At 71.1% G+C, this 57671-nt stretch carries 35 protein-coding genes and 9 pseudogenes (1 of these 44 running past the window's edge); 17 read left to right on the top strand and 27 right to left on the bottom strand.

Translation table 11 applies throughout. The features are described from left to right. The 3 genes and pseudogenes from gcvP to LRS14_RS18065 form a co-directional block, all read left to right on the top strand. A protein-coding gene (gene gcvP, locus LRS14_RS18075) for an aminomethyl-transferring glycine dehydrogenase (RefSeq protein ID WP_257800538.1) crosses the window boundary here: on the top strand, positions 1-1083 show its 3' portion. It extends 1797 nt beyond the left edge of the window; only the last 1083 of its 2880 coding nucleotides appear in the window; its start codon lies off the left edge, out of view; the stop codon is at positions 1081-1083. 120 nt (positions 1084-1203) lie between these two features. Next, a pseudogene (locus LRS14_RS18070) lies at positions 1204-2594 on the top strand (L-serine ammonia-lyase). Further along, the gene (locus tag LRS14_RS18065; protein ID WP_257800536.1) at positions 2588-6370 is read left to right on the top strand and encodes a PAS domain-containing protein; all 3783 of its coding nucleotides are present in this window, start codon (positions 2588-2590) and stop codon (positions 6368-6370) included. The pseudogene LRS14_RS18070 and the gene LRS14_RS18065 overlap by 7 nt, the downstream one beginning before the upstream one ends. 16 nt (positions 6371-6386) lie before the next feature. Here LRS14_RS18065 and LRS14_RS18060 read toward each other — a convergent pair. Further along, positions 6387-8217: pseudogene (locus LRS14_RS18060) on the bottom strand (SulP family inorganic anion transporter). 158 nt (positions 8218-8375) lie between these two features. Here LRS14_RS18060 and LRS14_RS18055 point away from each other — a divergent pair. Beyond that, positions 8376-8795: a cupin domain-containing protein gene (locus LRS14_RS18055; protein WP_257800535.1), complete on the top strand. Its 420-nt coding sequence runs from the start codon at positions 8376-8378 to the stop codon at positions 8793-8795. Positions 8796-8814: 19 nt separating this feature from the next. Here the strand turns inward: LRS14_RS18055 and LRS14_RS18050 are convergent, their stop codons facing one another. Next, positions 8815-9471 (bottom strand): glutathione S-transferase family protein, encoded by a 657-nt coding sequence (locus tag LRS14_RS18050; RefSeq protein ID WP_046114773.1) that lies wholly within the window; start codon positions 9469-9471, stop codon positions 8815-8817. Between the two features lie 83 nt (positions 9472-9554). Here LRS14_RS18050 and LRS14_RS18045 point away from each other — a divergent pair, with 83 nt between their 5' ends. Then, positions 9555-10772 carry a polyhydroxyalkanoate depolymerase gene (locus tag LRS14_RS18045; RefSeq protein ID WP_046114774.1) on the top strand — a complete coding sequence of 406 codons (1218 nt, stop codon included), beginning with the start codon at positions 9555-9557 and terminating at the stop codon, positions 10770-10772. Positions 10773-10793: 21 nt separating this feature from the next. On the opposite strand, the gene LRS14_RS18040 is transcribed toward LRS14_RS18045, so the two are convergent. Together LRS14_RS18040 and LRS14_RS18035 are read right to left on the bottom strand one after the other, a co-directional pair. Continuing rightward, a complete protein-coding gene (locus LRS14_RS18040; RefSeq protein ID WP_257800534.1) occupies positions 10794-12152 on the bottom strand; it encodes a GNAT family N-acetyltransferase in 1359 nt (452 codons plus the stop codon). Between the two features lie 117 nt (positions 12153-12269). Beyond that, positions 12270-13313 (bottom strand): isocitrate/isopropylmalate dehydrogenase family protein, encoded by a 1044-nt coding sequence (locus tag LRS14_RS18035; protein WP_257800533.1) that lies wholly within the window; start codon positions 13311-13313, stop codon positions 12270-12272. Between the two features lie 180 nt (positions 13314-13493). Here LRS14_RS18035 and LRS14_RS18030 point away from each other — a divergent pair, with 180 nt between their 5' ends. Next, positions 13494-14054 (top strand): PEP-CTERM sorting domain-containing protein, encoded by a 561-nt coding sequence (locus LRS14_RS18030; protein WP_257800532.1) that lies wholly within the window; start codon positions 13494-13496, stop codon positions 14052-14054. Between the two features lie 43 nt (positions 14055-14097). Here LRS14_RS18030 and LRS14_RS18025 read toward each other — a convergent pair whose 3' ends face one another. The 11 genes and pseudogenes from LRS14_RS18025 to LRS14_RS17975 all read right to left on the bottom strand — a co-directional run. Next, positions 14098-15168, bottom strand: a complete 1071-nt coding sequence (locus tag LRS14_RS18025) for a diguanylate cyclase domain-containing protein (RefSeq protein WP_046114777.1) — start codon at positions 15166-15168, stop codon at positions 14098-14100. 100 nt (positions 15169-15268) lie between these two features. Then, entirely contained in the window at positions 15269-16279 is a 1011-nt protein-coding gene (locus tag LRS14_RS18020; RefSeq protein WP_257800531.1) for an aldo/keto reductase, read from the bottom strand. Positions 16280-16512: 233 nt separating this feature from the next. Then, complete coding sequence (locus LRS14_RS18015; RefSeq protein WP_257800530.1) at positions 16513-17316, bottom strand: hydratase; 804 nt, start codon at positions 17314-17316, stop codon at positions 16513-16515. Continuing rightward, a pseudogene (locus LRS14_RS18010) lies at positions 17313-20451 on the bottom strand (efflux RND transporter permease subunit). Before LRS14_RS18010 ends, LRS14_RS18015 begins: the two are co-directional and overlap by 4 nt. Positions 20452-20488: 37 nt before the next feature. Beyond that, entirely contained in the window at positions 20489-21703 is a 1215-nt protein-coding gene (locus LRS14_RS18005; RefSeq protein ID WP_257800529.1) for an efflux RND transporter periplasmic adaptor subunit, read from the bottom strand. Next, positions 21700-23169, bottom strand: a complete 1470-nt coding sequence (locus LRS14_RS18000) for an efflux transporter outer membrane subunit (protein ID WP_083440782.1) — start codon at positions 23167-23169, stop codon at positions 21700-21702. Before LRS14_RS18000 ends, LRS14_RS18005 begins: the two co-directional genes overlap by 4 nt. Positions 23170-23244: 75 nt before the next feature. Continuing rightward, positions 23245-23385, bottom strand: a complete 141-nt coding sequence (locus tag LRS14_RS17995; protein ID WP_257800527.1) for a hypothetical protein — start codon at positions 23383-23385, stop codon at positions 23245-23247. Next, positions 23382-24446: an ankyrin repeat domain-containing protein gene (locus LRS14_RS17990; RefSeq protein WP_257800526.1), complete on the bottom strand. Its 1065-nt coding sequence runs from the start codon at positions 24444-24446 to the stop codon at positions 23382-23384. Before LRS14_RS17990 ends, LRS14_RS17995 begins: the two co-directional genes overlap by 4 nt. 18 nt (positions 24447-24464) lie before the next feature. Next, positions 24465-28487 carry an RHS repeat-associated core domain-containing protein gene (locus LRS14_RS17985; RefSeq protein WP_257800525.1) on the bottom strand — a complete coding sequence of 1341 codons (4023 nt, stop codon included), beginning with the start codon at positions 28485-28487 and terminating at the stop codon, positions 24465-24467. Next, entirely contained in the window at positions 28484-30022 is a 1539-nt protein-coding gene (locus LRS14_RS17980) for a hypothetical protein (RefSeq protein ID WP_257800524.1), read from the bottom strand. The genes LRS14_RS17985 and LRS14_RS17980 overlap by 4 nt, the downstream gene beginning before the upstream one ends. A 178-nt stretch (positions 30023-30200) precedes the next feature. Further along, positions 30201-32084: pseudogene (locus LRS14_RS17975) on the bottom strand (type VI secretion system Vgr family protein); the annotation flags it as partial. A 227-nt stretch (positions 32085-32311) separates the two neighbouring features. Here LRS14_RS17975 and LRS14_RS17970 point away from each other — a divergent pair. From LRS14_RS17970 to LRS14_RS17955, 4 genes are all read left to right on the top strand, one after another. Next, positions 32312-35065, top strand: a complete 2754-nt coding sequence (locus LRS14_RS17970) for a M1 family metallopeptidase (RefSeq protein ID WP_257800522.1) — start codon at positions 32312-32314, stop codon at positions 35063-35065. 121 nt (positions 35066-35186) lie between these two features. Continuing rightward, complete coding sequence (locus tag LRS14_RS17965) at positions 35187-35882, top strand: PEP-CTERM sorting domain-containing protein (protein WP_257800521.1); 696 nt, start codon at positions 35187-35189, stop codon at positions 35880-35882. Positions 35883-35906: 24 nt separating this feature from the next. Then, positions 35907-36470 (top strand): PEP-CTERM sorting domain-containing protein, encoded by a 564-nt coding sequence (locus tag LRS14_RS17960; protein ID WP_257800520.1) that lies wholly within the window; start codon positions 35907-35909, stop codon positions 36468-36470. Positions 36471-36508: 38 nt separating this feature from the next. Beyond that, positions 36509-38713, top strand: coding sequence for a phosphocholine-specific phospholipase C (locus LRS14_RS17955; RefSeq protein WP_257800519.1), 2205 nt, complete (start codon positions 36509-36511; stop codon positions 38711-38713). Positions 38714-39305: 592 nt separating this feature from the next. Here the strand turns inward: LRS14_RS17955 and LRS14_RS17950 are convergent. Both LRS14_RS17950 and LRS14_RS17945 read right to left on the bottom strand, forming a co-directional pair. Then, complete coding sequence (locus LRS14_RS17950) at positions 39306-40295, bottom strand: tripartite tricarboxylate transporter substrate binding protein (RefSeq protein ID WP_257800518.1); 990 nt, start codon at positions 40293-40295, stop codon at positions 39306-39308. Further along, the gene (locus tag LRS14_RS17945) at positions 40292-41173 is read right to left on the bottom strand and encodes an N-formylglutamate amidohydrolase (protein ID WP_257800517.1); all 882 of its coding nucleotides are present in this window, start codon (positions 41171-41173) and stop codon (positions 40292-40294) included. Before LRS14_RS17945 ends, LRS14_RS17950 begins: the two co-directional genes overlap by 4 nt. A gap of 99 nt (positions 41174-41272) precedes the next feature. Between LRS14_RS17945 and LRS14_RS17940 the strand changes: the two genes are divergently transcribed. Continuing rightward, positions 41273-42169 carry a LysR substrate-binding domain-containing protein gene (locus LRS14_RS17940; RefSeq protein WP_257800516.1) on the top strand — a complete coding sequence of 299 codons (897 nt, stop codon included), beginning with the start codon at positions 41273-41275 and terminating at the stop codon, positions 42167-42169. 322 nt (positions 42170-42491) lie between these two features. Here the strand turns inward: LRS14_RS17940 and LRS14_RS17935 are convergent, their stop codons facing one another. Both LRS14_RS17935 and LRS14_RS17930 read right to left on the bottom strand, forming a co-directional pair. Then, on the bottom strand, positions 42492-42947 hold the full coding sequence (locus tag LRS14_RS17935; protein ID WP_046114790.1) for a fasciclin domain-containing protein: 456 nt from the start codon (positions 42945-42947) through the stop codon (positions 42492-42494). Between the two features lie 62 nt (positions 42948-43009). Beyond that, entirely contained in the window at positions 43010-43531 is a 522-nt protein-coding gene (locus LRS14_RS17930; RefSeq protein ID WP_046114791.1) for a fasciclin domain-containing protein, read from the bottom strand. A 147-nt stretch (positions 43532-43678) separates the two neighbouring features. On the opposite strand from LRS14_RS17930, the gene LRS14_RS17925 reads away from it, so the two are divergent. Next, positions 43679-44335 (top strand): TetR/AcrR family transcriptional regulator, encoded by a 657-nt coding sequence (locus LRS14_RS17925; protein ID WP_046114792.1) that lies wholly within the window; start codon positions 43679-43681, stop codon positions 44333-44335. Positions 44336-44350: 15 nt separating this feature from the next. Here LRS14_RS17925 and LRS14_RS17920 read toward each other — a convergent pair whose 3' ends face one another. Beyond that, positions 44351-44647: a polyhydroxyalkanoic acid system family protein gene (locus tag LRS14_RS17920; protein ID WP_046114793.1), complete on the bottom strand. Its 297-nt coding sequence runs from the start codon at positions 44645-44647 to the stop codon at positions 44351-44353. A 254-nt stretch (positions 44648-44901) separates the two neighbouring features. On the opposite strand from LRS14_RS17920, the gene LRS14_RS17915 reads away from it, so the two are divergent. Continuing rightward, a complete protein-coding gene (locus tag LRS14_RS17915) occupies positions 44902-47076 on the top strand; it encodes a hypothetical protein (protein WP_257800515.1) in 2175 nt (724 codons plus the stop codon). Between the two features lie 10 nt (positions 47077-47086). On the opposite strand, the gene LRS14_RS17910 is transcribed toward LRS14_RS17915, so the two are convergent. The 5 genes and pseudogenes from LRS14_RS17910 to LRS14_RS17890 all read right to left on the bottom strand — a co-directional run bounded on the left by LRS14_RS17910 (position 47087) and on the right by LRS14_RS17890 (position 54583). Next, complete coding sequence (locus LRS14_RS17910; RefSeq protein WP_046114795.1) at positions 47087-50230, bottom strand: efflux RND transporter permease subunit; 3144 nt, start codon at positions 50228-50230, stop codon at positions 47087-47089. Between the two features lie 10 nt (positions 50231-50240). Next, on the bottom strand, positions 50241-51413 hold the full coding sequence (locus LRS14_RS17905) for an efflux RND transporter periplasmic adaptor subunit (RefSeq protein WP_046114796.1): 1173 nt from the start codon (positions 51411-51413) through the stop codon (positions 50241-50243). Between the two features lie 164 nt (positions 51414-51577). Continuing rightward, a complete protein-coding gene (locus tag LRS14_RS17900; protein ID WP_310740853.1) occupies positions 51578-52807 on the bottom strand; it encodes an HD-GYP domain-containing protein in 1230 nt (409 codons plus the stop codon). 116 nt (positions 52808-52923) lie between these two features. Continuing rightward, positions 52924-54032: pseudogene (aroC, locus tag LRS14_RS17895) on the bottom strand (chorismate synthase). Positions 54033-54119: 87 nt separating this feature from the next. After that, positions 54120-54583, bottom strand: a pseudogene (locus LRS14_RS17890) (CBS domain-containing protein). 279 nt (positions 54584-54862) lie between these two features. Here LRS14_RS17890 and LRS14_RS30735 point away from each other — a divergent pair. The 4 genes and pseudogenes from LRS14_RS30735 to LRS14_RS17880 all read left to right on the top strand — a co-directional run. Continuing rightward, positions 54863-55243 (top strand): annotated as a pseudogene (locus LRS14_RS30735) (PLP-dependent transferase); the annotation flags it as partial. A gap of 49 nt (positions 55244-55292) precedes the next feature. Beyond that, positions 55293-55433: a PLP-dependent transferase gene (locus tag LRS14_RS30730; RefSeq protein ID WP_404977620.1), complete on the top strand. Its 141-nt coding sequence runs from the start codon at positions 55293-55295 to the stop codon at positions 55431-55433. Positions 55434-55459: 26 nt separating this feature from the next. Beyond that, positions 55460-56007: pseudogene (locus LRS14_RS30725) on the top strand (PLP-dependent transferase). Continuing rightward, a pseudogene (locus LRS14_RS17880) lies at positions 56004-56808 on the top strand (alpha/beta fold hydrolase); the annotation flags it as partial. The pseudogenes LRS14_RS30725 and LRS14_RS17880, both read left to right, overlap by 4 nt. Before the next feature lie 241 nt (positions 56809-57049). Here the strand turns inward: LRS14_RS17880 and LRS14_RS17875 are convergent. Together LRS14_RS17875 and LRS14_RS17870 are read right to left on the bottom strand one after the other, a co-directional pair. Next, on the bottom strand, positions 57050-57199 hold the full coding sequence (locus tag LRS14_RS17875; RefSeq protein WP_257800514.1) for a hypothetical protein: 150 nt from the start codon (positions 57197-57199) through the stop codon (positions 57050-57052). Positions 57200-57304: 105 nt separating this feature from the next. After that, positions 57305-57520, bottom strand: coding sequence for a hypothetical protein (locus LRS14_RS17870; RefSeq protein WP_257800513.1), 216 nt, complete (start codon positions 57518-57520; stop codon positions 57305-57307). Positions 57521-57671 lie beyond the last annotated feature (151 nt).

Genomic DNA, 57671 nt, shown 5'->3' with positions numbered 1-57671 from the left:
CTGATCCCCGAATCGGCCCACGGCACCAACCCCGCCAGCGCCCAGATGGTGGGCATGCAGGTGGTGGGCGTGCAATGCGACGAGATGGGCAACGTCGACCTGGCCGACCTGCAGGCCAAGTGCGAGAAGCACGCCGACCGCCTGGCCGCGGTGATGATCACCTACCCCTCCACCTACGGCGTGTTCGAGCCGCGGGTGAAGGAGCTGTGCGCGCTGGTGCACCGGCATGGTGGCCGGGTGTACGTGGACGGCGCCAACATGAATGCGCTGGTGGGCGTGGCCGCGCCGGGCGAGTTTGGCGGCGACGTGAGCCACCTCAACCTGCACAAGACCTTCTGCATCCCGCACGGCGGCGGCGGCCCGGGCGTGGGCCCGGTGTGCGTGGCGGCCGACCTGGTGCCCTTCCTGCCGGGTGCCGGCAGCGTGGGCGCGGTCTCGGCCGCGCCGCTGGGCAATGCGGCGGTGCTGCCGATCACCTGGATGTACATCCGCATGATGGGCAGCGAGGGCCTGACGGCGGCCACCGAGACCGCCATCCTCAGCGCCAACTACGTGGCCGCCCGGCTGGCCGACCACTACGACATCCACTTCAGCGGCGAGCTGGAAGGCATCAAGGGCGGCGGCGTGGCGCACGAGTGCATCCTCGACCTGCGCCCGTTGAAGGACAGCAGCGGCGTCAGCGCCGAGGACGTCGCCAAGCGGCTGATCGACTACGGCTTCCATGCGCCCACGCTCAGCTTCCCGGTGGCCGGCACGCTGATGGTGGAGCCCACCGAGAGCGAGCCGCTGAAGGAGCTCGACCGCTTCTGCGACGCGATGATCGCCATCCGCGAGGAGATCGCCAAGATCGAGCGCGGCGAATGGCCGCGCGACGACCAGCCGCTGAAGAATGCGCCGCACACCGCCGAGGCCTTGCTGGCTGCCGACTGGCCGCATGCCTACAGCCGCGAGCAGGCCGCCTACCCGGTGGCCGCGCTGCGGCGGGGCAAGTACTGGTCGCCGGTGGGCCGGGTGGACAACGTCTACGGCGACCGCAACCTGTTCTGCAGCTGCGTGCCGATGAGCGAGTACGCCGAGGGCTGAAGCGCCCCGCGGCCGGCCCCGCGCCGGCCGCCAAATGGCGACAGCGTGGCACGGCGGCGACGCCCGCTGGCACGGTGCGCGCTTATCCTGCCGCCATCGCCTCCACTGGGCTTGCACCGCATGGCCGTTTCCGCCTTCGACCTCTTCAAGATCGGCATCGGGCCGAGCAGCTCGCACACCGTCGGCCCGATGCGGGCAGCCCGGCTCTTCACCCTGTGGCTGGCGCATGAGGGCCTGCTGCTGCGCACCGCCCGCGTGCAGTCGCAGCTCTACGGCTCGCTCGGCGCCACCGGCAAGGGCCACGGCAGCGACAAGGCGGTGCTGCTGGGCCTGGCCGGCCATGAGCCGGACACGGTGGACGTGGACGCCGTGCCCGCGCTGCTGGCCGCCATCACGCAGCAGCAGGCGCTGCTGCTGCACGGCGAGCACCGCGTGGCCTTCGATGCCGCGTCCGACCTCGTCTTCCATCGCCGCGAGAGCCTGCCCTTCCATGCCAATGGCATGCGCTTCACCGCCTTCGACGCCGCGGGCGCCGAGATCGCCAACCGGGTGTACTACTCGGTGGTGGCGGCTTCATCGTCAGCGACGAGGTGGCCGCCGACGGCAGCAAGCACAAGGTCATCGCGCCCGACACCACGGTGCTGCCGCTGCCGTTTTCCAGCGGCGCCGAGCTGCTGCAGGTGTGCGCACGTGAGGGCCTGAGCATCGCCGGCGTGATGCGCGCGAACGAGCGCCACTGGCGCACCGATGCCGAGATCGACGCCGGCCTGCTGAACATCTGGGCGGTGATGCAGGCCTGCGTGCAGCGCGGCTGCCGCACCGACGGCGTGCTGCCCGGCGGCTTCAAGGTCAGGCGCCGGGCCGCCGGCTTGCATGCGGCGCTGACCAGCCAGCCCGAGGCCGCGCTGCGCGACCCGCTGCAGGTGCTTGACTGGGTCAACCTTTATGCGCTGGCCGTCAACGAGGAGAACGCCGCCGGCGGCCGCGTGGTCACCGCGCCCACCAACGGCGCGGCCGGCATCGTGCCGGCGGTGCTGCACTACTACGCGCGCTTCGTGCACGGCGCCACCGATGCCGGCGTGGTCGACTTCCTGCTCACCGCTGCGGCCATCGGCATCCTCTACAAGGAAAACGCCAGCATCAGCGGCGCCGAGGTGGGCTGCCAGGGCGAGGTGGGCGTGGCCTGCTCGATGGCCGCCGGTGCGCTGTGCGCGGTGATGGGTGGCACGCCCGAGCAGGCCGAGAACGCCGCCGAGATCGGCATGGAACACCACCTGGGCCTGACCTGCGATCCGGTGGGCGGCCTGGTGCAGATCCCCTGCATCGAGCGCAACGCCATCGCCTCGGTGAAGGCCATCAATGCCGCCCGCATGGCGCTGCGCGGCGACGGCACCCACCATGTATCGCTGGACAAGGTCATCAAGACAATGCGCGAGACGGGCGCCGACATGCAGACGAAGTACAAGGAAACCGCCCGCGGCGGCCTGGCCGTCAACATCGTCGAATGCTGATGCAACACGGCCGCGGCTGGATCATCGCCACTGCCCTGTCCACGCTGCTGGTGTGCAGCGCAGTGGCCACCGTCTATTCGCTGCAGGTGCGGCGCGCGGCCGAATCGGCCCTCACCACCCTGGCGCTGAAGGAAGCCGCCTCCGACGTTCACGAGGCCTTCCACCACCTCACGCTGGGCGGCGCGCCGGGCTCGCCCTGGCAACGCGAGCGTGGCACCGCGCTGCTGGACGCGGCGGCGCTGGGCATCCACCGCGTGGCCCGCGGCACCGGCGAGGCGCAGCTGATGCAGGGCCTGGTACAGGCCATCGACGCCCTGCGCGGCCTGCCGCCGCCCGAGCGCGAGCCGGGCGCCATCGCGCTGGACATCCAGGCCCAGCGGGCGCTGCACCAGGTGCATGAGCAGATGGCCCGGCTGGACAAGGCGGTGCAGGCCCGCGACCGCGAGGCCAACCGCCGGCTGGGCTGGATCTTCGATGCCACGCTGCTGCTGTCGGGCGCCTTCCTGCTGGGCCTGTGGCGGGCCATGCTGCGCAGCGACCGCGCCCGCAGCCAGGCCGAGGCCGCACTGGCCGACAGCGCCGAGCGGCTGCGCAGCACGCTGGCCGCGCTGGCCGAGGCGGTCATCACCGTCGATGCGCAGGCGCGCATCGTGCACTGCAATGCGGCCGCGCACCGCCTGCTGGCCGGCCGCGTGCCGCCGGGCGAGGCCTTCGACCCCATCGGCCTGCCGCTGGGCAGCCGCTGGCCGGCGCTGCATCCAGACGGCCGGCCGATGCCCCGGCCCGAGACTCCCAGCGGCCGCGCGCTGGCCACCGGCCAGCCGCAGCGCGGCCAGCTGATCGCGGTGGACTTCGACGGCCGGGGCTCCCGCCTGTACAGCGTCAATGCCGAGCCGCTGCTGGAGCACGGCCGCGTGAGCGGCGCGGTGATGTCGCTGGTGGACGTGACGGTGCAGCACGAGGCCAGCGCGCAGCTGGCCTCGCACTCCGACCGGCTGGAGGAGCTGGTGGAGGCCCGCACCCGCGAGCTGCAATCGGCGCTGGACGCACGCCGCGAGACCGAACGTTTCACCGAGGCCATCCTCGACGCGCAGCCCACGCTGGTGGCCTACTGGGGCCATGACCTGCGGCTGCGCTTTGCCAACCGCGCCTACCTGGACTGGTTCGGCCTGCAGCGCGAGTCCTGCATCGGCGGCACCGTGCCGCAGGTGCTGGGCGAGGAGACGCTGCAGCGCCAGATCGGCTCCATCCGCCGCGTGCTGGAAGGCGAGGTGGTGGAGATGGAGCTGGACATGACCGACGCCGGCGGCCGTGTCGGGCACTTCTGGGTGTACAGGGTGCCGCAGCGGCTGCACGGCAAGGTGGAAGGCTGGTTCTTCATCGCCACCAACATCACCGAGCTGGTGGAGGCCAAGCGCTTCACCCGGCTGGTGGCCGACAGCATCCCGGGCGTGATCGGCTACTGGGGCCCCGACCTGCGCTGCCGCTTCGCCAACCGCGCCTATGCCGACTGGTTCGGCAAGGGCCCGGAGGAAGTGATCGGCATGCGCGCGCAGGAACTGGTGAGCGCCGAAAGCTGGCGCGTGGCCGAGCCCCACATCCAGGCCGCGCTGCGTGGCGAGCGGGTGGAATACCAGCGCCAGATCACCCGCGCCGACGGCCGCACCGTGGATGCGCTGCTGAGCTACATCCCGCACTGGGTGGAAGGCCGCGCGCACGGCTTCTTCGTGGCCATCACCGACATCAGCGCGCTCAAGCAGGCGCAGACGCAGCTGGCCTACCTGAACAGCCAGCTCGAGGCCCGCGCCGAGCAGGCCGAATCGGCCACCAGCGCCAAGAGCGCCTTCCTGGCCAACATGAGCCATGAGATCCGTACGCCGATGAACGCCATCATCGGCCTGACGCACCTGATGTCGCGCGACACCCGCGACACGCTGCAGCGCGACCGGCTCTCCAAGATCGACAGCGCCGCCAAGCACCTGCTGCAGCTGATCAACGACATCCTGGACCTGTCGAAGATCGAGGCCGGCAAGATGGTGCTGGACGACACCGAGTTCTCGGTGGACGCGCTGATGAGCAGCACCTTCGACATGGTTGGCGACCGCGCGCGCGAGAAGGGCCTGGAGCTGGTGCTGGACACCGACCACCTGCCGCCACGGCTGCGCGGCGACCCCACGCGGCTGTCGCAGGCGCTGGTGAACCTGCTGGGCAATGCGGTGAAGTTCACCCAGCACGGCTGGGTGCGGCTCAAGGCCGAGCTGCTGGCCGAGGACCGCCACCGCCTGCAGGTGCGCTTCGAGGTGTCGGACACCGGCGAGGGCATCACGCCGGCCGATCAGGCGCGGCTGTTCAATGCCTTCGAGCAGGCCGATGCCTCGGCCACGCGCCGCCATGCCGGCACCGGCCTGGGCCTGGCCATCACCCGCCACCTGGCCGGGCTGATGGAGGGCGAGGTGGGCGTGCACAGCGCGCCGGGCGCCGGCAGCACCTTCTGGTTCACCGCCTGGCTGGGCCGCGCGGCCGAGGCCGGGGAGCTGGCCGCCCCGCCGCCGCTGAACGACCTGCGCGCGCTGGTGGTGGACGACCTGCCCGAGGCCCTGCATGCGATCGAGGACCGGCTGCGCAGCTTCGGCCTGGAGGTGGACGGCATGCCCGACGGCGAATCCGCGGTGCGCCAGGTGACCGGGCGCATGAAGGCCGGCAAGCCCTACGACGTGTTCCTGATCGACTGGCACATGTACCCGCTGAACGGCGTGGACACGCTCAACCGCCTGCGCCAGACGCTGGGCAGCGGCATGCCGCCCAGCATCCTGGTGACGGCCTTCGACCAGCCCGACATGTGGCAGCAGGCCCGCGCCGCCCGCTATGACGCGGTGCTGGTCAAGCCCCTCACCGCCTCCGCGCTGCAGGACACGCTGGCCCGGGTGCTGCGCCAGCGCGGCGACACCCTGCTGCCCGAAGGCGGCCTGACCAGCGAGCAGGAAGCCCTGCTGCGCCAGCACCATGCCGGCCAGCGGGTACTGCTGGTGGAGGACAACGCGGTGAACCAGGAAGTGGCGCACCAGCTGCTGCGGGTGGCGGGGCTGGAAGTGGAGACCGCCGAGCACGGCGCCCGCGCGCTGGAGCTGTGCCGGGTGCGCGACTACGACGCCATCCTGATGGACATGCAGATGCCGGTGATGGACGGCCTGGAGGCCACCCGCGCCATCCGTGCGCAGCTGGGCCGCGGCCTGCCCATCATCGCGATGACGGCCAATGCCTTCGGCGAGGACCGCGTGGCCTGCTTCGCCGCCGGCATGAACGACCACCTGGCCAAGCCGGTGGACCCGGTCAAGCTCTATGCCACGCTGCTGCGCTGGCTGCCGCAGCGCCAGCGGCTGCCGCGCCGGCTGCTGTCGCCGGCCACGCCGGCAGCCACCGCGGCCGAAGGCGGCCCGCGACCGCTGGACGAGCGCCTGGCGGCCATCGGCGGCCTGGACCTGCCGGCCGCGCTGCGCAACCTGGGCGACCAGCTGCCCGCCCTGGCCCAGGTGCTGCGGCAGTTCGCGGCCAGCTATGCCAACGGCCTGCCGATGCTGGCCGACGCGCAGGCCGACCAGCGCCAGCGCCGCCAGGCCAGCCATTCGCTGCGCGGCGCCTGCGCCAGCATCGGCGCCCGCAGCCTGGTGCAGGCGCTGGAGCAGTACGAGTCGCAGCCCGCCCCGCCCGAGCTGGGCCGCGAGATCGACGAACAGCTGCGCGCGCTGGTGGCGGCCATCCGCGCGCAGCTGGATTGAGGCGGCGCGCGGGCGGCTAGATGCCGTCCCCGCCCGAGGTGCCGGGCCGCGGCGGGCAGTCGAAGAAGATGCGCACGTTGCAGCGGGCGCAGATGTCGGGATCCAGCCGCGGCACGATGTCGGCCAGGGCGCTGCGCTTGTCCTTGTACAGGTGGTCCTCGCCCAGCCGGTCGATGAAGCCGGTGGCCTGCCAGGCCTCCATCACCGGCGGGCGCGGCCGGTGGAAGTAGAGGTCGCCGCCCATCGCGCGGCGGGCGGACAGCTCGTCGTTCCAAAGCTCGGCACCGGCCAGGTCGATGAAGTTCATGCTCTTGCTCATCACCAGCAGGTGCCGGGGCGCCTCGGGGCCGCGGCGCAGTTCGTGCAGCCGGTCGGCCACGTGGGCGGTGGCACCGAAGTACACCGAGCCTTCCATGCGCAGCAGCTTGAGCTGCGGGCACTCGGGCAGCGTGCCGGGCGGGTGGCCGTCGATCACCACGAAGGGCCGGTCGTGCGCGCTGGGGTGGTCGAAGCCCATGGTGCGCATCGCCGGCCGCGAGGTGCGGTACAGGTACGACACCAGCGACAGCATGGTGCCCAGCAGGATGGCCACTTCCAGCCGCAGCGTGACCGTGGCCACCAGCGTGGCCGCGGCAATGCCGAACTCGCTGCGGCTGAGCGCCCACAGCCGCTGCCAGCGCGGCAGGTCGAACAGGCCCCAGGCCACCAGCAGCAGCAGCCCGGCGATGGCCGCCATCGGGATCAGCGCCAGCACCGGCGCGCTGAAGGCCACCAGCGCCACCAGCAGCCCCGCGGAGAACACCGCGGCCATCGGCGTGCGGGCGCCGGCCTCCAGGTTGGGCATCGATCGGTTGAGCGAGCCGCAGGACACGTAGCTGGAGGAGAAGCTGCCGACGATGTTGGACAGGCCCTGGCCGATGAACTCACGGTTGGCGTCGATGCGCTGGCCGCTGCGCGCAGCCACCGCCTTGGCGATGGAGAACGACTGGCCCAGCGCCACGATGGTGAGCGCGAAGGCCAGGCCGGCCAGCTCCGGCACCTGGCCCCAGGACACCTGCGGCACCGTCAGCGGCGGCCAGGGCGACTCCACCGCCCCCCACGGTGCGCACCGGCGGCCACAACGTGCCCTGCGCCAGCCACCAGCCGGCCAGCGTGCCGGCGGCCAGGCCCAGCAGCATGAAAGGCGAGCCGCGCCGCCACCGGCGCAGTGCCAGTGCGGTGCCCAGCGCCAGTGCGCCCACCAGCACCGCGGCGGGATTCAAGCCCTGGATGCGGCGCGCCACCTCCAGCAGCACCGTGCCGGCGCCCTGCCCGGCCGGCAGCGCGATGCCCAGCAGGTCGTGCGACGCATGCACCGCGATGAGCAGCGCCGCGCCGGCGGTGAAGCCCTGCAGCGCCGCCGGCGAGATGAAGTTGGCCAGCGTGCCCAGCCGCAGCAGACCGATCAGCGCCTGCATCACGCCCACCATCAGCGTGACCACCAGCGCCAGCTGCACGTACTGCGGCGTGCCCACCGCGGCCAGCGGCGCCAGCATCGCGTACAGCGCCAGCGAATTGGCATTGGTGGGCCCGGACACCACATGCCGGCTGGAGCCGGCCAGCGCCGCCACGGCGCAGGGCAGCACCGCGGTGTACAGCCCGTACTCCGGCGGCAGCCCGGCCAGCGTGGCGAAGGCGATGGCCTGCGGCAGCACCAGCACCGCGCCCAGCAGGCCGGCCAGGGCGTCGGCCTTCAGCGTGCCGCGAGACAGGTCTCCCACCCAATCGCCGAACAGCCGGGCCGCGGCGCGCTGCAGGGGGTGGACAGGGCGGGCGGTGGAGGCGTGGCGCGGCGCGTCGAGGGGCATGCGGCAGGACGGAGGGCAGGAACGGGTTGGTGGCTGCAGGCGGTTGCCTGCCAGCCCGGTCCATGATAGGGCGCGCCCGGCAGGCCCCAGAGCGGTGCCGCGCGGCTGGAACGGCGCATGCATGCTGCAGCGCATCAACGTCGCCGCTGGAGGCCTGCATGCTGGACACCACCACCACACGCTTCTCCCACGTCAAGCCGGGCGACACGCCCTGGCGCGGCGAGGGCCTGCGGGACTTCTTCCTCTACCGCGACCTGGGCGTGGCCGAGGCCACCCACGGCCAGGTGATCGCGCAGCTGGTCAAGGCCAACGAGGCGCCCGAAAAAGGCACCGGCTGGCACCGCCACGAAGCCAAGTTCCACCTGGTGTACATGCTCAAGGGTTGGGCGCGTTTCATGTACGGCGACCAGGAAACCCGGGTGGAAGCGGGCGACATGGTGCACCAGCGCCCCGGCATCGTGCACTTCCTGTTCGACTACTCACCGGACATGGAGTACCTGGAGATCGTCAGCCCGGCCGACTTCGGCACGCTGGACGCCGAGGCCCCGGCCGCGGTGCCGGCGCCCGGGAAGTGGTGACAACGCCGCGGCAGCCGGTTCAGAACTCCATCTGCAGCTCTTCGATGTCGTCAGGCTCCTCCAGCGCGGCGCGGGTCCATTCCTGCATCTCGGGCTCGGCCAGCAGCCGGGCCGCGTAGGCGCCGCACACCTCGTCCAGGCCCACGTGGTAGGTCTTGAAGCGGGTGGCCACCGGCGCATACATCGCGTCGGCCATGCCGCGCTTGGCACCGAAGAGATAGGGGCCGCCATGGGCCTGCAGGCAGTCGCGCCAGATCTCGAGCACGCGATCGATGTCCGCCTGCGCGCGGTCCCAGATGCGGAAGCCCGGTGAATCGCCCTTGAGGTTCATCGGCAACGCCGAGCGCAGGTTGTTGAAGCCGGAGTGCATCTCGCCGCACACCGAGCGGCAATGCGCGCGCGCCACGCGGTCGGCCGGCAGCAGGCCGGCGGCGGGCTTGAGCTCGTTGAGGTATTCGCCGATGGCCAGCACGTCCCACACGGTGGCGCCCTCATGGCGCAGGCAGGGCACCAGGATGGAAGGCGACATCAGCAGCAGCTCCTTGCGGGCGGCGATGTCGTCGGGCGCCACGCGGATCTCGTCGAAAGCCAGGCCCGCATAACGCGCCATCAGCCAGCCGCGCAGCGACCAGGACGAGTAGTTCTTGCTGCTGATCGTCAGACTGGCGCGGGCCATCGCAACTCCTGGTAGCCATCAACGGGTGCGACGCGGGACGCAATCGCTGTGCCACGCTGGCGCATTAGTTGCGTGTCCGGCCAATGCTGTACGACACCTACCAGGCGCATGCCGACCTGATGTGGCCCTGGCGCGCAATGGCCAGGACCAGCCTGCCGGTGCTGCAGGGCCCGCTGAAGGCGCTGCTGGACGTGCCGGCGGTGCGCAAGGCCGCCGCCGCGCTGGACGTGTTCGCGCTGGCCGAGGTGACGCACCAGAGGCTGCCCTTCGGCATCCACGAGGTGCTGGTGCATGGCCAGCCGGCGGCGGTGGAGGAAGAGGTGGTGTACGCCACGCCCTTCGCCACGCTGCTGCATTTCAGGAAGCCGGGCATCGACGACCAGCCGCCGCTGCTGATCGCCGCGCCGATGTCGGGCCACTTCGCCACGCTGCTGCGCGAGACGGTGCGCACCACGCTGCGCGACCATGACGTCTACATCACCGACTGGCACAACGGCCGCGACGTACCGCTGGCGGCGGGCCGCTTCGGGCTGGACGAATACACCGGGCACCTGATGGACTTCATGGCCCGTATCGGCCCCGGCGTGAACCTGCTGGCCATCTGCCAGCCCTGCGTGGCCGCGCTGGCCGCCACCGCGCTGATGGCGGAGGACGACCATCCCGCCACGCCGCGCACGCTGACGCTGGCCGCCGGCCCGCTGGACTGCCGCATCAGCCCCACCGCGGTGAACAAGCTGGCCGTCACCAAGCCGATGTCGTGGTTCGAGCAGCGGCTGATCTCGCGGGTGCCGGTGCGCTTCCGCGGCGCGCTGCGGCGGGTGTACCCGGGCTTCGTGCAGCTGAGCGCCTTCATGAGCATGAACCTGGAGCGGCATGTGCACTCGCTGCGCGAGATGTATGCGCAGATCGCGGCCGGCGAGCATGAGAAGGCCGAGCCGGTGCGCCGGTTCTACGAGGAGTATTTCGCCGTGGCCGACCTGCCGGCGGAGTTCTACCTGGAGACGGTGCAGCGCGTGTTCCAGGACTACGACCTGCCGCTGGGCAAGCTCACCTGGCGCGGCCGCCCGGTGCGGCCCGCGGCCATCCGCCGCACCGCGCTGCTCACCATCGAAGGCGAGCGCGACGACATCTGCGCCGTGGGCCAGACGCTGGCCGCGCACGACATGTGCAGCGGCCTGCGCCCCACTCTCAAGGACCACCATGTGCAGCCCGGCGTGGGCCACTACGGCGTGTTCAGCGGCCGCCGCTGGGACACGCAGATCTATCCGCTGCTGCGCGACGTGGTGTACCGCTGGCGTTGAAGGGGGCGCCGCGCCGGGGGCCTACCCCAGCGCCACGTCCGCCAGCCGCGTGGCGGTCGGGCCCACCGGCGTGGCCACGGCGATGGGCATCGGCCGCATCAGGTCGGCCGCGGTCTGGCCCTGTTCCAGCGCGGCCACGCAGCGGCGCCACACCTCGTCGGTGGCTTCCAGCTTGAAGCCGTAGAAGCCGCCGTACTGCGAGCTGGGCCCGCCGTTGCGCACGATGCGCACCTGCACCGTGGAGCAGTCGCGCGTGCCCAGCTCCACCTGCGCGATGCCGTCGGCATCCAGCGGCAGCGGCACCTTCGATTCCGCCTGGAAGCCGCCGGCCGACAGCTCGATCACCGTCAGCGCCAGCGGCGCATCGTCGCCCAGCACCAGCTGCGCCGGGCAGCGCAGCGAGAAGCGCTGGTGCCGGCGCAGCGGATGGTGGCCGGCGACCGAGGGCGGCGTGGGCGGCAGCACCGCGTCGTAACCCGGCAGGCCGTAGATGGAGCGCAGCAGCAGCCGGCGGCGCTCGTCCAGCTCGGCGAAGCCCTGCGTCTGCTGGTTGAAGAAGTGGTCCAGGATCTCCGGCGTCATCACCGGATCGTTGGTGGTGTGGTAGCGCCGGCGCGGGCTCTGGATGTTGGGCAGGCGCGTCTGCACGAAGTACTTGAACAGGTTCTTGCGGGTGCTGCGGCCGCCGTACACCTGCTCGAACAGCGCCGGCGCATGCGCCAGGTCCAGCGTCGCACCGACGGCCGGCGCGCCGTTGGCGAAGTCGTAGCGGTCGACCACGTTGTCGCGCAGCCGCTTGAAGAACAGCAGCGACTCGTAGAGCTCGATCTTGTCCGGGTTCACCGCGATGACCAGGTGCCGCGTGTCGAAGTACTCGGTGCAGTACTCGTACATGAACTTCATCAGCGGGAACAGGATGGCACCGCCGGTCCTGCGGTAGTCGGGATGCACCGCCAGCGCGCTGATCTCGGCGATCTGGCCTTCCTTGGCCCGCACCTCGCTCAGGTCGAAGGCCGCCTGCAACGGAAAGCCGAACACGCCCTCGCGGATCATCGACATGGTGCCCACGACCACGCCATCGATCTTGGCGCACAGCGTGGTGGTGGTGGGCAGCGCGTGGTACTGCGTGACGCGCATGCCCGAGGGATGCGGCTTCATGAAGCCGCTGCCCACGTAGGCGTCGTGCAGCAGCGCGAAGCAGGCGGCCAGCTCCTCGCGGGTGTCCGCGATCTTGAGCTGCAGGTTGGCCGGCGGCGCCGGATCGCAGTCGATCATGCGGCGGTACAGCGCGAAGCGCCAGGCCATGGGCAGCACGTTGAGTGCGCGCCGCAAGGCCTGTCGCAGTTGCTTGCGGATGCTGGATCGTTGGATGCGCGACATGCTGGGCCTCGGTGGTGACGTGAGCATCGTCACAACTTCGGCCCTACTTGAGCGGGCGAAACGTCTTGATACCGCCGCGCAACTGCCGACAGGGCGACGCCGCGCAGCGGGCCGCGATCAGCCGGCCTGGATGCGAGCGACCACTGCCTGCGCGAACTGCGAGGTGCTTGCCTTGCCGCCCAGATCGCCGGTGCGCACCTGGTCGATGTTGAGGGCCTGGTCGATGGCGGTGCGCAGCCGCGTGGCCAGGTCCTGGCGCTTCACGTGGTCCAGCATCATGGCCGCGGCGAGCATCAGCGCCACCGGGTTGGCCTTGCCCTGGCCGGCGATGTCGGGCGCCGAGCCGTGCACCGCCTCGAAGATGGCCGCGTTGGCGCCGATGTTGGCGCCCGGCGCCATGCCCAGGCCGCCCACCAGGCCGGCCACCAGGTCGGAGATGATGTCGCCGAACAGGTTGGTGGTGACGATGACGTCGAACTGCCAGGGGTTGAGCACCAGCTTCATCGCGCAGGCGTCGACGATCACCGTCTCCAGCTCGAACTTGCCCTTGTACCTGGCCTCGTACAGCTCCTTGCCGGTCTCCAGGAAGATGCCGGTCAGCGCCTTCATGATGTTGGCCTTGTGCACCACCGTCACCTTCTTGCGGCCGTTGGCCAGCGCATATTCGAAGGCGAACTCCAGCGCGCGGCGGCTGCCCTGGCGGGTATTGATGCCGGTGGCCATGGCCACGGCATGCGGGTCGTCGTCGATCTGCACGTAGTGCTCGTGGCCGATGTACAGGCCTTCCAGGTTCTCGCGCACGATCACCAGGTCGACGTTGTCGTAGCGGCCGCCGGGCACGATGGTGCGGGCCGGGCGCAGGTTGGCATACAGCTGGAATTCCTCGCGCAGGCGGACGTTGGAGGAGCGGTAGCCGCCGCCCGAGGGCGTTTCCAACGGTCCCTTGAGCGCCAGCCGGGTGCGGCGGATGCTGTCCAGCGCAGCACGCGGCAGCGGATCGCCCGCGGCCTGCACGCCGGCCAGGCCAGCCACCTGCGTGTCCCATTCGAACGGGGCGCCCAGGGCGTCCAGCGCGGCCAGCGTGGCCTCGACGATCTCGGGTCCGATGCCGTCGCCGGGAATCAGGGTGGCGGGAATGGGGGAAGCGTTGGAAGCGGCCATGGTTCGGTCTGGGTCGGAGGTCAGGAAGGGGCGTTGCAGCTCATGGTATGCCATCCCCCTTCGAACGTGGGGGCTGGCGTAACCGCTTGTGAACCCGGCTTGAAGCGCCCGGCGGCAGCGACGAATCTGAGGCTTGCGGCCGCGTGTCGCGTGCCGCGCCAAGGAGTGGAGGATCACGCCATGAAGTCGCTCGTCACCGCGCTGGGCTCGAGCCTGGCCGCCGGCATGCTTGTGTGCAGCGCACCCGCGCAGGCATTCACGCAGCCGGTGATGTTCAACCTGCTGCAGGCCTCCGGCACGGTGCAGACGCCGCTGGGCGTGGACGACTCGCTGCTCGTCGACACGCTGGTCACCACCGAGGTGGGCGCGCTGCTGCAGCAGGTGACCTTCACCGTGGCCAGCGGCGTGTCGATGCTGGAAGGCTCGGCCGTCTGGCAGATCAGCACCGCCACCGGCGCCGGGCCACGGCTGGTGGGCGTGAACATCGACATCCTGGATGCCGGCAACAACGTGGTGCTGAGCGACACCTTCGCCGGCGTGCTGGCCGGTTATGCCCACTCCACCCTCACCGGCCCCATCGGGCCGGGCACCTACACGCTGCGGGCCACCGGCAACGGCGTGCGGGATTCGTCGCTGGACATTTCCATCACCATGGCGGTGCCGGAGCCGTCGACCTGGGCGCTGATGCTGGGCGGCGGCCTGGGCATGTGCTGGCTGGCTGCGCGGCGCCGGCAGGGTTGATGGCACCCTGGCCGCGTCGTCGCGGCCGGGGCGTGGCCCCTCTTCAGGCGGCGCCGGCCTCGCTGCGGCTGGCCACCAGGCGCAGGGCGGGCGCTTCCAGCAGCTTGCCCACCATGTTCACCCGGCGTTCCAGCCGCTCGGCGGCCAGGCGCTGGGCACGGTGGGCGCGGCCGAACAACTGCGCGGCGGACACCACCTCGTCGTCGTAGGCACCCACGCCCAGCGACAGGCTCACGCCCAGCGATTGCCCATCGCCCAGCTGCACCGGCTCGGCCATCGCCGATTCGATGCGCGCGGCCAGCGCGCGGGCCTCCGCCTCGGCGCCGTGGCGCATCACGATGCCGAATTCGGCCTGGCCCAGGTGCGACAGCAGGTCGCCCACGCGCACCTGCTGCGCCAGCCGGCGCGACACCTCGCGCAGCACGTCGTCGGCCACGCCGCGGCCGAAGCCGGTGACGATGTCGGTGTGGCCGTTGATGGCCAGCGACAGCACGCTGAACGGCTCGCCGGTGCGCATGGAGTACTGCAGCTCCACGTCCAGCGCCTCGTCGAAGCGGCGGCGGTCGGCGGTGCCGGTGACCGGATCGGACTTGGCCGCGCGTGCCAGCGACACCGCGCGGTAGTGCGCGGTGAGCGCGGTGCCGGCCAGCAGCGCGGCGTCCTGCAGGCGCTGCAGCTCGGCCGGGCCGAAGGCGCCGGCGCTCGCCGACAGCACGCCCAGCGTGCCCAGCTGGCGGCCGGCTTCGTCCAGCAGCGCCACGCCGGCATAGGCATGCAGGCCATCGGCCAGGCTGCGCAACGCGCGGGCGGTGGGGCCGGGCTCGGTGGACAGGTCGTGGATCACCCGCAGCGGCTGGCCGGCATGGGCGGCATCGGTTCCGGCCTGGGCCAGGTCCACGCCCATGGCCGACTTGAACCACAGGCGGTCGGCATCCAGCAGGCCGATGAAGGCGGCGCAGGCGCCGGTCAGCGCGGCGGCGCTGCGCACCACCGCGTCGAAGGCCGGGTCCTGCGGCGTGTCCAGCAGCTCGTGTGCGTACACGGCAGCCAGGCGGGCCTGCTCATCGGAAGCGCCGGCGGTGGCGGAACGGTTCTGAACAACGAGTTGCGACATGGAATGAGCCTTTCTTGGCAGATTCCACCGTATCGGCAGCGCGGCCAGAAAACCAAGTGGCCGGTGAAAACGGAGGCTGTAACAGCCGGCCGCGCCGCCTTCAGCCGCGCAGCACCCGCCCCGTCACCGGATAGGCCGGATCGGTGTAGTGGTGGGTGGAGGCATGGCCGGGCGGCACCAGGCCGTCGACAAAGGCCTCGTCCTGCGGCGTGAGGCTGACCTCCAGTGCGCCCAGGTAGTCCTGCCACTGCGTCAGGGTGCGCGGGCCGGCGATCACGCCGTCGATCAGCCGGTTGTTCAGCACCCACGCCACGGCGAACTGCCCGGGCGTCAGGCCGCGCTGCGCCGCATGGGCGGCCAGGCGCTGGGCCGCGTCCAGCGACTCAGGCCGGAACTCGGTCTGCAGCAGCCGCGTGTCGGCGCGGGCGGCGCGTGTGCCCGGCGCCGGCGCCTGGCCCGGCAGGTACTTGGCGGTGAGCACGCCGCGGGCCAGCGGGCTGTAGCTCACCACGCCCACGCCATAGTGGGCGCAGGCGGGCAGCACCTCGACCTCCACGCCGCGGCTCATGGCGTTGTAGGGCGGCTGGCACACGATGGGCGGCGGCACGCCCATGCGCTGCGCCGTCTCCACCAGGCGGGCGATGCGCCAGCCGCGGAAGTTGGACACGCCGTAGTAGTGGATGTGGCCGTCGTCGATCAGCCGCGCCAGCGTGGAGAGGGTTTCCTCCACCGGCGTGGCCTCGTCGTCGCGGTGCAGGTACAGCACGTCGATCCAGTCGGTGCCCAGTCGGCGCAGGCTGTCCTGCACCGCCTGGCGCAGATGGCGGCGCGACAGGCCGCGGTCGTTCGGCCCCGGGCCCATCGGATTGAAGGCCTTGGTGGCCAGCACCCAGCGGTCGCGGTCGCCGGCGATCAGGCGGCCCACCATGCGCTCGGACTCGCCGCGCGCATAGGAATTGGCGGTGTCGATGGCATTCAGGCCGGTGTCGCGCGCCAGGTCCAGCATGCAAGCGGCCTCGGGCTCGGCCGTCTGGTCGCCGAACATCATCGTGCCCAGCCACAGCGGCGAGACCTGCAGGCCGCTGCGGCCGAGGGGGCGGTAGGCCGGCATCTCAGTGCCGCCCGGCCGCCCGAAGGCACTGAACGCCCCCACGGGGGCAGCGAGCGGAGCGAGCTTGGGGGCTGTCATCCGTTGCCGCCCGGCCGCCCGAAGGCACTGAACGCCCCCACGGGGGGCAGCGAGCAAAGCGAGCTTGGGGGCTGTCATCCGTTGCCGCCCGGCCGCCCGAAGGCACTGGACGCCCCCACGGGGGGCAGCGAGCGGAGCGAGCTTGGGGGCCGCCATCACACCACCACCTCCGCGATGGAGAAGACGACGCGCGCGTCGCCCAGCCGGCCCTCGTAAGTCCCCGGCTTCATCGTGTCATGCGGCCGGATGAGCGTGCCGGTGGTCACCAGCGCGCCGGCCGGCACGGCCAGGTCGAGGGCGGCGGCATGGGCCCAGAAGTGCTGCATCGCAGCCAGCGGATCGGTGCGGTCGTCGCCGGCCAGGGCCGGGCCCACCACCTCGCCGTAGTGCAGCAGCTGCGCCGGCGCCGCCAGCAGCGCCGAGGCCGCGCCCTGCGGCAGCGCGTCGCCCTTGACGAAGGCGTGGAAGCCGGCGTTGTCGCCGATGAAGCTGGGCACGCCCACCGCCTTGCGGTCGATGAAGCGACTGCACACCACCTCCACCGCCAGGTAGGCGGCGTCGATCATCGTGGCAGGCTCGAACACCTCGGCCGCCGGGCGGCAGGCGCGGGCGAAGCGCAGCGCGATCTCCACCTCCAGCGTGAACACCGCGCCATTGGGCGGCGCGGCCAGCACCGCGCCCGACGGATGCACGCAGGGGTCGCGCAGGTAGCCGAACACCGGGGCGCCGTGCGGCGCCGCCTTGATGCCGCTGACGCTGGCGCCGGCGATCTTCCAGCCGGCACTGCCGTCGGCCATGCGCCGCTGCAGCGCGGCCTGGATGGCATAGCCCTGGCTGATGCCGGCCGGCCGCTCGTCGGCGGGCAGCTCGGTCAGCCGTCGACGGTGGCGCCAGGCCTCGGCCAGCCGGGCGGCGGCGGGTTCGGGGTCGAAGTCTTGCAGCATCTCGGTCGAGGTCATGGGGCACGCTCCGGGGCGGTGGGGGTGTGCACGGGGGGCACGGCGGGCCCATGCGGCGCGGGCGCGGCATGCGGCGTCCTGAAAGTGTGCTTGCGCAGGAAGTTCACCATGTCGTCGACATAGGTGAACACCACCGGGATCACCAGCAGGCTGAGGAAGGTGGAGGTGATGAGGCCGCCGATCACCACGATGGCCATCGGCGCGCGGAAGCTGGGGTCCACGCCGATGCCCAGGGCAATGGGCAGCATGCCGGCGCCCATGGCCACGGTGGTCATCACGATGGGCCGGGCGCGCTTGTGGCAGGCGTCCAGCAGCGCTTCCCAGCGCGTCATGCCGCGGTCGCGGCGGGCCACGATGGCGTACTCCACCAGCAGGATGGAGTTCTTGGTGGCGATGCCCATCAGCATGATCATGCCGATCATCGACGGCATGGACAGCGCGGTGTTGGTGACGAACAGCGCCAGCGCCGCGCCGGGCAGCGACAGCACCAGCGCGGCCAGGATCGTCACCGGCTGCACGAAGTCCTTGAACAGCAGCACCAGCACCACGTAGATGCACAGCACGCCGGTGAGCATGGCCAGCGAGAAGCTCTGGAACAGCTCGCCCATCGCCTCCGCATCGCCCACCGCGGTGACGATGACGCCCGGCGGCAGGTTGGCCAGGCTGGGCATGGCCAGCGCCTGCTGCTCCACCTTGCCCAGCGGCTGCTGGTTCAGCTCGATCTCGAAGTTGATGTTGCGCAGCCGGTCGTAGCGGCCGATGACGGCCGGCCCGCTGCCGATGGAGATGTCGGCCACGTTGCCCAGCATCACCGGCCCGCGCGCGCCGGGGGATGGCCAGGCGGGCGATGAGGTCGGGGTCCTGCCGCGCCTCTTCCTTGAGCTTGACCAGCACCGGCACCTGCCGCTGCGACAAATTCAGCTTCGGCAGGTTCTGCTCGTAGTCGCCGGCGGTGGCGATGCGCAGGGTGTCGGCGATGGCGGCCGAGGTGACGCCCAGGTCGGCCGCGCGCGCCGCATCCGGCCGCACGATCAGCTCCGGCTGCACCAGGCTGGCGGTGGAGGTGACGTTGCCGATGCCGGGGATGGTGCGCAGGTCGCTCAGCACCTTGGTGGCATGGCTGGCCAGGGCGTCGCCGTCCTCGCCCGCCAGCACCAGCACGTATTTCTCCGACGAAGCCCCCAGGCCCACCTTCATGCGGGCGCCGGGCAGCACCGCCAGCGACTGGCGCAGCTGCTCCTCGATGGCCTGCTTGCTCAGGCCGGGGCGGTCGCCGCGCGGCGTCATGTTGATGGTGAGCGTGGCCTTGCGCACCTGCGGCGGGCCCTGCGGCGCGAAGGGATCGCCGCCCGCGCTGCCGCCGCCGATGGCGGTGTAGACCAGCTTCACATGCTCGTTGCGCTGCACGATCTCGCGCGCCTGCTCGGCCAGCGACAGCGTCTGCTTCAGCGTGGCGCCGGGCGGCAGCTCCAGCGTCACCTGCGTCTGCGAGAGGTCGTCAGGCGGGATGAAGCCGGTGGGCAGCAGGCCCATCAGGCTCAGCGAGCCGAAGAAGAAGGCCACCGCGGCCAGCGCGGTAAGGATGCGGTGCTTCAGGCACCAGGTGACCCAGCGCATGTAGCTGCGCATCACGCGGCCGTCCTGCTCCTCGTGGCCGCCAGGGCGCAGGATGTAGGCCGACATCATCGGCGTGAGCATGCGCGCCACCACCAAGGAGGCGAACACCGCGATGGCCGCCGTCCAGCCGAACTGCACGAAGAACTTGCCCGGCACGCCGCCCATGAAGGCGGTGGGCAGGAACACCGCGATCAGCGTGAAGGTGGTGGCGATGACCGCCAGGCCGATCTCGTCGGCGGCTTCCATCGCGGCCTGGTACGGCGTCTTGCCCATGCGCAGGTGGCGCATGATGTTCTCGATCTCGACGATGGCATCGTCCACCAGGATGCCCACCACCAGCGACAGCGACAGCAGCGTCACCACGTTGATGCTGAAGCCCAGCAGATACATGCCCGCGAAGGCCGGCAGGATGGACAGCGGCAGCGCGGTGGCCGCGACGAAGGTGGCGCGCCAGTCCCGCAGGAACAGCCACACCACGATGACGGCGAGGATGGCGCCCTCGTACATCAGCTTCATCGAGCCGTCGTAGTTCTCGACCACCGGGTCGACGAAGTTGAAGGCCTCGGTGATGGTGATGTCGGGGTGCGCGGCCTTGAGCTGCTCCAGCTTCTCGCGCACGCCATCGGCCACCGACACCTCGCCCGCGCCGCGGCTGCGGGTGATCTCGAAGCCCACCACCGGCTGGCCGTTGAGCAGCGCGGCCGAGCGGATCTCGGCCACGGTGTCGCGCACGCTGGCGATCTGGTCCAGCCGCACGCGGCGGCCGTCGGACAGCGGGATCTCCATGCGGGCCAGCTCTTCGGCGGTGGCCACGGTGGCGATGGTGCGCACCGACTGCTCGGCGCCGCCCAGGTCGGTGCGGCCGCCGGAGGCCTCCTGCTGCACCTGGCGCAGCTGGCGCGAGACGTCGGCCGCGGTGGCGTTCAGCGCCAGCATGCGCGCCGGGTCCAGCTCCACCGCCACCTGGCGGGTGACGCCGCCCACCCGGCCCACCGCGCCCACGCCGGGCACGCTGAGCATGGCCTTGGCCACATCGTGGTCCACGAACCAGGACAGCGCCTCGTCGTCCATGCGGCTGGAGGCCACGGTGTAGGTCAGGATGGGCAGGCCGGCCAGGTTCACCTTGCTGATGACCGGGTCGCGCAGCTCGCCGGGCAGGTCGGAGCGCACCCGTGCCACCGCATCGCGCACGTCGTCCACCGCCTCCTGCGTGGGCTTCTCGAGCCGGAACTCCACCGTCGTGCTCACCAGGCCATCGGTCACCGAGGTGTAGATGTGCTTGATGTCCTGCAGCGTGGCGATGGAGTTCTCCAGCTTGCGCGCCACCTCGGTTTCCAGCTGCGCGGGCGATGCGCCGGGCAGCGACGCGCTCACCGCCACCATCGGCAGGTCGATGTCGGGGAAGTTCTGGATCTTCATCGCCCGGAACGACATCAGCCCCGCCAGCGTGAGCATCACGAACAGCAGGATGGAGGGCGTCGGGTTGCGGATCGACCAGGACGAGACGTTGATGGCCATGGGGGCTCCGGCTCGGTTGTCTAGACAGCTCGCGCGGTCAGCGCAAGGCCGGGCGGGCCGGCGCGGCGGCAGCGGCCGGCGTGCCGTCCACCACCCGCACCAGGTCGCCATCGGTCAGGAAGCCCACGCCCTGCGCCACCACGCGCGCATCGGGCGCCAGGCCGCCGGTCACCTCCACCCGGTCGGCCAGGCGCCGGCCCAGCTGCAGCTTGGCCTGCTTGACCCGCCACAGCCCTGGCGCGGCCTCCGATTCCAGCGCGAAGGCGTACTGGAAGCCGTCGCGCAGCGCCACCGCCGCCTGCGGCAGCGTGAGCGCGGGCGTGCTGCCCAGCGCGAACTCGCCGCGGGCAAACATGCCGGCCCGCACCGCGGCCGAGGCCCCGGCCTGCGCCGCGGTGAGGTCCACGTACACCAGCCCGTTGCGGGTCTGCGGATCCACCGTGGGCGCCACCATGCGCACCCTGCCGGCGGTGGTGCTGCCGTCGGGCAGCTGAAGCTCGGCCTGCATGCCGGTGCGGATCTGCGACAGCTCGGCCGCGGTGACCTCGGCGCGCCACTCCAGCCGGCCGCCGCGGATCAGGCGGAACAGCTCCTGCCCGTTGCCGGCCACCGCGCCGACGGTGGCCAGGCGGGCGGAGATCACGCCGTCGTCCGGCGCGGTGATGGTGGTCTTGCGCAGCCGCAGCTCATCGGACTGCAGGCGCGCCCGCTGGGCCTGCAGCCGCGCGCGGGCCGTCTTCTCGGCGGTGATGTACTGGTTGATCTGCTGCGCGCTGATGGCGCCGGTGGTCTGCAGCTGGCGGGCGCGTTCGGCATTGGCCTGCGCCTCGGCCAGCGTGGCCTCGGTCTCGGCCAGCGCGGCGCGGGTGGCCGCCAGCTCCACCTGCACCGTATCGACCGCCATGCGGGCCAGCACCTGGCCGCGCTTGACGCGGTCGCCCACGTTCACCAGCACCTCGGCCAGGCGGTAGCCGCCCTGCTCGGCGCTGACGATGCTTTCCTGCCAGGGCGCGATGCTGCCGTTGGCGCTCAAGGTGCGCGACCAGTCGCTGCGCTGCGGCACCACCACGCTGACGGTGAGCGCGGGCTTGCCGGCCGAGGCGGCCGCATCGGGCACCGGCACGCCGGTGGGGCCCGATGCGGCGCTCACCGGAGCGGCGGCGGGTTCGTCGCGGCCGCCACAGGCCACCAGGACGGCCGCCGTGGCCACGGACACGGCCAGCACGGCCACTTGTCTAGTCAACTTGCTCACTTGCTGTCCCCTGTCGTCATGGTGGCCTCGGTGCCTGCGGCAGCAGGCTGCCAGCCGCCGCCCACGGCCTTGTAGAGCGCCAGCCAGGCGCCCACCCGTTCGCGCCGCACCTGCACCAGGGTGGCATCGGCCACCAGGGCGCTGCGGCGGGCCTGCTCCAGGTCCAGCAGGCTGCCGGTGCCCACCTGGAACTGCGTCTGCGCCGCGGCCAGGAACTCGGCATAGCCCTCGGCGGCGCGGCGGGCATCGTCCTCCCGCTGGCCGGCGGCCTGCAGCCGCACCAGCGCTTCCTCGACCTCGCGCGCGGCACCCAGCACCCGTTCGCGCCAGGCGGCCACGGCCTCCTCGTAGCGGGCCTGCGAGGCATCCACCGCGGCACGCCGGCGGCCGCCGTCGATCAGCGGCGCCAGCAGGCCGGGGCCGAAGCTCCAGGTGTCGCCGTTGAAGGTGGCACCCCCGGCCCGCACGGCCGCGCGGCCGATGGAGCCGGTGATGGACAGCCGCGGCAGCCGGTCGGCCTGCGCGGCGCCCACGTCCGCGGAGGCGGCGGCGATCTCGCGCTCGGCCGCCGCCACGTCGGGCCGCTGGGCCAGCACCTGCGCCGGCACGCCGGGCACCTCGAAGGCCTGCGGCTGCGGCAGCCGCGCCCGGCCTTCGGCCAGCAGGCTGCGAAGGGCGGGCTCCGGCTCCACCGTCAATGCGGCCAGTTGCTTGACCAGCAGGTCGCATTCGGCCCGCTGTCCGACCACGCGGTTGGCCGCCTCCGCGGCGCCGGCCCGGGCCAGCGCTGCATTGGCCGGGGCCTGGAAGCCGGCGTCGGCCAGGCGTTGGGTGAGGCCGCTGGTCTGCGCGGCGGAACCGGCGTCCTGCTCGTACACCGCCAGCACCGCCTCGCAGGCGCGCAGGCCGACGTAGACGTTGGCCACCTCGGCGGCCAGGCTGACGCGGGCGTTGTGCCACAGCGCATCGGCGCCGGCCGCACGGGCCTGCGCGGCGGCCACGCTCTGGCGGGTGTAGCCGAAGAGGTCGATCTCCCAGGCCGCATCCAGCGTGGCGGTGCCGTAGCTCTGCTGGCCGGGCGTGGGCGGCAGGTCGGTGCTGGAACGCTGCAGCCCGGCATTGGCATTGAGCGCCGGCAACGCGGCCGCACCGGCGATGCGCGCCGCCGCACGCGCCTGGGTGATGCGGGTGGCGGCCTGGGCCAGCGTGGGGTTGTTGCGCTGCGCGGCATCCACCAGCCGGCCCAGCAGGGCATCGTCGAAGCGCTGCCACCAGCCGCTGAGCTGGGCCGCATCACCGCCGTGCGGCAAGGTGGCCTGCCATTGCAGCGGCACCGCATCGGCGGGTGGCGCGGCCGGCGGCGGGGTGGCGCAGGCGGTGAGCAGCAGGGCCAGCAGGCCCGTGGGCAGCAGGCCCGCCCTGCGCGGCCGGGTAAGGCCACGCGGGCATTCGTCTCTTGTTGTCATGGCTCGGTGGGTGACGGAGCGGGAGGCCGGCGGCAGTGTATCGGCGGCGCATGGGCCCACCGGCGCGCGGGTGGGTCAGGTCAATATGCGCCAGAGCTCGCGCAGGAAGTGGCGCACCGGCTGGGCCCATTCGGGCGGGATGAAGGGGTGCAGTGCATAGGCCAGCAGCAGCATCGCGGCGGTGATGGCCAGGGTGCGCAGCAGGCGGCGGTTCATCGCGGCGAAGGCAGCGGCAGCGCCAGCTGCTCCCATTTGGCCGACGCCAGCCTGGCCAGCGCGGCGGCCTTGAGCGCGCCCTTGCCCGCGGGCAGGGCCACCAGCAGGTGCAGAGGCCGGCCGCCGGCCGGGTCGGCGCCCAGGTCGGCACGCGACACCACGGTCCAGGCCGGCGGCTCGCCGGGCTGGCCGGTGCCGGGCACGCCGATGCTGACGGCCTCCGCCAGCCGGGCCTGCGGCAGCAGCCGCGGCATTGCCTGCAGCACATCGAGCGGCCAGCGGTACTCGGGCATGGCGCGTGCGCGCCGGCACAACGGCCACTCCGAGGGCAGGCACAGCATCACGGCGTCGCCTTCGCCGCCCACGGTGAACAGCAGCTGATGGGTGTACTTCTTCGGCAGCCGGCTGCGGTAGACCGCAGGCAGGCCGCGGGCCGGGTCGGCGTCGGCCAGCGGCAAGGGCCCCACGATGGCGCCCAGCGCCTGCTCCCAGGCGCTCAGCGCCTGGCCGTGCGGATGGGTGCGCCAGTCGTGCGGCGCCAGGTAGGGCCGCACGCCGCCATGGGCCCTCAGCACCTCGGCCGCGCGGTCCTGGCCGCTGGCCTTCACGCGGTACAGCTCCGCGAAATCGAGCGCCGTCTGCGGCAGCCGCAGGTGCTCGCGATTGACCTCGGCATCGGCATCGATCAGCAGCTGCAGCACATCGAGCCGCCCTTCCATCGCGGTGGCCATCAGCGGCGTGCCCGCGGAACGCACCGAGCCGTCCACCGCAGCGCCCTGCGCCAGCAGCCACCGCGCCACGTCTAGGTGACCGGCGGCCGCCGCCAGGTGCAGCGGCACGGCGCCATCCGCGGGGCGCAGCGCATCGACGTCGTCACCGGCCTGCAGCAGGACCTGGCACACGCCGAGGTGGCCGCGGTGCGCCGCCAGGTGCAGGTAGCGGGCACCGCCACCGCCGGGCCAGCCTCGGGCCAGCAGCGCCGGATGGGCCGCCGCCAGCTTGCCCGCGGCGGCCGCATCGCCGCCATGCACCGCATCGAAGAGCCGGTCCTCCGCCGTCATCGTGTCATCCCCGTGTGTTCAAACCAGCGGCCCGTTGGCCAGGATGCCGCCGATGTCCTCCAGCGCGGAGCGCACCTTGGCGGCGGCGTTCTTGCCCTTGTCCGCCGCCTTGAGCCGGTCTCGCACGGCCCGTGCGTACTCCACCGAGTGCCCTGCATTCTGGGCCCACACCACGTTGGGGCCCTTCTGCAGGTCGATGCCGTGCTTGCGCAGGATCGAGCGCGCCTCGGTAACCAGCTTGCGGTTCTCCTTGCGCCAATGGCTGAAGGCACCCTCCATCACGATGTGGTGCCGATGCGGGTTCAGCATGCCCGCAGGCGCATCGCCCATCTTCTTCAACCACTGCTTGTTGATGTTGCATTTCTTGAGCCCCAGCGGATCGGTCCACGACTGCAGGTTGGGCGCATAGGCGTACGGGTTGTCGCCCGCGTCCAGCCCCAGCGGGTCGGCGCTGGCAAAGGCCTGCAGCCCCGGGTGGAAGTAGCGATGGCGGTTGTAGTGCAGCCCTGTCTCGTCGTCGGCGATCTGGTTCTGCAGCCGAAGCGGCTGCACGCCCGGGTCACCGGTGCAGCGGCCGCCGCCCGCATCGGCCCACAGCGTGGCGCCGAGCGGGTCGACCAGCGCCCAGGGGGCGCCGTTGGGGTCGAGCAGGTAGAAGCCCAGCAGCCGCGCCGGTTCGTCCCAGCGGGCGGCCGCCAGCTGAAGCAACGGCTCGAAGCTGCCGGGGCGCATCACGAACTCCTGCCTGCGCTCGCCGGCCTCGTGCGGCCGCGCCTGCAACACCAGGGCATCGCCGTCCCAGCCATACCAGGTGCGCTGCTCGCCGGTCTGCTTCCACAGCCGGCGGCCGAGCGCGTCATAGCCGTAGCGCGTGACGATGCGCCCGCCCGCGGCGATGGCGCAGCTGGCGGCCAGCCGCTGGTCGGCCGACCAGGCCAGCCGCACTTCGCCGAGTGCCGCACTTGTATAGGCAACCAGCTGCCAGGCCGCATCGTGCCGGTAGCGGTGGCCGGCGCAGATGCCTTCGGTCGACCCGGCGGCATCGGCTTCCAGGATCTGCAGCCGGTCGCCATTGGCCGCCAGGGCGATGCGGTGAAGCAGCCCTTCCACGTCGGTGTGCGCCACCACGCGGTCCATCGGATCGAGCTGGTAGCGGTCGGTCCGGCCCAGGCCGTCACCGCGTTGGAGCAGGTTGCCCGCGCGGTCGTACCGGTAGGCGGCAGCAGCCAGCAGGCCGGCTTCACTGCGCAGCCGTTGCTCGACGAGCCGGCCATCGGTGTCGTACGCAAAGCCATGCAGCAGGCCGGGCGACAGCCGCTGGTGCAGCAGCTGTCCGGCCGCATCGTGCTCGAAGCGGATCGGCTCCCCGCCGTCCAGGCGCATCGCCAGCGGGCGGTCTAGGGCATCGAATGCCCACTCGGTGACGCTCTGCGGCGCCGGGCCGGCCCGCAACGCACGACGCACCCGGTTGCCCGACGCATCGAAGGCACTCTCGATCTCGAAGCACAGGCCGCCGGCATGCAGCTGCCGCTCCAGGGTGTTGCGACCATCCGCATCGAAGACCAGCGTCACCCGGGCCTGCGGATTGTCCGCCCGCAGCAGGTGCCCGTCGCCGTCATAAGCGAACTGCTCCACCCACGCCGCACCATCGCCCTCGGGGTGGGGCATCTGCCGCCGCCGCACGACGCGGCCGAGCCCGTCGCAGCGGTAGTCGATCCGGCGACCCAGTGCGTCCACCGTCGCTACCAGGTGACCGCCGGCATCGTGCTCGAAGCGGGTGCTGCGACCAACGAAGTCGATTTCCTGCACGACGCGGCCGGCGGCGTCGCGCACCAGGCGGTACCAGCGATGCAGGGCATCGCGCACCCCTACCAGCCGCTCCTCGGTGTCGTAGGCATAGAGCACCTCGTGGCCGTCGGGCTGGCTGCGGCGGGCCAGCATGCCCTGCCCGAAGTAGGCCAGCCGCGTGACCTGCCCGTTGGCGTCCGTGTAGGCGACGATGTTGTCCTCCGCGTCGTATTCGCAGGCGGCGGCCGACCCCGATGGCAGCAGCACCTGCGTCAGCCGGCCCTTGGGGTCGTAGCGGCATTCGGTGCGGCGCCCCAGCGGATCGGTGCGTGACAGCAGGCGGCCGCGCACGTCCTGCTCGAAGCGGGTGGCATGGCCCAGCGCATCGACGATGGTCGACAGCTGCCCCCAGGCGTCGTAGCCCAGCGTGGTGATGCCGCCGCGCGCATCCACCTGGCGCACCAGCTGCCCCTGCGCGTCATAGCCGAAGCGCTGCACATGCCCGAGCGGCGACACCTGCTCCACCAGCAGCCCGCGTGCGTCGAAGCCCGAGGTCCAGCGCCCACCATTGCCGTCGGTCATGGCCACGAGGCGATCGTCGGCATCGAACGCCAGCCGCAGTGTGCTGCCATCGGCCAGCACCTGCCGCAGCAGGTTGCCCCGCTCGTCATGGCTCCACTCGGTGCGCCGCCCGGCCGGGTCCACCACCGCGGTGGTGCGGCCGGCGTCGTCGTACTCGTATACCGTCATGCCACCCAGCGGGTCGATCTCGTTGATCGGCAGGCCGCGGTCGTCGAGCTTGACCAGGCTCACATGGCCCAGTGAATCGGTGATGCGGCGCTCGTTCAGCGCATCGAGGTACTGGAAGCGGTAGTCGTACAGGCCGCCATCGCCCCAGCTGTGCACCACGCGCTGGCTGCCGTCGGGGGCGGCCTCGTAGGCATAGTGGAAGCTCAGGCCCAGCCGGTCGGTGTGGCGCAGCAGGTGGTGGGCCGTGTCGCCGCGGCCATAGGCGAAGCGGTACGGCGCGCCCAGCGCATCGATTACCGCGACCAGGTCCCCGGCATCGTCGTATTCATAGCGCACGTAGCCGTGGTCGGTGCGGGTGGCGGCGTCCACCAGCGTGACCGCCACCAGCCGCTCGTCCTGCAGGGTCAGCGCCAGCCGGCGACCGGCCGATTCCGTGAGCGCATGGGGCCGGCCGTTGCGGTACTCCACCGTCAGCGCGTTACCGCAGCGGTCGGTGATGCGCCCGATCGGCACCAGGCCGCCGCCTTCGGCGGTGCCCCGCGCCAGATGCTTGGGGAAGCAGTGGATGCGGCCGTCCTTGGTGCGCACCTGCCATTCGTCGCCCTCGTCGGTGAGGCGGGCGCCGTCGGTCAGCTCCAGCTGCATGCCCGCGGCACCGGGCGCGGCGGGCAGGCGCTCGAAGGCCAGCGGGCCGATGCCCGGGCCATGCAGCATCACGCTGCCGTCGGCCGCATCCACCTCCAGGCGGATGTCCAGCAGCGTCTGCCAGCCGGTGCCGCACACGCCCACATGGCGGTCGGCCGAGGAATAGCAGCGCAGCCAGTCCACGTCGATGCGGCCGGGCAGCTGGAAGTCCTGCTGTTCCAGGCTCACCGCGCCGTTGAGGATGTTCACCGGCTCGGCACGCAGCACGGTGCACTTGAGGAAGCCGGGCTTCAGGTTCTTGAACAGCTTCTGCCGCAGCCGCTTGAACACGCCGCTCTTGGCCAGCTTGCCCAGGCCGGCGAACACGCCCTTCATCGCCATGCCCATCAGGCTGATGGTGGGCGGCCCGCCGACGAACACCGTGGTGGGCGTGGCCAGGTTGAACACCGTGGGCAGCACCATCGCCCGCGGGCCGCCCTTCTTCTTCAGGCGGAAGGGGCTCATCATGCCGGCGGCCTGGCAGGACAGCACCGGATGCGAGATGTGCGACATCGGGTCGCCATCGGCCACCACGGTGCTGCTGCCCATGAACAGCTCGTCCTCGGTGTCGGGCAGCTTGGGCGCGAACGGAAAGCCCGGCGGGATGTGCACCACCTTGCCCGCAGTGCCGGCGGTGGCGCGCTTCATGCCGCACACGGTGATGGTGGCGCCGATCACCGGCACGTAGTCGAACGGATCGAACACCACCGACATGTGCGGCGTGGGCAGCGGCGTGGGCGTGGGTGCCGGCGTGGGCACCATGCACAGGTGGATGTCCACGCCCATCTGCACGTCGCCGTGCTTGGCGGCCGGCATCATGGCAAGGGCGCGGTCGATGGTTCGAATGGCGGCGGCAAGGCCAGGTCGCTGTCCACCAGCCAGGCCTCGCCCAGCAGGCTGCGGCCGTGCGCTGCCCACTGCTGCAGCGGGGCCGGGCCCTGGGACACCAGCCCGTCGATCTGCTGGCGCGCCACCGCCGCCGCGGCCTCGGCCTGCGTGGCCCGCAGGCCTTCCACCTGCGCCAGCGCATCGGGCCGCCGGCGTTCGGTGAGCGCCAGGGCCAGCGCATCGGCGCGCTCGCGAACCTGCTCCAGCTGCTGCTGCAGCCAGCGCTTGGCCTGCTGCATCGCCTGCACCCGGGGCGGGTCGATCCAGCGCATCTGGTCCACCAGCGCCACCGCCAGCGTGGTGAGCCCGCGCGCCTCGGGCTTGAGCGCCTGGCCGAGCTGCAGCACGCAATGGCCGCGCTCCTGCGCGCCCGGCCGGTCGCCGGCCCGCGCGGCGCAGAAGGCCGCCATGCGGAAGGCCTCGATGGCGAGGATGGGGTTGGCATCGTGCTGCGCCACCTGCGCCGCTTCGTCGTAGCAGCGCATCGCCTGCGCGTCGTCGCCCGTGGCCAGGTGCACCGCGGCCTCGCCGAAGCAGGTCTGCAGCACCAGCTTGTGGCCGCAGGGGTGACGCGCGGCCACGGTGTCGTCGGCGGCCTGGCGGGCGGCGCGATAGACGGTCACCGCCTCGGCATGCCGGCCTTCCTTGAGCAGCGCGCCGGCCACCATCACCCGCAGGGCCACTTCCTGGTCGGCCCAGCCCTGCTGGCGGGCGAACTGCAGCGCATCCACGGCCTTGGCCTTGACCTGGTCGGCGCCGCCGTGGGCCAGCAGCGCCACCACGCCCATCATCAGGTTGCGGAACACGGCCGCAGGCCCGACGCCGCCTTCCTGCGCGAAGGTCTCCTGCGCCACCGCCAGGCCATCGATGTCGATGCGCTGCACCTGCACGCGGTCGTCGGCGGCGGCCAGCAGCGCGGCAAAGCGCGGCACCTCCTGCGCATCGGCCATCAGCACCCGCAGCCGCTGCGGCAGCCCCACGTCCAGCAGTTCGCGCACCCAGCGGGCGAAGCTGGCGGCATGGGCCACGGCAGTGGGCATGAGCACGATGCACAGCTGCGCGCCCGGCGCCATGGCCTGGTGGTGGCGCGAGCCGAAGGACCGCAGCGCCTCGCCGAACCAGGCGGCGGTGTCGGGCGTGGCCGCGGGGTCGTAGGGCCAGTCGGTGGCCAGGCCCTGGGCGCGCAGCTCGTCCGCGCTGGCGTCGTAGATGCCGCGCAGCGCTTGCTTGAGCGCGCGGCCGTACTGCAGGCCGTGCACGAACGGCTGCTTGAACAGCAGGAACACGTCGCCGGTGGCATAGGGCAGCTCCAGCTTCTGCGCCTCGACGAAGCATTCGGCCAGGCGCAGCCCGCTTTCGGGCAGCTGCCACATCAGAAGCCGCGCCTGCGGCATTGCACGGAAGGCCTGCCACTGGTCGGCGAGCTGCATCAGCCGCCGCTCCACCGGGTTGAGGTCCGCGCCCATGGGCTCAACCGTTGAGCGAGATCTTGGGCGCGGTGATGCTCACGCCCGACGGATCGATCTTCACGGTGGACGGCCCGCAGCTCAGCGTGATGCCGCCCGGCGCCAGCTCGATGGTGGAGGGGCCGACGTGGATCGTGATCCTGGCCTTCGAGGTGACGTCCATCTCGCCGGTGGCGTCAAGGCCCAGCGTGCCCTGGACGGTGACGGTCTCGTTGCCGCTGACATCGGCCGTGCGGTGGCCGGTGACGGTCTCGCTGCGGTTGCCGCCCACCGTGAGCGTGTCGTCGGCGGTGATGTCGGTGCTTCGCCGGGCCTTGACGGTGACGGTCTGGTCGGCCGTCACCGTCTGCGTGTGCTTCGATTCGTAGGTCTCGGCGACGTCGCCCTTGACGTGGTAGGTGGCCGTGTTGGCCACCACGTCGTGGCTGAAGCTGCCGGCGCTGATGGTGATCTTCGTGTCCTGCTTGATCGTCTCGGTGTGGGTGCCATCCACCGTGATGGTGCGGTGGTTGTGCACCGTCTGCGTGTCGTCATGCTCCACCGTGGTGGCCATGTCGTGCTGGGCATGCACGGTGATCTTTTCCTTGCCGGCGGTGTCGTCCATCGACATCTCGTTGAAGCCGGCGCCCTTGTGGCTCTTGGACTTGATGCCGCTGGTGGCGGCCGCGGCCGGCAGGCCGTAGGGCGGCGGCATCGCGCCGTTGTAGACGCGGCCGGTGACGATGGGCCGGTCGGGGTTGCCCTCCAGGAAGTCGACGATCACCTCCTGCCCGATGCGCGGGATCGATACCGAGCCCCAGCCCTGCCCCGCCCACGGCTGCGACACCCGCACCCAGCAGCTGCTGTTCTCGTCGCGCCGGCCCAGCCGGTCCCAGTGGAAGTGCAGCTTCACCCGGCCATGCGCGTCGGTGAAGATCTCCTCGCCCGCCGGACCCACCACCACCGCCGTCTGCGGGCCGCTGACCCGCGGCTGCGGCGTGCGGGCGCGGCTGCGCCACACCTCGTCGCCGCCGATGGCCTTGAAGCGGCAGCGGAAGAAGGGCACCGCCGTGCCGGAGCGGTGGCCGGCCGCGGCCATCTCGATCTCGGTGGCGATGGCCAGCCATTCGCGGTTCTGCGCGGCCTGCGGATGCTCGGCCAGCGCAAAGCGGCCGCCCGCGGCCAGCGTGCGCATCAGGCCCTCGCCGTCGATGCGCAGCACCCGCGCATCGAACACCTGCTGGCGGATGCCGGCGTAATGATCACCCTCGGCCTTGCTGGCGTAGTCGCAGGGGTAGTCGTAGATCTCCAGCGCCGGCAGGCCCTGCGGCTGCGGCGCGGCGCTGCCGGCATGGGCATCGGCCTGCAGCGAGGTGTCGGGCCTGGCGAAGTCGTAGTCGGTGATGGCCACGCGCAGCGGCTGCACCCGCTGGCTGGCGCGCCATTGCGTCACCGGCTCCAGGTCGGTGGCGCTGTCGGCCGTCTCGCGGTAGACGAACTCATGGCCGCCTTCGCAGGGCATGTGCGCGCCGGGGGCATCCACCAGCACCAGCGTGTGGCGCTGTGCCTCGTGGCGGAAGAAGTAGTAGATGCCCTCCTTCTCCATCAGCCGGCTGGCGAAGGCGAAGTCGGTCTCGCGGTACTGCACGCAGTACTCCACCGGGCCATAGCGGCCGGTGAGCTGGAAGTCCACCTCCACCGCGAACGGCTCCAGCACCTTCTTCAGGATGTCGGGCACCGACAGCGCCTGGAAGATGCGGGTGTCGGCCCGCCGCGTGAGCAGCCACAGCGCGGGCCGCAGCACCAGCCGGTAGCTGAAGCGGTCCTCGCCGGATTCGCCCAGCAGGCCCATCTCGGCCACGATGCCATGGAAGAAGCGGTCCTTCCCGTCGGCGCGCTGCAAGGCCACGCAGGCCGGCTGGCCCAGCAGGTCCACCGGCGCCAGCATGGGATCGGCCGAACCCGCCTCCACCTCGAACTCGAAGGGCTCACCCAGGGCCTCGCGGGCCCGCATGCGCCTGAACATCAAGGCATCGCCCAGCGGGGTGGTCAGCCGCATCAGCAGGGGCGTGGGTTGGGGCAATGCAGTCTCCGGCGTGTCGGGGCGGGGCCATGGTGGCCGCGCGCGGCGGCGCCCACATCCCCCATGGGCCGGAAGCCGGCCCGCCCGCCGGAGGGGAAGTTGTGAACAAACGTCACACGCGGCTTGCCCGATGCACACGGCCCTTACGATGCCGCGCTCACCGCAGTTCCGATCAAACAGACCACGGCCGCTGCCGACCGCACGCGCCGTGCCGAGGAGGACTTTCCATGACGCTCACCAGCGTGCTCTGCGGTGGCCGGCGTGCCATCCGCATGCTGAAGACCGCCGCCGTCTGCGGCCCCCTCATGGCCCTGCCCATGGCCCTGCCCCTGGCTCTGCTGCCTGCCACCACGGCGGTGGCCCAGCCCCGCTTCGACTTCGCCGCCACGCCCGGCCGGCTGTCCAAGCAGGTGGTGCCTACGCACTACCAGCTGCTCATCGATGCCGACCCCGCGCGCGACGGCTTCCAGGGCGAGGTGACCATCCGCGTGGACGTGAGGCAGCGCACCGACGCCATCGTGCTCAATGCCCACCAGCTGCAGGCCACCGGCGCCATGCTGCACGACGCCAGCGGCCTGCGACCGCTGGACGTGGTGCCTGACGAAGCCCGCCAGACCTGGCGCCTGGTGCCGCAGGACGGCCAGCCCATCGTCGTGGGGCCGCAGCGCATCGAGATCGACTACACCGGCACGGTGCAGAAGACCGGCCAGGGTCTGTTCCGGGCCGACTACCGCGACATCACCGCGCCGGCCGATGCGCCGGCTGCACGCACGCTGGCCACCCAGCTGGAAGCCATCTACGCCCGCAGCGTGCTGCCCTCCTTCGACGAGCCGGTGTTCCGCGCGGTATTCGAGCTGAGCGTGCGGGCACCGGCCGGCCAGCAGGTGGTGGCCAACATGCCGCTGCAGGCCGAGACGCCCGAGGCCGACGGCCGCATGCTGCACCGCTTCGCGCCCACGCCGCCGATGCCCAGCTACCTGCTGGCCTTCACCATCGGCCGCTTCGATGTGCTGGAGGGCAGCGCCGGCGCGCTGCCGCTGCGCATCCTCACCGCGCCGGGCAAGCGGGAGCAGGCGCGCTTTGCGCTGCAGGCCACCGAGCAGCTGCTGGGCTATTTCACCGACTACTTCGGCCAGCCCTATGCGCTGCCCAAGCTGGACCAGCATGCGGTGCCCAGCACCCGCTGGGGCGCGATGGAGGACTGGGGCCTCATCTCCTATGCCGAGGGCGGCCTGCTGGTGGACCCGGCGCGCAGCACGCCCGATACGCCGCGTCGCGTGTTCAACCTGCTGGCCCACGAGATCGCGCACCAGTGGTTCGGCAACCTGGTCACCGCCGCCTCCTGGGAGGAGATCTGGCTGAACGAAGCGTTCGCCACCTGGATGGCCACCCGTGCTTCCGAGCACTTCCACCCCGAGTGGCAGGTGCGGCTGCGCGAACGCGGCTGGGTGGAGGAGACCATGGCCGAAGACAGCGGCCAGGCCACGCGCGCCATCCGCTCCGGCCGGGTGGACGAGCAGGCCATCTGGGACGTGTTCGACAACATCACCTATGCCAAGGGCGGCGCGGTGCTGAGCATGATCGAGCAGTGGCTGGGCCCCGAGGTCTTCCAGCGCGGGCTGGCGGCCTATATGGCCGATCGCCGCTTCAGCAATGCCACAGCGGGCGACCTGTGGCACCACATCGGCCAGGCCGCGGGGCGCGACGTGCGCCGCGTGGCCGCCAGCTGGACCGACCAGCGCGGCTTTCCGCTGGTACAGCTGAGCAGCCGCTGCGTGCGTGGCCGCACCGAGGTCACGCTGGCGCAGCGCCGCTTCACCGCCGGACCGGCCGACCGCATGCAGCGCACCTGGCACATCCCGGTGCGGCTGGCCCGCGTGGGCGGCGGCGAAGAGCCGCCGCATACCGTGATGCTCGACCAGCCCCGGCGCACCGTGCAGCTGCCCGGTTGCAGCGACGCACCGCTGCTGGCCAATGCCGGCGGCCGCGGCTTCTACCGGGTGCAGTACACGCCGGCCCACCAGCGGGCGCTGGCCGCCGCCTTCACCGAGCTGGCGCCGGCCGACCGCGTCGCCCTGATGGCCGATGCCTTCGCGCTGGCGCGCGCCGGCGCGGCACCGCTGGACGGCTGGTTCGCGCTGCTGGCCGCCGCACCGCGGGTGCAGGACGACAGCCGCGGCGCCCTGCTCACCATGGCGCTGCATTCGCTGGAGGCGCTGGATGCGGTGGTCGAAGGCCTGCCGGTGCAGGCCCGGCTGCACGAGGCCGCACGCGCGCTGCTGGCCCCCGAGCTGGCCCGCCTGGGCTGGCAGGCGGCCGATGGCGAAGGCTCCGAGCCGCGGGCGCTGCGCAACCTGCTGATCCGCCAGCTGGCCGGCTTCGGCGATGCCGAGGTGCTGGCGCGGGCGCAGGCGCTGTTCGATGCGGACGAGGCCGGCGGCGAGCCGCTGCCCGCGGCCATCCGCAGCGGCGTCATCGGCGCGGTGGGCGCACGCGCCGACGGTCCGCGCTTCGGCCAACTGCTGCAGCGCCTGCAGTCGGCGCAGGGCGACGAGGACCGCTGGACCTATGCCCGCGCACTGGCTTCCGGCCGCGACGAGGCACAGGCGCGGCGGCTGCTGGAGGCGGCCCTGGCCGGCATCGCGCCGCCCAACGTGGCGTCGACGCTGCCCTCGCTGCTGGGCACGCAGGGGCCCTTCGGCGAGATGGCCTACCGCCATGTGCTGGACCACTGGGCCGGCTATGAGCCGCTGGCCGGCATGCAAGGCCGGCAGTACCTGCTGCCGGGCGCGGCCGGGCGCTTCGTGCAGGCTGGGCAGGCCGCTGCGCTGCTGGCAGACCAGGCCCGGCTGGTGGGCAAGGGCGGCGCCCTTACCGCCGGCCGGCAGGCCGAGCAGATCCGGCTCAATGCACGCATGCGCCAGCGCGACGTAGCGGCGCTGGACACGCTGCTGAAAGGATGGCGGCCCGGCGCGCCGTGAGGCCCCCGCCACTTGTCTAGACAAGCCGGCAGCGCCGGCTTTCTTCTGCCCGTCACATTGCCTGGCTAACGTGGCTGCGCGGGGGCCTCGATGCCCCCGGCAATGCCAGGAGGGCAATCACATGAAGTACTCGACCGCCCAGGTCGCGGCCGCCGCATGGCTGGCCATTTCCGCCTGCGCAGCACAAGCGGCTGCCTATGACACCAACCTCATCGTCAACGGCAACGCCGAGCAGGGCACGGCCGGCTGGCAGGCCTATGACGGCACGCCGCTGTTCAGCGCGGTGGACTACGGGCCCAACTGGGTGCAGCCCAGCCAGCCCGGCCCGGCCGACCGCGGCGCCAACCTGTTCGTGGGCGGCAGCGGCGTGCCCTACGCCGCCGGCTACCAGCTGCTCGACCTGGGCGCCAACGCCGCCGCCATCGATGCCGGCCGGGTGAGCTTCGCGGCCAGCGGCTGGCTGGGCGGCTGGACGAACCAGGCCGACAACGCGCTGGTGTTCATCAGCTTCATGGACGTGGCCGGCAACACGCTGGCCAATGCGATGCTGGGCCCGGTGACGCCGGCCGACCGCAACAACACCACCGGCCTGTTCGCGGTGAGCACCAGCGGCTGGGTGCCGGTGGGCACCACCAGCGCCAGCTTCGCGCTGTCGATGGATCGCCTGGTCAGCGGCGACAACGACGGTTATGCCGACAACCTCGCCTTCAGCATCTCGGCCGTGCCCGAGCCCGGCACCTACGCGCTGATGCTGGGCGGCCTGGCCGCCGTCGGCCTGTTCGCCCGCCGCGCCCGCCGCAGCGGCGCCGCCGCCTGACACCAATCCACCGGAGCACCTCACATGTCTAGACAACTCACCCGCCTGGCCGCTGCCGTGGCCTTCGCCCTGCTGGCACCGCTGGCCTCGGCCGCGACCGTGCTCAGCTTCGACGACCTGGCCGACGGCGCCCTGCCCTCGGGCTACGGCGGCCTGCAATGGTCGGCCGCCTGGCTGTCGTTCGCCGATGCCGGCGAGCCCTTCGGCACCCATTCGGGCAACCGCCAGCTCGCCACCGACTGGGGCGCCGACAACACCGCCACGCTGATCCGCTTCGGCCAGGCCGCCACCTTCCAGGGCGCCTGGTTCTCGGGCTACGAGGACGCCGCCGTCAGCTTCAGCCTGTACTACCAGGGCCAGCAGGTCGCCACCTCGGCGCTGCTGACCCCGGCCCCCAGCTCGGCCTTCCTGGCCAGCGGTTATGCCGGCCTGGTGGATGCAGTGGCCGTCAACAGCGCCGCCCACAGCTACTTCGGCATGGACGACTTCACCTTCACCGCCGCCGTGCCCGAGCCCGAGACCTACGCCCTGATGCTGGCCGGCCTCGCCGCCGTGGGCCTGATGGCACGCCGCCGCCGCGCAGCTTGATGCCGCGCCCCGCCCGCACCGACTCCAAGGACACATCCATGACCCAGAACGACCGCCGCGGTTTCCTGCGCAGCATGGCCACGGCCACCGGCGCCACCGCCGTGATGACCACCTTTCCGCCGGCCATCCAGCGCGCGCTGGCCATCGAGGCCAACAACCGCACCGGCACCCTCCGCGACGTCGAGCACATCGTCGTGCTGATGCAGGAGAACCGCTCCTTCGACCACTACTTCGGCACGCTCAACGGCGTGCGCGGCTTCGGTGACCGCTTCCCGATCCCGGTAGCCGATGCCGGCAGCATCGTGGGCCGCACGGTGTTCGTGCAGCCCAACCCGCAATCGCAGCAACAGCCCGGCCGCCCGCCGGTGGGCGGCCCGCCGGCCATCGCGCCGTTCGCGCTCAACACCCAGCAGACCTTCGCCCACATGCGCGTGGCCGGCACGCCGCACAGCTGGACCGACTCCCAGGCCGCCTGGGACCAGGGCCGCATGAACCGCTGGACGGTGGCCAAGAACAACCACTCGCTGGGCTACTACACCCAGGCCGACCTGCCTTTCCAGTTCGCGCTGGCCAATGCCTTCACGCTGTGCGACGCGTACCACGCTTCGTCGCAGACCGGCACCAACACCAACCGCCTCTTCCAGTGGACCGGCACCAATGACGGCCTGGGCCTGGGCGGCGGCCCGGCCACCGACAACAGCCGCGACTGGTTCAGCGAGGACCGCAGCACCGACTACACCTGGACCACCTACCCCGAGCGCCTGCAGGCCGCAGGCATCTCGTGGCAGGTCTACCAGAACATGGCGGACAACTTCACCGACAACCCGCTGGCAGGCTTCCGCGCCTACCGCGACGGCTGGTACAACCGGCCCGGCCATTCGGTGGCGCTGAAGGAGCGCGGCATCTCCACCCGCGACCTGGACAAGCTGCGCGAGGACGTGCTGGCCAACAAGCTGCCGCAGGTCTCGTTCATCGTGGCCACGGCCGAGGGCTCGGAGCACCCGGGCCCCTCCAGCCCGGCGCAGGGCGCCGACTACACCGCCAAGGTGCTGGAAGCGCTGACCGCCAACCCCGAGGTGTGGAGCAAGACGGTGCTCTTCATCAACTTCGACGAGAACGACGGCTTCTTCGACCATGTGCCGCCGCCTGCACCGCCGGCCTGGACGGCCGCCGGCCAGTACGCCGGCGCCACCACCGCCGACGCCACGCCCGAGTACAACGAGATCCTCAAGGGCTCGTCGCCCACCTACCTGCACCGCGCCTATGGCCTGGGCCCGCGGGTGCCGATGTACGTGGTGTCGCCGTGGAGCAAGGGCGGCTGGGTCAATTCGCAGGTGTTCGACCACACCTCGGTGCTGCGCTTCGTGGAAGCCCGCTTCGGCGTGATGGAGCCCAACATCAGCGCCTGGCGGCGCGCGGTGTGCGGCGACTTCACCTCCGCCTTCAACTTCAGGAACCCGAACGACAACGCCTTCTTCGCGCAGCTGCCCGGCACGCTGGCGCTGGCCAACCAGGCCCGTGCGCTGACCCGCACCACCACGCCGCCCACGCCGGCCAGCCTGGCGCTGCCGTCGCAGGCGGTGGGCTCGCGCCCCTCGCGCGCCCTGCCCTACGAGCTGCATGCCAGCTGCCGCGTGGTGGCACCGGCACGCCAGCTGGCGGCGGTGCAGGTGGAGATCGGTTTTGCCAACACCGGCGCGCAGGCTGCGGTGTTCCATGTGTACGACCGCAAGAACCTGTCGGCCATCCCCCGCCGCTACACGGTGGAGCCGGGCAAGCAGCTCAGCGGCCAGTGGGCCCCGCAGGCCAACGGCGCCTACGACCTGTGGGTGCTGGGCCCCAACGGCTTCCACCGCCACTTCACCGGCAATGCGCGGCGCGCGGTGTCGGCGGCACAGCCCAATCCTGAAGTGCAGGTGAGCTACGACAAAGCCACCGGCGACCTGGTGCTGCGGCTGCACAACCCGGGCAGCGGCCCATGCAGCTTCAGCATCGTGGCCAACGCCTATTTCGCAGCCACGCCGGGTGTGTACAAGGTGCTGGCGCGCAGCGAACAGGTGGTGCGCTGCCCGCTGCAGGCCAGCGGCCACTGGTACGACTTCACCGTCAGCGTGGCCGGCCAGGCCGACTACAGCCGGCGCGTGGCGGGGCGGATGGAGACGGGCGTGGATGGGATCAGTGATCCGGCGATGGGGGGGTGTGGCGATCGCCGACCAGGTGAAGATCGGCTGATCTTCGGTTGAGGCCGGCCAACCGGCCGGTTGGCCCCGGCCGGCCGCAGCATTGGCGTGTGTTTAGCGCGCTGGCTGTGGCCGCATTCGTATCTCCAGGAGCGGTGAGCGGGCTGATGCCGTCGCCTACCGACGACGACAGTGCGGGCAGCAGGACGAGCGACGGCGCACCGCACGAGCCGTCGGTCGATCCGTTGATTGAATCGGCATGCCCCCCTGCGCTCCACTCCGCGACAGTTGCACTCGCAGGACACGTACTCGAGTTCGGCATCTGCGGTTCGGGTCGCGGACGACCGAGGCGCGGCGATTGCGGTCGGTTGCATGCGCTGGTCGCGATGACCGCTGTCGGCCATCAACGTGCGTTGGCGACAGTCTGTCGGATCTCCGCCTGAAACTGTTTTGAGACGTTCGCATCTGGGGCACGGGCGTCGTTCGCTGAAACCGGGCATTCAAGTCATTCTGCTAGAACGGCCGCTCTTCGTGCATGCGCCCATCGACCGCAGCGGGCCGCCCACGCAGCCTGGCTGACCGCTTCCATCGCATGCGACCTTACCAAGTGGATCCGGAACAGTCGGTCGCCTTGCCGTCTACACTGCCCTGGCGCCTACAACACGATGCCGTTCTTCCTGACCACGTCGCGGAAGAACTGGATGCGCTGGGCAATCTCCTGCCTGTATTGCTCGGGCGTGATGGCCTCGGGCAGCATGGCGCCCCGTTCTTCCCACGCGGGCCGGGTCGCCGGGTCGGTCAGCACCGTACGCATGGCCTGGTAGAGACGGTCCACGATGGGCTGCGGCGTACGAGCGGGTGCGGCCAGGCCGGTCCATGACGACAGGTTCAGCTCGGGCAGCTTCAGCTCCGCGAAGGTCGGCACGCCGGGCAGCTGTGGGACACGCTGCGGCGCGGCTACGGCCAGCGCCCGCATCTTTCCGTTCAGGATGTTCGGCAGGTTGGAAGTCAGGTTGTTCCAGGTGACCTGCACCAACCCGCCCAGCATGTCCGTCAAGGCGGGGCCAGCGCCCTTGTAGGGCACATGCACTATGTCCAGCCCTAGCTTGGCCTTCAGCAGCTCCATACTGAGGTGTGCCACCGAGCCATTGCCTGAACTCGAATAATTCCACTTGCCCGGATGCGCTCGCACGAAGGCAATGAACTCGTCGAAGCTCTTGGCCGGCACGTTGGCATTGACCAGCAGTACGTTGGGCAGCCGGTCAATCAGCGTGATTGGCGCAAAGTCGGCTTCGGCCTTGTAGCCGAGGTTCGGCGTCACCGCGGGGTTGACCACGTGGGTGGTTTGCGAAGTGACCACCAGGGTGTAGCCATCGGGCTGCGCCCGGGCCACCCACGCGCTGCCGATGGCGCCTGCCGCGCCAGCCCTGTTTTCCACGACGACCGCCTGCCCGAGCACCCGGGACAGTCGATCGCCCATGGCGCGGCCCGACAGGTCGACCGAGCCGCCGGGGGCGAAGGGCACCACCAGGGTAATGGGGCGCGTGGGATAGCCGGTCGCCTGCGCACGCGAAGGCAGGGCGGCTGCACCCAGCAGACCACCGGCGGTGGCAAGGAGTCGTCGACGACGGATGGAATGGCTCATGGGGCGTCCTTGGCGAGGTGAGATGCGGTGAGAGTGCCGAGTTCGGCGTGGATGTAGTGCTGGATGCGCTCGAGCACCCGGTCGATGTCGCGGCGCATCTGCCCGAAGCGCACGCTCGGCTCGCGCGTCGCCTCGTTCAGGTACAACTTGCGGTTCAGCTCCACCTGCAAGCTGTGGCAGCCGTCCGCGGGCCGGCCGTGCTCACGCACCAGGTCCTGGCCGGCATACGGATCGTTGACCGACACGCTGTACCTCAGGTCGGCGAAGGCCTGTGCCACGCACTCGGTGAAGGCGGGCGAACAGCTGCGGCCGTGCAGATCACCCAGCACGACGTCGGCCAGTGGCCGGGTGTTGGCGATGCCCAGCCGCTCGTAGGCATTGCTGGGCATTGAGTGCAGGTTCAGATGCCAGGCCTGGCCGAACCGGCTGCGTGCGTTGCCCATCAGCGAGCGCAGCGCCTCCCGATAGGGTGTCCAGCAGGTGTCGATGCGCTGCCGTGCCTCGGCCACGCTCAGGCGGCGTGCATAGATGGGCGACAGCGAGTTGGTCCTGCTGTAGATCAGTCCATTGCCCAGGCGCAGACAACGGTCCGAAGGGTGCAGGGGCTGCGGCCAGGGTTCGCTCAACAGCGTGGGATCGATGTCGTCCCCCGCGCGGTTGGCATCGATGTAGCTGCGCGGGAAGTGGGCCTGCAGCAGCGAACCGCCCGCTTCCGGCACGCCGGCCCACAGGGCTTCGACGCCGGTGTCTTCACATTGCCGCAGGTCGGCCAGAGGCACCACATGGTCGAAGTCTTCGGGGTAGGCGGTGCCGCTGTGTGGTGAGTCGCACACCAAGGGAAGCTGCGCCGCGGTGGGCGGCTGGATGGCATGAAGCATGGTGTTCAAAGCGGTGGATGCGGCATGCGCAGCCTAACCAGCGCCCCCCAGGCGTGCGAACGACATTTTCGTGCACAGTGTTGCCATAATGTCATCACCATGAAGTTCGAGTCCGCCTCACTGGTCGAGATGCATGCGTTCCTCGCGGTGTGCAGGACCGGATCCATGCGCCGGGCGGCCGAGCAGTTGTGCGTCACCCAGGCGGCGGTCAGCAGGGCCGTGTCGCGCCTGGAGGCGCACCTGGGTCATGCGCTGTTCGATCGGCATGCGCAGGGGGTGCTGCCGAATGCACGGGCGCTGGACCTTCGCCAACGGGTCGAGGGGCCTGTGGAGGCCCTGGAGCGGGCCTTCGGCGAATTGAAGCAGCCGGCCCGTGAGCGCCGACGTTCACTGCGGTTGTGCGCCGTGCCCACCTTGGGCATGCGGTGGCTGATGCCGCGGTTGGGCACATTCCAGTTGCAGCATCCCGGCATCGACATCCAGTTGCTCCAGTCCCGGCGCGACGAGGACTTCCGGCGCGAGGACGTGGACGTCTGGATCGAGCTCAAGCGGCCTGGCGTGGCTTGGCCACGCGACATCAGCGCGCGCTACCTCATCGGACGCGACATCACGCCGTTCTGCCAGCCCAACATCGCACGGCGGCTCAGGACGCCTGCGAACCTGCTGCGGGAGACACTGCTCTATCACACCAATTATCCGGCCAACTGGTTGATGTGGTTCGGTGCCGCCGGGGTGGAGAGCAGCCGGCTGAAGCTGGGCGATGGCTTCGACTTGGCCGGCAACCTGATCGCGGCAGCGGTCGCCGGCATGGGCGTGGCGGTGATCCAGCCCTGCCTGGTGGAGCGCGAGCTGAACGCCGGAGAACTGGTGCGCCCGTTTCCGCTGGAAGTGTCCACAGGCCGCGGTTATCACGTGTGCGTGCGCAAGGGAAAGCGGGACAGCGGCCTGCCCGGTCTCTTCGTCGACTGGATCCGACGCGAGGCTTGCAGATCCTGAACGGCGCGACGAGAGATGTCCCGCGGTCATCTTGCATTCAGGATGCCGCCTCAGCGACCGGATGCCCGCTTTGGGTCGATTGCCGTCACTCGGTACCGAAGTTGCGAGAGTCCGCGCTAAATGGGCAGCCAACGCGTGAATCGGCGACGTACCCCGGTGATGCCATCCGTACCGACCCACTGCAGCTCCTTCGCACTTCAGTCCGATAGAGGCAATCCTCGACCACGACGGCAACCCTCGCGTGGTGGCGGACCAGTCGCTGCAGTTGTCCACGTTGATGGCGCCCTACCCAGGCGGCCACGCCGGCCGCCCGAGCCCTGGCTTACATCGCCGGCATCACCACCGTGTCGATCACGTGGATCACGCCGTTGCTGGCAGCGATGTCGGTCTTCACCACCTTGGCCTTGTCCACCATCACGCCGCCGGTGGTGCTGACGGTCAGCTCCGAGCCCTGCACCGTCTTCACCTTGCCGGCCTTCACGTCGGCGGCCATCACCTTGCCCGGCACCACGTGGTAGGTCAGCACCTTCGTCAGCGCGGCCTTGTCCTTCAGCAGCGCATCCAGTTGTGCCTTGGGCACCTTGGCGAAGGCCTCGTCGGTGGGCGCGAACACGGTGAACGGGCCCGGGCCCTTCAGCGTGTCCACCAGGCCGGCGGCCTGCACCGCAGCCACCAGGGTCTTGAACGAGCCGGCGGACACGGCGGTGTCGACGATGTCGGCGGCCATGGCGGTCATGGCGCCGAAGCTCAGGGCAGTGGCGATCAGCAGTTTCTTCATGGTGGTGTTTCCTTCGGGGTTGACGAACGGGACGGGATGGAACGGGGGAAAGGGCCGGCGGCTCACACCGCCGGCAGCAGAACCTTGTCGATGACGTGGATGACGCCGTTGCTGGCCATCACGTCGGTGGCGGTGATGGCGCTTCGGCGGCCGCGCTGGTCGGTGATCACCAGGTCGCTGCCCACGGTGAAGCTGCCGCCCTGCACCGTGGTGATGGGCGTGCCCACCGGCACCTGCGCGCGCAGCACGCGGCCGCTGACCACGTGGTAGGTGAGCACGGCGGTGAGCAGGGGCTTGTCGGCCAGCAGCGCCGCCTTGGTCACGCCCAGCTCGGTGAGCAGCGCGGCAAAGGCCGCATTGGTGGGCGCAAACACGGTGAAGGGGCCGGGGCCGCTGAGCGTGGTGGCCAGGTCGGCCGCGACCACGGCTTCCACCAGGATGCTGAAGTCGGGCAGGCTTTGCGCCACCTGCACGATGTTGCGATCCTCGTGGTCGTCATCGTCATCGTTGCCGCAGGCGGCCAGCAGGGTGCTGCCGGCGCCCAGCGCCGCGGTGAGCAACAGGGAACGTCTCCTGAACTGCATGTGTGCTCCTGGTTGTGTACTGGCGAGGCCGGATACTAACCATTCAGGCCATAACTAGACTGCACAGTATCATTTGCGACCGAAGCGTGTGGTTATTGACGTGGAGGTTCGGCTGAAGCACCATGTCGCCGGGGTAAAAGGGCGGGCATGGCAAGCAAGATCAGACAGGAAGCCGGCGTGGCGCCGGCCAAGCGCAGCTTTCGCGCGCAGATGCATGAGGCACGGGAGGACGCCATCGTGCAGGTGGTCAACCGCCTGCTGGCCGAGCGCGGCTATGAGGCGATGACGGTGGACGAGGTGGCCGCCGAGGTGGGCATTGCCAAGGCCAGCCTGTACCGCCACTTTCCCAGCAAGGAAGACCTGGCCGCCGCCGCCATGGTGCGCACGCTGGAGCGGGCCCAGGCCTTCGTCGACGCCCTGGATGCCGAGGCCGCCGAAGGCGCGCCGGCCACGCCGCTGAACAAGCTGAAGGCCGCCGCCCGCTGGACCATCACCGCGCAGCTGCAGGGCGAGATGCCTTCGCTGCCCAGCCAGAACTCCGGCCTGCGCAGCGCCCTGATGAACAACGAGGCCTACGTGGGCGGCCTGATGTCACTGAGCGACCGGCTCGGTGCCTGGATCGAGGCCGCACAGGCCGACGGCAGCCTGGACCAGCGGCTGCCGCCCATCGTGGTGCTCTACACGCTGTATGCGCGGGGCTGCGACCCGGTGCTGGGCTTCCTGCAGGGCACCGGCGAATTCACCGATGCGCAGATCACCGAGATGGTGCTGGGCACCTGCTTCAACGGCCTGGCGGCGCGCTGACGGGCAGCGGGCGCCTCAACCGGCGGGGCCGAGCAAACGGTCGAGGTTGGCTTCGATCTGCGACTCGATGCGGCCCTGGTAGGCACTGAGCAGGAAACCCAGCTGCGCCTGCAGGTCGAAGCGGTCGGCGCTCACGTGCAGCTCGCCCGACACGCCGCTGCGGCGGAACAGCACCCGGTCCTGCGCCTCGCCCGCCTGGTAGTCGCAGCGCAGGCCATAGTCCCGCTCCGCCTGCGCCACCCACTCCTTCGCGCGCTCGCGCGCCTGGGCCAAGCCCAGGGTGTGAGTCCGGTGTACTGCCAACTGCGCCATGGTGTCCCTGTCTGGTGGAGGCCGCCGGCCGATCCGCTTCGGCCGCCGGCGTTGGAGGGCTTCGGTCGATGGGGGTTCCGCCGGATCGGCAGGACCGGCCATGCCGACAAGCTAGGGAGGAATTCCCTCCGAAGGGGTGGCACCCGCCCCCGAAGGGCGTTGGTGGTGCCCGCAGCAGCCGCCTAACTTGGTTCCACGCATGCAGTGCCGCGGGCCGTCCCGGTCCGTTCGGGCCCGTGCGACAAGGAGCTCTCATGGAACAGCGTCACCCCCCGGGCCGTGGTGCCGAGCCGGTCGTGCTGCAGGTCACCACCCGCCAACGCCCCGATTTCCAGCAACCGCTGATGGCATGGCTGTTCGATGGCGGTGGCCGGCTGGCCGCGCGTGTCGAGGTCAAGGACGGCCGGCTCGAACTGCCCGCCACCGATGGCGGCGGCCATGGCCGCCTGTTCATCACGCCGGTGGACGAGCGGCTGGTCGAGACCGAGCCCACGACCGCCATGCTAGAACGCCTCGGCGCCTACGAGCCGGTGCTGCTCATCGGCGAGCGGCTGAAGCCCGTGATCGACATTCCCGGCCTCGTCATCGACCACTGGCCGTTCTGCTTCTGCTGGCTGCGCGGCCGCGTCGAGCGCCTGTCGGACCATCGCGCCATCTGCGGCGCCCGGGTGCATGTGTGCGAGGTGGACCGGCTGCCATGGTGGATCCGCCGGTTGCCCGAGCGGGACATCTTCAAGCTGCGCGACGACCTGCTGGAGGTGCTGCGCCGCCCGCCGGTGCCGCAGCCGGTCCCCGGTCCCGAGCCCTTCGACCCGCGCCCGCTGTTCCGCAGCGGCATGCCGCAGGCGCTCAATCCGCAGCCGCTGCCGCCGCAGGACAGCATCGAGCTGCCGGCCGCGCTGCAAGCCAGCCTGCGCAGCCGCTCGGCCCAGATGGTGCGCAGCACGCTCGCCGACCATGCCCAGCTGCTGCTGCCGTGGCTGTGCCTGTGGCCGCACTGGTGGTGGCGGCTGCGCTGCGACGAGATGGCGGTGCTGACCACCGACAACCAGGGCCGCTTCGAGACCACGCTGTTCTACCCCTGCCACGGCGACCACCCCGACCTGTACTTCTGGGTGGAGTACGACTTCGGCAGCGGCTTCGAGACGGTGTACCGGCCCGGCATGGCCTGCAACACGCACTGGAATTACGCCTGCGGCACGCCGGTGACGCTGCGCGTGCCCGACCCGCGCGTGCCGGGCTGCGAGGAGGAACCCGACCTGCCCGGCCGCCAGGTGGTGGTGCTGTCCATCGGCCCCGGCGTGGCCGTGCGCGAGCTGCAGGCCACGGGTGCCGGCGAAGGCCTGACCACCGCAGGCGAGCCCTTCGGCGGCACGCTGGAGCCGCGCGTGGACTTCAGCCGCTCGGCCCTGATCGGCGGCGGCATTCCGTACTACCGCTGGTCGTACCGGCGGCTCAGCGGACCCGACGGCGTGGCCGCCACGGTGGACGCCGCCTCGGTGCCGCTGGGCGTGTGGTCGGTGATGTCGCGCGACGTCTACCGCCACTACAAGCTGGGCACCAGCTTCCCGTCGGAGCGCATGGGGCCGATGCCCACCGCGGGTGCCGATGCCGCGCCGCTGCCCAACCTGTTCCGCATCCGTCCTGTGGCCCCGCCCGCCGGCACCGAGTGGGTGGTGCTGGACGAAAGCGTGGACCTGGCCACCGCCTACCTGGACAGCCACATGCTGGCCGGCGCGCCCACCGCGGCGCCCTGGCCCGACGACCTGGCCGCCGGCCGCTACGAGCTGAAGCTGGAGCTGTTCGACAGCGCAGGCGCCCTGGTGGACTGGACGGCGCAAGGCATCGACCTGCGCATCACCGACCAGGACGCGCCCTTCGGCACCGCCACCGTCACCAGCTCCACCGCACCCGCCCACAACCGGGTGCTGGTGGGCGGGGCGACGATGGGCTTCCGCATGGTGCTGCGGGTGGACAACAACCGCTGCTCGGCCGACATCCAGCCGGTGGGCGGCACCGTGTCGCCCGACCCGGTCTGCGGCTTCCACAACTATGCGCAGCCCAGCGACACGGCCGGCTTGTCCTTCGTGGCGCGGCACCCCAACGGCTTTGCCACCTACGGCTTCAGCGTCACCCGCGGACCGGGGCCGGCACTGGCCGTGGCGGGCACTTCGGGCGTGGCCGGTGCGCCGGGCAGCAACGGCTACCTGCAGACGGGCAGCTTCAGCTATGGCAAGGCGGTGACGGTCTCGGCGTTGCTGGGCCCGTGCAGCAACGCGGCCTATGCCGAGCGGCTGGAGGTCAGCGCGATGGCCACCAACGGCTACGGCACGCTGACCCAGTACAACGCGGCCGACAACGCGGCCTTTGCACTGGCCATGCCCTGCCCCGCCTGCGAGTGCACCGAGGCGGAAGGCGGAACGGCCTGAGCCGCCCGGCTCAATGCCGGTCCGCCGGCGCCAGGCCGCGGTCGCCGCCCAGTTGGGGCGCGGCCGCGGCCGGCGCCCGCTTGTCGCGCACCAGGTACGAGTACAGCACCGGCACCACCACCAGCGTCAGCAGCGTGCTGGTGATCACCCCGCCGATGATGGCGCGGCCCATCGGGGCCTGGATCTCGCCGCCTTCGTTGAGCGCCAGCGCCAGCGGCAGCATGCCGAACACCATGGCGCCGGTGGTCATGATGATGGGCCGCATGCGGATCAGGCCGGCCTGCAGCACCGCATCGGCCACGGTGGCGCCGCCGCGCCGCGCATGATTGGCGAAGTCCACCAGCAGGATGGCGTTCTTGGTCACCAGGCCCATCAGCATCACCAGCCCGATCATGCTGAACAGGTTGAGCGTGGAGCGCCACAGCAGCAGCGCCAGCATCACGCCGATCAGCGCCAGCGGCAGCGAGGCCATGATGGCCAGCGGCTGCAGGAAGCTGCCGAACTGGCTGGCCAGCACGATGTAGATGAAGATGGCGGCCAGCGCCATCGCGGCCACCACCGCACCGAAGGCCTCCTGCTGGTCCTTCGTGGCACCGCCCACGTCGAAGCTGTAGCCCGGCGGCAGCCGGGTGGCCTGCACCAGCTTCTGCACGTCGGCGCCCACGTCGCCGCCCGGCCGCCCTTCCACGCCGGCGAACACCGCCTCGCGCCGCTGCAGGTTCTGCCGGCGGATCACTTCCGGGTTGACCACCGGCACGATGTCGGCCACCGCTTCCAGCGTGATGGGCGTGCCGTTGGGCGCGAAGGCCACCGGCAGCTGGCGCATCTGCACCACGCGCTCGCGCAGGTGCTCGGGCAGGCGCAGCAGCACCTCCACCTGCTCGCCGTCGGGCGTGGTCCAGTGGGTGGCGGCCTCGCCGTTGACATAGGCGCGCAGGCTGGAGGCGATCTGCGGCGCCGTCAGGCCCAGCTCACGCACCGCATCGGGCTTCAGCCGCACCGCGTAGGCCGGCAGCCCGGGCTTGGCGGACACCTCCACATCCACGATGCCGGGGATCTTGCGCACCTGGTCGGCAAATTCGTTGACCAGCCGCACCAGGCCTTCGGGGTCGGTGCCCAGCAGCGCCACGTAGATCGGCCGCTCGAAGCCCACCGACATCTCGATGCCCGGGATGCGCGCCAGCTCGGCGCGGATGGCGTCCTCCACCTGCTTCTGGCTGCGGCTGCGCTCGGCCCGCGGCTTCAGGCCGACGTTGAGCGTGCCCACGTTGCGGCCAACGTTCAGGCCTTCGCCGTCGCCGCCCACGGTGGTGCTCACGCTCTTGACCTCCGGCATCGCCATCACGATCTGCTCCACCTGGCGGAACTTGTCGTCGGTGCGCGCCAGGCTGGCGCCCACCGGCATGCGCACCGACAGCTGGGTGAAGCCCTGGTCCGTCTGAGGGATGAACTCGGTGCCCACCAGCGGCACCAGGCCCAGGGCGGCCACGAAGCTCAGCACGCCGGTGGCCAGCACGATGCCGCGGGGCGACACCGAAGCCCGGCCCCAGCCGTAGCGCCGGCCGCTGAAGGCCCAGCGGATCAGCCGCTCGTACACCGCATGCAGCAGGTCCATGCCGCGGTCGGTGGCGCGGATGGCATGGCCCACCACCGGCAGGCGTTTCAGGCGCGCGCTGGGCGGGTCGTGCCATACCGACGACAGCATGGGGTCGAGCGTGAAGCTGACGAACAGGCTGACCAGCACCGCCACCGTCACCGTGATGCCGAAGGGATAGAAGAACTTGCCGACGATGCCGCCCATGAAGGCCACCGGCACGAACACCGCGCAGATGGCGAAGGTGGTGGCCATCACCGCCAGGCCGATCTCCGCGGTGCCGTCCAGCGACGCCTGGCGATGATCCTTGCCCAGGCCCACATGCCGCACGATGTTCTCGCGCACCACGATCGCATCGTCGATCAGCAGGCCGATGCACAGGCTCAGCGCCATCATCGTCATGAAGTTCAGCGTGAAGCCGAAGGCATGCACCGCGATGAAGCTGGAGACCACCGCGATGGGCAGCGTGAGCCCGGTGATGACGGTGCTGCGCCACGAATGCAGGAACAGGAAGACGATGGCCACGGTGAGCAGCGCGCCTTCCACCAGCGTGCGCTGCAGGCCCTTGAGCGAGTTCTTCACCCAGTCGCTGTTGGCATAGATGAGCTGCAGCTCCATGCCGGCGGGCAGCGTGGCGCGCAGCTCGTCCAGCGCGGCCTTGATCTCGTCGCCGGTAGCCACGATGTTGGCGTCCTGCTGCTTGAAGATGTTGAAGGTGACCGCGCTCTGGCCGTTGACGCGGGCCAGGGTGGTGGGCTCCTGCTCGCGCTCCACCAGGGTGCCCAGGTCGCCCAGCCGCAGCGGCAGGCCGTTGCGCAGGCCCACCACCGTGTCGGCGAAGCGCTTGGGATCGCGCACCATGCCTTCCACCCGCAGCATCGCGTCCTGCACCGGGTTGCTGAGGATGCCCACCGCCTCGTCGCGGTTGGCCGCGGCCAGCTGCGTGGCGATCTGTGCCGGCGTGATCTGGTAGGCCCGCAGCCTCGCCGGGTCCAGGTCGATGCGCAGTTCGCGCTTGGTCAGGCCGGCCACGTCCACCCGCGCCACGCCGCCCACGCGCACCAAGCGCTTGCTGGCGGTCTGGTCGGCGTAGATGGACAGCTCGCGCGCGCTGCGGCCGGTGGACAGCAGCGCGGCCACCACCACCGGCTGGCTGTTCTCGTTGTCCACCCGCAGCACCGTCGGCGGCTTGGCATCGCGCGGCATCAGCGACTGCACCGCGGCCACGCGGTCGCGCACGTCCTGCAGGCCACGCGACATGTCGGCGTTCAGGTTGAACTCCACCTGCGTCTGGCTGCGGCCTTCGAAGCTGCGCGAGGTGATGCGCTTGATGCCGGCCACCGCGTTGACCGATTCCTCGACCAGCTTGGTGACCTCGCGCTCCACCGCCTCGGCCGAGGCGCCGGGATAGCGCACGTCGACATAGGCCATCGGCGGCGCCACGTCGGGCAGCTGCTCCACGCCCAGCCGCAGGTAGGCGAACAGGCCCAGCACGCACAGCGCGGCCATCACCATGGTGGCGAACACCGGGTTGTTGATCGCGACGCGGGTCATCCACATGGCGCGCTCCTCACTTCACCAGCGGTGCCGAGGCGCCGCTGGCGGCCACCGAGCCTGCCTTGCCCGGCAGCAGCAGCGCGCGGGTGCCCTCGCGCAGGTTGTCGAAGCGTGCGGCCAGCACGCGGGCATCGGGGGCCACGCCCTGCAGCACCTCCACCCGGCCGCCGGCCTCGTCGCGCCGGCCGGTGATCACCGCCCGCCGCGCCAGCACGCCGCCTTCGATCAGCCACACATGCTCCTGCCCCGACTGGCTGCCGATGGCACTGGCTGGCAGCGTGAGCCGCTGCTGCGCATCCGGCAGCACCACGCGGGCCACGGCGTACTGCCCGGCGCGGAAGGTCTCCTTCGGGTTGTCCAGCACCACCGTCACGCCGATGGCGCGGCTGCCGGGCTCGGCCGCGGGCGCGATGCGCGCCAGCGTGGCGGCCACCGGCGTGGCCACGCCTTCCACGTTCACCTGCACCGGCTGGCCCGGCGCCAGCAGCGAGACCTCGTGCGTGCCCACGCTGCCGGCCAGCTCCAGCCGCGCCAGGTCCACCAGCGTGAGCACCTGCTGCTCCGCGGCCAGCTTCTCGCCGGGCACCACATGGCGGCGCGCCACCACGCCGGCAATCGGCGCCACAAGGGCCGCATCGCGCTGGGTGACCCGCAGGCTGTCCACCTGCGCCTGCGCCGCCTGCAGCTGGGCGCGGGCGGTGTCGAGTTGCGCGCGCGAGGTGTCCAACGCATTGGCGGAAATGAATTGCTGGTCGGCCAATCGCAGGTTGCTCTGGTAATTGCGCTCGGCCTGCGCCCATTGCGCCCGCGCCGATTCCAGCATCGCATGGCGCTCGTTGACGCGGCTGTCCAGCTCCGCCAGGTCGATGCGGCCCAGCAGCTGGCCGGCGCGCACGCGGCTGCCTTCGTCCACCGACAGCGACAGCAGCGTGCCGGCGGCCTTGGCGCGCACCACGGCCGTCTGCGGCGCCACCAGCGGGCCGGAGAACTGCAGCACCAGCGGCAAAGCCGTGGACTGCGGGTGCACCACCTCGCGCGGCGAGAACTCCAGCGTCACCTCCGGCTTGGCCGCTTCGGGCTTGGCCCGCTGGGTCCACATGGCGCCGGCCAGGCCGCCTCCCACCAGCAGCAACAGCACCACCACGGCCGCTGCCTTGGCCTTGGATCTGGGCGCCTGCTTGCGCATTCCACGCTCCTCGCTTCTCGTGTTGTGTGGCAATGCAGCTCGTGGCGCATTGCAATTCGCGGGGCAGTAGAAGGCGCCGCACGGCCTGCAAGTGGCCATGCGACGGAGTGCGGATGGATGCGACGGACTGCAGGCCGGCTCGGCGGCCGGCCGCGGCGGGCCGCTCAGCGGCGGGCGGGCGCCGCGTCCCCGGCCCACAGCTCGGCCAGGTGCGGGAAGTTCCACTGCGCGGGCGATTCGCGGCCGACGATGCGCTCCCGCGCGCCGGCCTGCGACAAGTCGATGCGCGCCACGCTGATCGGCATGTTGGAGCGGGTGGAATAGAACGCCTTGACCACCGGCGCCACCAGCGTGCCGGGGTTCTGCTCTACCACCACCGCCAGCTTGCCCGACTCCAGCCGCACCAGCGAGCCGACGGGGTAGATGCCCAGGCTCTTGACGAAGGCGCCGAGCATCGCCTCGTCGAAGTGCCCCTTCCAGGACATCATGCGGGCGATGCTCTCGGCCGGGTCCCAGCCCGGCTTGTAGGGCCGGTTGGAGGTGATGGCGTCGTACACGTCGCAGATGGCGCCCATGCGGGCCACCGCGCTGATGCGCTCGCCGGGCAGCCGGTGCGGATAGCCGGTGCCGTCGATGCGCTCATGGTGGTGCAGGCACACGTCCAGCACCGAATCGGGCGCGCTGCCGCCCAGCAGCATCTCGTGGCCACGCTCCGGATGGGTGCGCATCACCGCGAACTCCTCCTCGGTGAGCTTGCCGGGCTTGTTGAGGATGTCCAGCGGCATGCTGGCCTTGCCCATGTCGTGCAGCAGCCCGGCCAGGCCGGCTTCGCGGCAGGCGGCGGTGTCCAGGCCCAGTTCGCGTCCCAGCGCCACCATCAGCGCGCACACGGCCACCGAATGCATGTAGCTGTACTCATCGCGTGTCTTCAGCCGCGCCAGGCTCACCAGCGCGCCGGGGTTGCGGAAGACGGACTCGGAGATTTCCTCCACCAGCGGCAGGCACTGCTGCGCATCCAGCGCACGGCCCAGCCGCGCCTCGTTGAACATGGACTGCACCGCCTGCTTGCTGCGCCGGCACAGCTGCTGGGCCTTGCGCAGTTCCTCCTGCAGGCTGGCCGACGGGGGTGGCGGCATCGGCGATGCGGCCGGCGGCGCCGCGGGCGGCGTCACCGCGGCCGTGGCGGCGGAGGCATCGGCGCCATGCGCCGCAGGGGCCGACGCCCGCGCCGGTGCCGGCAGCGACGGCCGGGCCATCGGCCAAGTCCAGCCCTGGCTGGTGTCGATCCAGCATTCCGCGATGCCGCTGTCCAGCGCGGCCCGCAGGTCGGCCAGGTCGGTGAGCACGAAGCGCGACTTCCAGAAGGGATGCCGAACCCAGGAACTCGAAGGCATGCAGGTGCATGCCCAGGCGAAGGTCCGCCACCTGAATCTTTTTCAACATCGGGGAACTGCCGTTTCAAGCGTTAGCCATCATTTCGGCAAGAACCCCGCCATGCAAAAGGGGATTCTTAGAGGGTTTCACCCACCTGGCCGGGGATGGCAGGCACCGGCAGCACCACGTCGGCGTTCTGCGCCCGGTGGCGCAGCGCATGATCCATGAGCACCAGCGCCAGCATTGCCTCGGCGATGGGCGTGGCGCGGATGCCGACGCAGGGATCGTGCCGGCCGAAGGTTTCCACCGTGGTGGGCTGCAGCGCGCGGTCGATCGACGCCTTGGGCGTGCGGATGGAGCTGGTGGGCTTGATGGCGATGGACACGCGCAGGTCCTGCCCGGTGGAGATGCCGCCGAGCACGCCCCCGGCGCGGTTGGCGCGGAAGCCCTCGGCGCTCAGCTCGTCGCCATGCAGGCTGCCGCGCTGGGCCACCACGCCGAAGCCATCACCGATCTCCACGCCCTTGACGGCATTGATGCCCATCATCGCGTAGGCGATGTCGGCGTCCAGCTTGTCGTACAGCGGCTCGCCCAGGCCCACCGGCACCTGGTGCGCCACCACCTCGATGCGTGCGCGCCGCAGGAGTCGCCCTCCTTGCGCAGCGCATCCATGTAGGCCTCCATCTCGGCGATCTGGCTCACGTTGGCGGCGAAGAACGGGTTGTTGGGGATGTGCGCCGCATCCTCGAAGGCCACCGGCAGCTCGCCCAACTGGCTCATCCAGCCGGTGAAGGTGGTGCCGTGACGCTCCAGCAGCCACTTGCGCGCCACCGCCGCCGCGGGCCACCGTGGGCGCGGTGAGGCGGGCCGAGGAACGGCCGCCGCCGCGCGGATCGCGCAGGCCGTACTTGCGCCAGTAGGTGTAGTCGGCATGGCCGGGGCGGAAGGTGTCGAGGATGTTCCCGTAGTCCTTGCTGCGCTGGTCGGTGTTGCGGATCGCGGCAGATCGGCGTCCGGTGGTGCGGCCTTCGTACACGCCGACAGGATCTCCACCGCATCGGGCTCGTTGCGCTGGGTGACGTGGCGGCTGGTGCCGGGGCGGCGGCGGTCCAGCTGCGGCTGGATGTCGGCCTCCGACAGCGCCAGCCCGGGCGGGCAGCCGTCGATCACGCAGCCGATGGCCGGGCCGTGGCTTTCGCCGAAGTTGGTGACGCGAAACAGTTCGCCGAAGGTGGAGCCGGGCATTGCAAGAACCAGTCAGCTAGGAATGAATAAGGCCCGGCACCTGCACGGCGCCGGGCCCCGGATTGTGCGTGGACTCCGCTGCGTGACTCAGAGCTTGGGCTGCACGCCCGCGGCCTCGACCGCCGAATCCTGGTCCACCGGCCAGTCGCGGATGTAGGCCTTGAGCATGCGGTTCTCGAAGTCCTGGCTGTCCACCACCGCCTTGGCCACGTCATAGAACGAGATCACGCCCATGAGCGTTCGCTGGTTGAGCACCGGCATGTAGCGCGCATGGCGCTGCAGCATCATGCGGCGCACCTCGTCCAGCTCGGTCTCGGGCGTCAGGTCAGCGGCTCGTCGTCCATGGTGCTGCGCACCAGCAGGTCGCCCACGGTGCCGCCATTGCGCACGATGGCCTGGATGACTTCGCGGAAGGTGAGCATGCCGGTGAGCTCGCCATGGCTCATCACGCACAGGGAGCCGATGTCCAGCTCCGGCCATGGTCTTCAAGGCCGTGGCCAGCGGTTCGTCGAAAGTCACGGGTGTAGAGCGTGTTTTTTGACACGCAGGATGTCGCTGACTTCTCATGGCAGTGCTCCGGGGCAGGGTTCGGCGCCAACATAGCACACAATCTTTCGCATGGCGCCCGGCAGTTTCACCGCTGACGCCGGGGCACGACAACACGACAAGGAGACTGCATGCCCGGCCCGTCCGACCCGGTTTTCGACACCCTGGCGTTGCATGCCGGCGCGCTGCGCCCGACCCGGCCACTGGCGCCCGGGCGCTGCCCATCCACCTGAGCACCAGCTTCGGAGCCCGAGAGCAGCGAGCACGCCGCCTCGCTGTTCAACATGGAGCGGGCGGGCCATGTGTACAGCCGCATCAGCAACCCGACCACCGCGGTGTTCGAGGAACGCATGGCGGCACTGGAAGGCGGCGTCGGCGCCATCGCCACCGCCAGCGGGCAGGCGGCGCTGCACCTGGCCATCTGCACCATCGCCGGCGCCGGCTCGCACGTCGTGGCCAGCAGCGCGCTGTACGGCGGATCGCACAACCTGCTGCACTACACGCTGGCCCGCTTCGGCATCACCACCACCTTCGTGAACCCGCGCGACGTGGACGCCTGGCGCGCCGCCATCCGGCCCGAGACACGGCTGCTGTTCGGCGAGACCCTGGGCAACCCGGGGCTGGACGTGCTGGACATCCCTGCCGTGGCCGCGGTGGCGCACGACGCCGGTCTGCCGCTGCTGGTGGACAGCACCTTCACCACCGCCCTGGCTGATGAAGCCCTTCGACCATGGCGCGGACCTGGTGTACCACTCGGCCACCAAGTTTCTGTGCGGCCACGGCACCGTGGTGGGCGGCGTGCTGGTGGACAGCGGCCAGTTCGACTGGGATGCCTCCGGCCGCTTCCCGAGCTGAGCCAGCCCTATGCCGGCTTCCACGGCATGACCTTCACCGAGGAGAGCACCGTGGGCGCCTTCCTGCTGCGCGCGCGGCGCGAGGGCCTGCGCGACTTCGGCGCCTGCATGAGCCCGCACACCGCCTGGTTGATCCTGCAAGGCATCGAGACGCTGCCGCTGCGCATGGCGCGCCATGTGGACAACACCCGGCGCATCGTCAGGTTCCCGGCGGCGCATCCGATGGTGGCCGGCGTGGCCACCCCGAGCCGCCCGGCCACCCCGACCATGCACTGGCCCGGCGCCTGCCGCGTGGCTGCGGCGCGGTGTTCAGCTTCGACCTGAAGGGCAGCCGCAAGCAGGGCCAGGCCTTCATCGAGGCGCTGAAGCTCTTCAGCCACCTGGCCAACGTGGGCGACTGCCGCTCGCTGGTGATCCACCCGGCCTCCACCACCCACTTCCGCATGGACGACGCCGCGCTGGCGCAGGCCGGCATCGGCCCCGGCACCATCCGCCTGTCGGTGGGGCTGGAAGACCCCGACGATCTGCTGGACGACCTCAGGCGCGCGCTGAAGGCCGCGGAGAAGGCGCAATGAAGATCCTGGTGAACGGCCAGGCGGCCTACGCCTACACCGGCGGCAAGCCCTTCGACCCCACGCTGCCCTGCGTGGTGATGGTGCACGGCGCACTCAACGACCACAGCGTGTGGACGCTGGCCGCGCGCTGGTTCGCGCACCACGGCTTCGGCGTGCTGGCGGTCGACCAGCCCGGCCATGGCCGCAGCGCCGGCCCGGTGTTGCCCAGCGTGGAGGCGCTGGCCGACTGGCTCTGGGCGCCTGCTGGACGCAGCCGACGTGCAGCAGGCCGCGCTGGTGGGTCACAGCATGGGTTCGCTGATCGCGCTGGAAGCCGTGGCCCGCGCGCCGCAACGCGCCACCGGGCTGGTGATGGTGGGCACGGCCTATCCGATGAAGGTGTCGGATGCGCTGCTGGCCACCGCGCTGGCCCAGCCACTGGCCGCCATCGACATGGTGAATACCTTCTCGCACAGCACGATCGCCGCCAAGCCGTCGTACCCTGGCCCCGGCAGCTGGCTGCACGGCGGCGGCCGTGCACTGATGCGCCGGCTGCTGAAGCTGGGCGAAGGCAGCGTGCCCGCGGGCAGCAACCTGTTCCACCACGACTTCCAGCTGTGCGACGCCTACGCCAATGGGCTGCAGGCCGCCGCCGCCGTCACCTGCCCGGCCACGCTGGTGCTGGGCGGGCGCGACCAGATGATGCCCCGCCCAAAGGCCACGCGCGACCTGGCCGGCGCGTTGAAGGCCCGGGTGGTGACGCTGCCCGCGCCCGGCCATGCGCTGATGCAGGAAGCGCCGGAGGCGCTGCTGGGGGCGTTGAGAGGGGGCGGTTGCAGACGGTGCCGGCGAGCGCGGGGAGCGCACGATGAGCCGCCGACACGACGAGCGCACGCAGCTGATGCTGCTGGAAGACGCCCGGCGCGGCCTGGCCGACCGTTGCCGCCGGCCGTACCATGGACGCCGACGAAGCGATCAGGCAGCTGCAACTGCGGCGGGCCGAACAGCGACGCCGGGCAGCCTGCTGCGCCCGTGCCTCCCCGCCCGCCCGCCGGCTGACCCCCTACAGCACCTCTTCCAGCCGCAACGCCTCCACCCCCACCTTCTGCCTGAACGCCCGCGTCGCCGGGTCGGGCACCAGCAGCAGTTCGTCCAGCAGCGGCTGCAGGCGGCGTGCGCTGCGGGTCGACCAGCAGCACATGGCGCTGGCCACCCTCCTCTTCCAGGCGGCCCACCCAGTCGAGATCCACCAGCGCGTCGATCACCGATTCCACCAGCAGCGGGTCGGTGCTCAGCGCCTCGGCCAGCTGGCGCAGCGTCAGTCACGTGGCGGCGGCCGCCGTGGGCCTTCGCTCAGCAGCCGCAGGGCGCCGATGGCCAGCGAGAACTGGGCCCCCGGCACCGCCACCCGGCGCACGATGCGCATCGACAGGCTGGGCGCATAGGCCGCGATCACCGCTCCCAGCAGCACGATCACCCAGCCGATGTACATCCACAGCAGCAGGATGGGCAGCGTGGCGAAGGCGCTGCACACTGTTATCAGGTGGGCACCAGGCCCACGTACCAGCCCAGCACCTTCTACACTGAAGCCCACCGCGCAGAACAGCCCCGCCCGCCAGCGCATATCGCCAGCGCACGTCGGTGTTGGGCACGTAGTGGAACAGGCCGGTGACGGCTGCCGCCTG

The sequence above is a fragment of the Aquincola sp. J276 genome, from assembly GCF_024700035.1.
Classification (GTDB): domain Bacteria; phylum Pseudomonadota; class Gammaproteobacteria; order Burkholderiales; family Burkholderiaceae_C; genus Aquincola; species Aquincola tertiaricarbonis.
Note: the sequence above shows the minus strand (reverse complement) of the source record. Positions and strands in the feature narration are given on the sequence as shown.

What these genes read in the sequence shown, in the direction of transcription:
- LRS14_RS18065 (WP_257800536.1), top strand. Translation starts at nt 2,588, where the DNA reads ATGCTGATGCAACACGGCCGCGGCTGGATCATCGCCACTGCCCTGTCC.
- LRS14_RS18055 (WP_257800535.1), top strand. Translation starts at nt 8,376, where the DNA reads ATGCTGGACACCACCACCACACGCTTCTCCCACGTCAAGCCGGGCGAC.
- LRS14_RS18050 (WP_046114773.1), bottom strand. Translation starts at nt 9,471, where the DNA reads ATGGCCCGCGCCAGTCTGACGATCAGCAGCAAGAACTACTCGTCCTGG.
- LRS14_RS18045 (WP_046114774.1), top strand. Translation starts at nt 9,555, where the DNA reads ATGCTGTACGACACCTACCAGGCGCATGCCGACCTGATGTGGCCCTGG.
- LRS14_RS18040 (WP_257800534.1), bottom strand. Translation starts at nt 12,152, where the DNA reads ATGTCGCGCATCCAACGATCCAGCATCCGCAAGCAACTGCGACAGGCC.
- LRS14_RS18035 (WP_257800533.1), bottom strand. Translation starts at nt 13,313, where the DNA reads ATGGCCGCTTCCAACGCTTCCCCCATTCCCGCCACCCTGATTCCCGGC.
- LRS14_RS18030 (WP_257800532.1), top strand. Translation starts at nt 13,494, where the DNA reads ATGAAGTCGCTCGTCACCGCGCTGGGCTCGAGCCTGGCCGCCGGCATG.
- LRS14_RS18025 (WP_046114777.1), bottom strand. Translation starts at nt 15,168, where the DNA reads ATGTCGCAACTCGTTGTTCAGAACCGTTCCGCCACCGCCGGCGCTTCC.
- LRS14_RS18020 (WP_257800531.1), bottom strand. Translation starts at nt 16,279, where the DNA reads ATGCCGGCCTACCGCCCCCTCGGCCGCAGCGGCCTGCAGGTCTCGCCG.
- LRS14_RS18015 (WP_257800530.1), bottom strand. Translation starts at nt 17,316, where the DNA reads ATGACCTCGACCGAGATGCTGCAAGACTTCGACCCCGAACCCGCCGCC.
- LRS14_RS18000 (WP_083440782.1), bottom strand. Translation starts at nt 23,169, where the DNA reads ATGACAACAAGAGACGAATGCCCGCGTGGCCTTACCCGGCCGCGCAGG.
- LRS14_RS17995 (WP_257800527.1), bottom strand. Translation starts at nt 23,385, where the DNA reads ATGAACCGCCGCCTGCTGCGCACCCTGGCCATCACCGCCGCGATGCTG.
- LRS14_RS17990 (WP_257800526.1), bottom strand. Translation starts at nt 24,446, where the DNA reads ATGACGGCGGAGGACCGGCTCTTCGATGCGGTGCATGGCGGCGATGCG.
- LRS14_RS17985 (WP_257800525.1), bottom strand. Translation starts at nt 28,487, where the DNA reads ATGATGCCGGCCGCCAAGCACGGCGACGTGCAGATGGGCGTGGACATC.
- LRS14_RS17980 (WP_257800524.1), bottom strand. Translation starts at nt 30,022, where the DNA reads ATGGGCGCGGACCTCAACCCGGTGGAGCGGCGGCTGATGCAGCTCGCC.
- LRS14_RS17970 (WP_257800522.1), top strand. Translation starts at nt 32,312, where the DNA reads ATGACGCTCACCAGCGTGCTCTGCGGTGGCCGGCGTGCCATCCGCATG.
- LRS14_RS17965 (WP_257800521.1), top strand. Translation starts at nt 35,187, where the DNA reads ATGAAGTACTCGACCGCCCAGGTCGCGGCCGCCGCATGGCTGGCCATT.
- LRS14_RS17960 (WP_257800520.1), top strand. Translation starts at nt 35,907, where the DNA reads ATGTCTAGACAACTCACCCGCCTGGCCGCTGCCGTGGCCTTCGCCCTG.
- LRS14_RS17955 (WP_257800519.1), top strand. Translation starts at nt 36,509, where the DNA reads ATGACCCAGAACGACCGCCGCGGTTTCCTGCGCAGCATGGCCACGGCC.
- LRS14_RS17950 (WP_257800518.1), bottom strand. Translation starts at nt 40,295, where the DNA reads ATGAGCCATTCCATCCGTCGTCGACGACTCCTTGCCACCGCCGGTGGT.
- LRS14_RS17945 (WP_257800517.1), bottom strand. Translation starts at nt 41,173, where the DNA reads ATGCTTCATGCCATCCAGCCGCCCACCGCGGCGCAGCTTCCCTTGGTG.
- LRS14_RS17940 (WP_257800516.1), top strand. Translation starts at nt 41,273, where the DNA reads ATGAAGTTCGAGTCCGCCTCACTGGTCGAGATGCATGCGTTCCTCGCG.
- LRS14_RS17935 (WP_046114790.1), bottom strand. Translation starts at nt 42,947, where the DNA reads ATGAAGAAACTGCTGATCGCCACTGCCCTGAGCTTCGGCGCCATGACC.
- LRS14_RS17930 (WP_046114791.1), bottom strand. Translation starts at nt 43,531, where the DNA reads ATGCAGTTCAGGAGACGTTCCCTGTTGCTCACCGCGGCGCTGGGCGCC.
- LRS14_RS17925 (WP_046114792.1), top strand. Translation starts at nt 43,679, where the DNA reads ATGGCAAGCAAGATCAGACAGGAAGCCGGCGTGGCGCCGGCCAAGCGC.
- LRS14_RS17920 (WP_046114793.1), bottom strand. Translation starts at nt 44,647, where the DNA reads ATGGCGCAGTTGGCAGTACACCGGACTCACACCCTGGGCTTGGCCCAG.
- LRS14_RS17915 (WP_257800515.1), top strand. Translation starts at nt 44,902, where the DNA reads ATGGAACAGCGTCACCCCCCGGGCCGTGGTGCCGAGCCGGTCGTGCTG.
- LRS14_RS17910 (WP_046114795.1), bottom strand. Translation starts at nt 50,230, where the DNA reads ATGTGGATGACCCGCGTCGCGATCAACAACCCGGTGTTCGCCACCATG.
- LRS14_RS17905 (WP_046114796.1), bottom strand. Translation starts at nt 51,413, where the DNA reads ATGCGCAAGCAGGCGCCCAGATCCAAGGCCAAGGCAGCGGCCGTGGTG.
- LRS14_RS17900 (WP_310740853.1), bottom strand. Translation starts at nt 52,807, where the DNA reads ATGCCTTCGAGTTCCTGGGTTCGGCATCCCTTCTGGAAGTCGCGCTTC.
- LRS14_RS30730 (WP_404977620.1), top strand. Translation starts at nt 55,293, where the DNA reads ATGAAGCCCTTCGACCATGGCGCGGACCTGGTGTACCACTCGGCCACC.